Genomic DNA, 55,991 nt, shown 5'->3' with positions numbered 1-55,991 from the left:
GAAATTGAAGGTGAGCTTGGCCTTGGCGGCAGACTCGTCGGCCAGGCGCTTGGCGAAGATCAACTTCTCGCCCGGCTGCGGACCGAAGTCGTTTTCGGCGGTCGCAACCTCATAGAGGCCGTAGGCGTAACGCGAGGAGAAGGCGATCGCGCGGTTGCCGGGGATGGTCCAGGGCGTGGTCGTCCAGATCACGACGAAGGTGCCGGCCAGATCTGCCGCACCTTCAGTGACCGGGAACTTCACCCAGATCATGTCGCTCTCGACGTCGGCATACTCGACTTCGGCTTCGGCGAGCGCCGTGCGTTCGACGACCGACCACATCACCGGCTTGGAGCCGCGATAGAGCTGGCCCATCTTGGCGATCTTCATCAGTTCGCCGGCGATGCGGGCTTCCGCGTGGAAGTTCATCGTGGTGTAGGGATTGTCGAAGTCGCCCTCGATACCGAGACGCTTGAACTCTTCCGCCTGGATCTGGATCCAGCCAGCGGCAAAGTCGCGGCATTCCCTGCGGAATTCGTTGACCGGGACCTCGTCCTTGTTCTGGCCCTTCTCGCGATACTTTTCCTCGATCTTCCATTCGATCGGAAGGCCGTGGCAGTCCCAGCCGGGCACGTAATTGGCATCGAAACCGCGCATCTGGAACGAACGGTTGATGACGTCCTTGAGGATCTTGTTCAGCGCGTGGCCGATATGGATGTTGCCGTTGGCATAGGGAGGGCCGTCGTGCAGCACGAATTTCTCGCGACCGGCGGCCGAGGCACGCAGCTTCTTGTAGAGGCCCATCTTCTGCCAGCGGGCAACCGTTTCCGGCTCCTTCTGCGGCAGGCCGGCGCGCATCGGAAACTCCGTCTGCGGCAGGTAGAGGGTGGAGGAATAGTCGATCTTCTCAGCGGTCTCTGTCATGGTCTTTGCAATCATCTTTTCCGCGCGGATCATCGCGCATGCGAAAGGGTGGTATCTGGCGCATGACCCGGAAATCGGGATCGATCTTCGGAAAGGATCATGCGCAGCTTCAAAGTGTTAGAGCGACTTGGCGCGCCCAGGAGACGCGCGGCGCTCTAGAGATGACTGGGGCGTTTGAAACGCCAAAATCCCGGACCTTCCGGCGGCCTAGAGCGCGCGGAAAGCCGGGCCAATAATTCGCTGATCGATGGTCAGTCGACGGTGCCGGGTCATGGTGGCCGGTTGTTTAAGGCGTTTTCGGCCTTTTGAAAAGGTCCGCCGCTTCGGCACGGCGGATTTCTTTCAAGCAAAGTTGATCCGACGATCGATGTCGCTCAAGGGCGCAACGCCGGAGAGCAACGCCCTGGCCTCTTCCTCGTCCTGCCGGATCTGCGCCACCAACGGATCGAGCCCGTCGAACTTCAGTTCGTCGCGCAGGTGACCAAAGAACGAAACCGAACAGATTTCGCCATAGAGGTCACCGGAGAAGTCGAAGACGAAGGTCTCGAGCAACGCTTCGCCGTCACTGTCGACGGTGGGGCGCCGGCCGAAGCTGGCAACGCCGTCATGAAGCGAGCCGTGGGCCCTACGGAAGCGCACGGCATAGATGCCAGCCCTAAGCTCGACCTCGGGTGGCAACCGCATGTTGGCCGTGGGATAGCCGAGGGTCCGTCCGAGCTTCTTGCCGTCGATCACCTCCGCCTCGACCGTGTAGCGATAGCCGAGCAGACCGGCCGCATGGGAAACGTCACCCTGCCCGAGCAGCGAGCGGATGAAGCTCGAGGAGATCACCGAGGCGTTCTCGTCGCGGAAGGCATCGACCAGCGTGACGCCAAAACCATTGTCGCCGCCCGCAGCCATCAGGAAGGCGGGACCGCCTTCACGGCCCTTGCCGAAATGGAAATCGAAGCCGGTAACCACATGCGAGGCATGCAGCCATTCCAGGAGGACCCGATGGATGAAATCGGACGCGGAGAGCTCGGAGAAGGTGCGGTCGAACGGATACTCGATGACGGCACCGAACCCCATGCCTTCAAGGATACGGGCTTTGAGCGGCGCGGGCGTCAGCCGGAAAACCGGCGTATCCGGCCGAAAGACGGTGCGCGGATGCGGCTCGAAGGTCAACACCAGCGCGGGCACGCCGCGGGCCTTCGCCTCTTCCAGCGCCCGTTCCAGCACCGATTGGTGGCCGCGATGCACGCCATCAAAATTGCCGATGGCGACAACGCCGCCGCGCAGACGCTCGGGCAGCGGGTCGCGGGTTTCGTTGCGATGAAAAACCGTCATCTCAATCTTCCCGTCAGGCGAGCCTGGGCATCCACCATTTCGGCGAGGCGCCTTCCTTTTTCAGGAAGGCTGCAAGCTTCGCCTCGTCGGTCCGGCTTTCGTTCATATATTCCTGCGCGTGAATGCCGGCACTGATGTAGAGCAGGTCGAAGCCAGCATCCTGGGCGCCCTTGACATCGGTCGGCATGCCGTCGCCGATGGCAATGACACGCGTCAGATCGAGCCCGCCGCGAACGGCCTTCGCCTCCGTCAGAGCCGCGCGATAGATGGCGATGTACGGCTTTCCGGCGATGCGGGCTTCGCCGCCCAGTTCTTCATAGAGCTTGGCAATGGCGCCGGCGCAGGGGATCAGCCGATGTCCGCGCTCGACCACCAGATCAGGATTGGCGCAGATGAAGGGGATCTTGCGCTTGGCAAGGCCGGTCAGCGTCGCACGGTAGTGTTCCGGCGTTTCGGTCTCGTCATCATAGAAGCCGGCGCAGACGACGGTCTTGGCATCTTCCGACGAGACGATCTCTGTACCGAGCCCTTCGAGCAGCGGCAGATCGCGTTCGGCGCCGATGAAGAAGATCTTCTTGTCGGCAGCGGCGATCAACGCGCGCGTCACATCGCCCGACGTGACGATGCGGTCATAGGCTTCATCGGGAACGCCAAGTCCGCGGATCTGCACCTTGACGCCTGGGCTGGGCCTCGGCGAGTTGGTGATGAGCACGACCGTCAGCCCGGCCGCACGCGCCTCCGCCAGGGCTTCGCATGCGGACGCAAACGCCTGAACGCCATTGTGGAGAACACCCCAGACGTCACAGAGCACGACGTCATAGCGCCCTGCGATTTCCCGAAAACTGTTGATCCTTGCGGCCATGCGGGCTTCCTGCAAACTCGGTTTCCGGCTTGCATGGCAAGGAAGGGCCGAGAATACAAGCCTCGCATCACGAAAAACGCTGCCATTCCCAAGGATTCGACACGCGATCGCCGCTCGCGCGGAGAAGGCCGCTCGCAGCCCGCCAGACATCGAATGCGAACTGCTTCACAACAACCAGAAATCGCTGATCCAAAGCATCGCGAAGGCCACCGGACCGAACCTCGGTGCCTGGCAAAGCCTCCTGGACCGGCCTGCCCAAATTCCGACTGCTTCATGCCGTATGCAAGCCAACCTTCCGGCTCGGCCGCCGTTCGTTGCCTTTCCTGCGCCGCCGATAACCATGTCGCCTGAAATTTTTTGAACGGCCAATCCTTGACTCGCCTCGGACCCAGCCTTATCTCGGCCTCGCTAGCACTCGACAAATGAGAGTGCTAACACCCATCCATCGGGTCGATGAGCGATCCGTAATGTCATTTGATCGAGGGATTAGACTAATGGCAAGCACCAATTTCCGCCCGCTGCACGACCGCGTTGTCGTCCGCCGCGTCGAGTCTGAGGAAAAGACAAAGGGCGGCATCATCATTCCGGACACCGCAAAGGAAAAGCCGCAGGAAGGCGAAATCGTCGCTGTTGGCTCGGGCGCCCGTGACGAAAGCGGCAAGGTTGTCGCGCTCGACGTCAAGGCTGGCGACCGCGTTCTGTTCGGCAAGTGGTCGGGCACCGAAGTCAAGATCAACGGCGAAGACCTTCTCATCATGAAGGAAGCCGACATCATGGGCATCATCGGCTGATCAGCCGTCGTCCACACCTTTCCATGACAACCAATGGGCAATGAGCCCGGGAGTTTTCTCAAATGGCTGCAAAAGAAATTAAATTCGGCCGCACCGCGCGCGAAAAGATGCTGCGTGGCGTGGACATCCTCGCTGACGCCGTAAAGGTCACGCTCGGCCCGAAGGGTCGTAACGTCATAATCGACAAGTCCTTCGGCGCTCCGCGCATCACCAAGGACGGTGTATCGGTCGCCAAGGAAATCGAACTCGAAGACAAGTTCGAAAACATGGGCGCCCAGATGGTCCGCGAAGTTGCTTCGAAGACCAACGACATCGCCGGCGACGGCACCACGACTGCAACGGTTCTCGCCCAGGCGATCGTTCGCGAAGGCGCCAAGGCAGTTGCTGCCGGCATGAACCCGATGGACCTGAAGCGCGGCATCGACCTCGCTGTCGGCGAAGTCGTCAAGGATCTCCAGGCCAAGGCCAAGAAGATCAACACTTCGGAAGAAGTTGCACAGGTCGGCACGATTTCGGCCAACGGTGAGCGTCAGATCGGTCTCGACATCGCAGAAGCGATGCAGAAGGTCGGCAACGAAGGCGTCATCACGGTTGAAGAAGCCAAGACCGCCGAAACCGAACTCGAAGTCGTCGAAGGCATGCAGTTCGACCGCGGCTACCTGAGCCCCTACTTCGTCACCAACCCGGAAAAGATGGTCGCTGACCTCGACGACGTCTTCGTTCTCCTCCACGAGAAGAAGCTCTCGAACCTCCAGGCCATGCTCCCGGTTCTCGAAGCTGTCGTTCAGACCGGCAAGCCGCTCCTGATCATCGCTGAAGACGTCGAAGGCGAAGCTCTTGCAACGCTCGTCGTCAACAAGCTGCGCGGCGGCCTGAAGATTGCTGCCGTCAAGGCTCCGGGCTTCGGCGATCGCCGCAAGGCCATGCTCGAAGACATCGCCATCCTGACCGGTGGTACCGTGATCTCGGAAGACCTCGGCATCAAGCTCGAAAGCGTCACGCTCGACATGCTTGGCCGTGCGAAGAAGGTTTCGATCTCCAAGGAAAACACCACGATCGTCGATGGTGCCGGCCAGAAGAGCGACATCGAAGGCCGCGTTGCCCAGATCAAGGCTCAGATCGAAGACACCACCTCCGACTACGACCGCGAGAAGCTGCAGGAACGTCTTGCCAAGCTCGCTGGCGGCGTTGCCGTGATCCGCGTTGGCGGCTCGACGGAAGTTGAAGTGAAGGAAAAGAAGGACCGCATCGACGACGCCCTCAACGCGACGCGCGCTGCTGTTCAGGAAGGCATCGTACCGGGCGGCGGCGTTGCCCTGCTGCGTTCCTCCGTCAAGATCACTGTCAAGGGTGTGAACGACGACCAGGAAGCCGGCATCAACATCGTTCGTCGCGCTCTGCAGGCTCCGGCTCGCCAGATCGCTGAGAACGCTGGTGACGAAGCATCGATCGTTGTCGGCAAGATCCTCGACAAGGACCAGGACAACTTCGGCTACAACGCCCAGACCGGCGAATACGGCGACATGATTGCCATGGGCATCATCGACCCGGTCAAGGTCGTTCGCACCGCCCTTCAGGACGCAGCTTCGGTTGCTGGCCTCCTCGTCACGACGGAAGCCATGATTGCCGAACTGCCGAAGAAGGACGCTCCGGCAATGCCGGGCGGCATGGGCGGCATGGGCGGCATGGACATGATGTGATAGGGCGCCAGCCCAATCGCAGCACTGTCCATAAAGCTTCGCCATGCACTAAGAGCGGTTCAGCGCGTCAAGCGTGCTGAACGGGCGGCATGGACATGATGTGATAGGGCGAAAGCTCTGTCGCGGACCTGTTCAAGCAGATCCACGATGATCCATCCGGATCGGAAAGGGCGACCCTCGGGTCGCCCTTTCTTGTTTTGCGGGCAATCCGCGGGCTGCATCGGATGCGCACGCCTAAGCTGTCCGCACGAAAAATTACCCGGCGGCTGTAGCGGCACTAAAAAAGCGTTGAAGTCGAAAAAAAACGAACTATAACAACGCCCCAAGTGGACAGAGATTCACGAGAGACTGGATGGCGGGCCTAAAGAGAGCGAAAAATAGCTCAAACTTTTCATATTAACTGTGTGTCCAAGCTCTCTTTGAGAATATCACGCAAAGCATATAAGTATTTAATCGCAAATTAAGCCGGCCTTTCCTGCGAAATCATTTCGCTTGGCGAGCTACGTCACAGTTTGGTGACCTTTCCGTACAGAAAGACGCAAACGACTTATCGTGCGTGTTCTTCTTCCTATGGGTTGATGGTTGGCGAGGGTTGTATAGTGGGGATGTGCCCGCCTGGTCGAACGAAACTATTCGCCAGGGGCCGTGCTGGGGTAGACCGTGTTTAAGATCACGAGAACAAATTCAGTTCCCCTCGGTGTCCCGGGACAGATGCATTCCGGACTTCCGCATCAGGAATTCCTGGAACAGTTCTGTGTGTCCGAGGGCTGGTCGGGCGATCTGTCGACGGGCCTGTTCCGGCTCGGCGAAAAGGCGTCCGCGATCCATGGTCTCAACGAGAGCGAGTGCGGGCTGCTCAACTTCGTTCGCTGCTACGACCCCGCCGACCGCAATCACGTGCTCGAGCTTTTCGAGCAGGCGGCAACCAGTTGCTCGTCGTTCTGCTTTTCCACGACGATCAGCCTCGAAACCGGCCACAAGCAGCCGGTGTTCTGTATCGGCGAATCCTCCGGCCTCGAGGAGCGCTACTCAGGCACGATCCACGGCATCTTCTTCTTTCCACGCTTCCTCGTCGAAGGCGCCGGCAAGGCTCTGCTGCGCCAGTAGGCGCGCCTCGTCATTTTCGCACGGTTTGGCAACCGCGGGAGCGGCATCCCCGAGGGTAAGGCGCAATGGCGCCTCCTCAGGCCGCCGCGACCTTGGACTTGCCGGAAACGAGGCTTGAGATCGGCGCCGGCCGGCCGAGCAGGTAGCCTTGCGCTTCGTCACAGCCTTCCGCCTGCAGGATGTCGAGCTGCGTCTGTGTCTCGACGCCTTCGGCCAGAACAGGAACGGAGAGGCTCTGTCCGAGCGCGAGGATGGCACGGACAATTGCCTTTGCCTGCGGGCTTGCCTCGACTTCCCACATGAAGCTCTTGTCGAGCTTGATCTTGTCAAACGGGAAGGCCCTCAGCGTCTCGAGCGACGAATAGCCTGTGCCGAAGTCGTCGATCGCGATCGTGACACCCAGTTCCTTGATCTGGCGCAGGGTGAGCAGCGCACGCTCCTTGTCGTCGATGATCGTCGATTCGGTGATCTCGAGTTCGAGCCGCTTCGGGTCGAGGCCGGTCTCGGAAAGAACCGCTTCCACCAGGCTGACAATGTCGCCGTTGGCGAGCTGGACCGGTGAGAGATTGACGGCGATCTTGTGGGCACTTTGCCATCCTGCCGCTTCACGGCAGGCCTCGCGCAGAACCCATTCGCCGATCGGCAGGATCGCGCCGCACTCTTCTGCAAGCGGAATGAACTCGTTCGGTGGCACCATGCCGCGCTCCGGATGGTTCCAGCGCAACAGCACTTCATAACCGATGACGTCGCCTGACATCACTGACTTCTGCACCTGATAATGCAGTGCCAGCTGCCTCTTCTCGATCGCATCCCACAGATCGTTGGCAAGGCTGCGCCTTTGGCGCGCCGCCTCATCCATCGACACCTCGTAGAAGCAGACGGTCTGGTTGAGCGCCGCCTTGGCGCGGTACATCGCAAGGTCGGCATTGTTGATCAGCGTTTCCGCCGTCTCGGCGTCCTGCGGATAGATGGCGACACCCATGCTACCACCGGACTTCAACTCGAAATCGCCGAAGCGCATTTCCTCATGCAGGCTCTTTTCGATGCGACGGACGAAGTCGTTGAGCTCCGACAGTTCCTCGAAGCGCTTGACGGCAGCAAACTCGTCGCCGCCGAAGCGCGCCACGAATTCGCCCTCCTGGAGCAGCGACTTCATTCGCTGTGCGATCGTGACAAGCACAAAGTCGCCGGCGGCATGGCCGTGCAGGTCGTTCACTTCCTTGAACTTGTTGAGGTCGAGGCCGATGACGGCAACCTTGCGTGAGAACCAGGCAGCCGCGCCGAGTTCTTCTTCGAGGTAGCTGCTGAACTGCAAGCGGTTCGGAAGGCCAGTCAGGCTGTCGTGGCGGGCAAGGAACGAAATCTGTTCCTCGCTGTCGAGGCGCTCGGTGATGTCCTCGTACGTGCTGACCCAGCCGCCATCGGCAAGGGTGCGGTGCTTGGTCAGGATCGAGCGTCCATTGGGCAGCTTTTCGACGATGTCGCCACCGCCCTTGCCGACCATATCGACGCGATGCTTCTGATAGAGTTCGTCGGACTTGGCCCGCGCGATTGCCGGATCGGAGTATGTCCGGGCAAAGACCTCATCCAGAATCTGATGGAACGTCAGTCCCTTTCCGGCGAGCGTTTCAGTGAAGCCGAAGATCTCGCGGCAGCGCCGATTGGACAGCAACAGACGGTCGCCGCTGTCGAAGAGGCAGATGCCCTGCGACATGTTCTCGAGCGCGATGTCGAGGTTCTTGCTCACTTCGGCGATGTGATCCGCATCGGCCCTTTGCTTGGTGATGTCCTTGACGATCTTGATGAAACCCGCATGGGTCCCATCGTCGTGCAGGAACGGGTCGAGCACCACATGCGCCCAGAACCGGGTGCCGTCCTTGCGGTAGCGCCAGCCTTCGCACTCGAACTTGCCGTTGGCGCAGGCTTCGTCGAGTGCCCGCTGCGGCAGCCCTACCCGCTGGTCTTCAGGCGAATAGAAACATGCGAAATTCAGGCCGATGATTTCGTCGGCAGTATAGCCCTTGTTGGCTTCGGCTCCGGCATTCCAGCTCGCAACGTTGCCTTTCACGTCGAGCATGTAGATGGCGTAATCCTTGACGCTGCGCACGAAACGGGCGAATTCGCGTTCGGAAGCGGCGGCCGAAAGCTCGGCATGGTGTGCGAAGCCGGCGGCAAGCAAAACCGTCGTCAGCAGGAAGAAGGCGGTTCCGGCGATGACGAAGGCCAGAAAATGCGGCTGTATCATGCCTTGGGGCGGCGCCAGCAGAAAATCGGCCTCGATCGTCACGGCGCCCATGGCGGTGAAGTGCAAGGCGACGATGCCGAGCGTCATGAACAGCGTTGCCAGAACCTTGGCCTTCAGCGGTCGACCGACGAACGCGATGGTCCGCAGTGCGCCGATATCGAACAGCGAGCCGGCCACGATCGAGGCAAATACCAGCGTCCAGTCCCAGCGGATGCGACCGGGAACATCGAGTGCTGCCATGCCGAGGAAATGCATGCAGGCCACACCGAAGCCGAGAACGATACCGCCGGCGATCCAGGAGACAGCCCCCTGCGCATAGGTGGCGATCAGAAGCGCCATCGTCGTCAGAACGACCGCGACGGCCAGCGACAGGGCCGTCAGATCGATCTGATAGCCGAGCACGACGCCCGGATCATAGGCAAGCATCGCGATGAAGTGGGTTGCCCAGATGCCGAAGCCGCTGGCTATGCCGGCAGCTACCGCCCAGATCGCCCTCGCCTTGCCTGCAGATGCACGCCCTCGCTGCAGCAAGGTCACGGCACCGTAGCTTGAGAGGAAGCAGATCAGGGCAGCGAGCACGACCAGCTTGAGATCATGCTCGACCACGAGGCATGTGAGAACCTTGAACATCGCCAAACGCCTAAATGAAACTTCTGGTCCGAAAGTGGATTCCCACTTCCGGTTCATCGCTTCTGTTGGCGTCCTGCCATTTAAGGAATGGTGAAAGTCGGCACGCAACCGCCGTTTGGAAACGGGACGATGCTTTCGTCCTTAACGAAGGTTGAAACGCCACCGCCTTGTAGTTGAGCATCTCAACCGGCTCAATGAGACCGTGACGGTCGTGCGGCTAGGCCTGTGCCAAAAGCGCCTTCAGATCCGACTGCGGATCGGCAATGACGGCCCTGTCCGGATGGATCCCCGTTTCCAGTAGCTTCTTGCCGGTGACATAGGCCTTGGCATCGTTGATGGCGTCGACGGCGATGAGCTTTCCCTCGCGGAAATACCAGACCGATACGCTGCCTTCGCGCTGGCCGGGGCGAACGATGGTTTCGTCGTGACCGAGGCCAAAACCGGCGATCTGCAGTTTCACGTCATACTGGTCCGACCAGAACCAGGGTTTTGGCGCATAGGGCTCCGTCCCACCGGCAATCACGGCGGCAACAGCCTCGGCCTGATCCACGGCATTCTGCACCGATTCCAGGCGGATACGCGTGTTGTCCCAGGGCTGAACGGCGCAATCGCCCATTGCGAAAATCGCCGGGTCGGCGGTCCGCCCATGGCTGTCGACAACGATGCCGCCAGCGGTTTCGAGGCCGGCGCCATGCGCCAGGTGATCGTTGGCGGTGACGCCGATGCCGACGATGACGAGATCGACCGGCAGCACCGAGCCATCGGACAATTCGACGCTGGTCACGCGGCCATTTTCGCCGATCAGCCGGTTCAGGCCCGTTGCCTCGCGGACGTCGACACCGCGCGACCGATGAATTTCGCGAACGATGCCCGACGTCGCGGCGGACGCAACGCGTTGCAGGATGCGGTCGGCCATCTCGATGACCGTCACCTCGAGCCCGAGCGTACGCGCGACCGCAGCAGCCTCGAGGCCAATATAGCCGCCGCCGACGACGAGCGCCCGCTTGCCGGGCTTCATCTCTTCGGCCAGGAGATCGGCATCCCTGAAATCGCGGACTGTGAAAACACCGTCCAGGTCGCCGCCGACCGACGCCGGCAAACGGCGTGGGGTGGCGCCGGTTGCAAATGCCAGGGTCTCGTAGTCGAGCGACGTTCCGTCGCTCAGTGTCACGCGGCGGGCGACGCGGTCGAGTTCCGTTACAGTGGTCGATAGCCTGACGTCGACATTGTGCTCGCCGTACCAAGCCTCAGGCCGATAGAGCAGCCGGTCGAGGCTCATCTCGCGAAGCAGGAATTTCTTGGACAACGGTGGACGCTGATAGGGCAGACTAGCCTCGGACGCGACGATGGTGATCGGCCTTTCGTCCTTCAACGCCCGCAGTTTGGCGACCAACGCAAAGGCGGCCTGACCACCACCGATTACAACAAGCCTTCCGGTCACGCTCTCACCCGTCATTTATCCGTCCGTACAACAAGGCGTAGCCTTTCCGCCCGAGCCTCGTCAACTCGTACGAACGGCCATGCCCACCGATCGCTCACCCCTTGGCGGGGATTTCCATGCCCTTTTGCGCCGCAGGACGCGCCAGACCACGCTCGACCCAGGCCATCACGTTGGGGAAACTCCTGTAATCGAGTTCGTCGGCGCCACCATAAAACCGGCGCGCGCCCTCCACCCAGGGATAGGTGGCGATATCGGCGATGGTATACTCCTCACCCATCAGCCATTGCCGTCCCTGAAGCCTGCCCTCTAGAACGCTCAGCAGCCGCTTCGATTCATCGCGGTAGCGCTCGACCGGATAAGAATTGTTGGCGACCTTGTCGGCAGCGAATTTGAAGAAGTGGCCGAACTGCCCGAGCATCGGGCCGACGCCGCCCATCTGGAACATCACCCAGCAGATCGTCTCATAGCGAGCGGCCGCATCCGAAGGCAGAAGTTTCCCTGTCTTTTCCGCAAGATAGAGAAGGATGGCTCCGGACTCGAAGAGGCCGATCGGCTTACCGCCAGGGCCGTTCGGGTCGATGATCGCCGGAATGCGTCCGTTCGGATTGAGCGACAGGAATTCGGCCGATTTCTGGTCGTTGGTGTCGAAGGAAATCCGATGCGGCTCATAGGGCAATCCCAGTTCTTCAAGCGCAATCGAGATTTTCACGCCGTTCGGCGTCGGCAAGGAATAAAGCTGGACGATACCAGGGTTCTTCGCGGGCCAACGCTTGGTGATCGGAAAGGCGGAAAGATCGGCCATCAAATGCTCCTCGAAACGAACGGCGCAGGCGGCGCCCGCCGCTTGCGCCGCGTAGATAAGGTCATTCATGCGCATTTGTCAGCCGGTGAGGCAAAATTTACTGCGCTGCGTTAATCGCCTCGTCCGGACGAGGACGATACGGCCCGCGCTCGCGGGCGGCGATCAACGAGGAAAACATGCTAGAAAAGTCAACCCGGTGGCTTGCCCTTATCAGCCTGATGGCGCTTGCCCAACCGCTTCACGCCGCGGAGACGAACAAGCCGAAGTTAGGCCCCATGGCCGTGCCGGTTACCGTCGACAACGGCCATTTGCGGATGTCGGCGGCCCCCGACTATTGGGCGATGGCATCTTTCTACGTGCCACAGCAGACATCGAGTGCTTGTTCGCTTGCCTCGCTCGCAATGGTGACGAACGCGTTGCGCGGCCTGCCCGGCGGGTCGCAAGACAATCTGGTCACTCAGGAGGGATTGCTGGAAGCCGTCGACAGCCGCAAATGGCGCGAGCAGACGAAGGAGGACGGCGATGGCGTTCTTTTCTCCGAGCTTGTCGCGCAAACGGATGCAAGCCTCAGGGCATTCGACATCAAGGCGACCGTTTCCGCCAACCATGTCGGTCCCGATGCGAAGGCCACGCTCGACGCCTTCCGCAAGGCGCTTGCCGAAAACGAAAAGTCGGCAAACGACATGATCGTCGTCTACTTCAACCAGGGTGTGGTCACCGGCGACTGGGATGGCCCGCATGTCTCGCCGATTGGCGCCTACGATGCGACGCACGACCGCGTGCTGGTGATGGACATCGATCGCGAATGGTACGTGCCCTACTGGACGGCGACCGAAACCCTGTTCAAGGCCATGCAGCGCCCGGCGCCCGCCGACCAGAGCGTGCTCGCCGGCGAGACCGGCGGCTGGGTGCACGTCTCGAAAGGCTGATAGCCGCCGCCCGGAAGCATACCGGCGCGGCGCGTTTCAGAGTTCAAAGCGCGTCGCGCACGGCCGAAAGAATGCGGCCGACGACCGGGTCACTATCATGCGCCGGCTTGCGGGCACGCACCAGGCAGGCTTCCGACCGGAGGATGACGCCGTCGGTCAGGATCTTCAGGTGGTTGGCAACGAGGGTCGAGCCGGTCGAGGTGATGTCGACGATGATATCGGCCGAGCCGGACGCCGGCGCGCCCTCGGTCGCGCCGAGGCTTTCGACGATCCGGTAGAGCTGGATGCCGTGACTGCCGGAGAAATGGTTTTGCGTCAGCCGCCAGTATTTGGTGGCGATCGCCAGGCGCCGGCCATGGCGGGCGCGGAAGTCGGCGGCGACGTCGCCGAGATCGGCCATGGTGTCGACGTCGTACCAGATCTCCGGAACGGCGACGACGACGTCGGCATGGCCGAAGCCGAGGCGGGCGCAGAATTCGACGCGGGCGTCGGCATTGGCAAGGCCCTCACGCACAAGGTCCTCTCCCGTAACGCCGAAATCGATCGAGCCGTTGCCGAGTTCGCGCGAGATCTCGGAGGCGGACAGGAAGGCGATCTCGACATCATCCCAGCCTTCGACGCGACCGCGATAGGAGCGGTCGTTGCCAACGGCGACGATCTTCATGCCGGCGCGCTCGAAGATCGCCGAGGCGTCGTCCTTCATCCGCCCCTTGGACGGTAGAGCGATGGTGATGGTCATGCGGCACCTCCGCTGGCAGCGATTGCCGCTTCGATCCGGTCGAGCCAGAGCGAGAAGCCGACGGCGGGGATATGCTCCTGCGCGCCCAACAGGGTCAGAAGCCGGTCGAAGCGCCCGCCACCGGCAAGCACGGCCGGCGTGCCCTCGACTTCGACTTCGAAGACGAGACCAGTGTAATAATCGAGCGGGCGGCCAAAGGCGGCGCGGTAGCGAATGACGGAGACGTCGGCACCGACAGCGGCAAGCGCTGCCACCCGGGCGTCGAAACGCGAGAGTGCGCCGTCGAGCGTCAGGCCGGTCTTCTCGGCAAAGCGGAAAAGGGCGGCCGGCGCTTCTGCGAGCGGCATGTCGAGCGCCAGGAATTCACGCACGAGGTCCAGCGTTTCCGGATCGAGCCTTGTATTGGCCAGCTCCATCTTTTCCTTGAGCCGGCGGGCAATGTCCTGCGGAGAGCGGCTGGCATTGGTCGAATAGCCAGTTGCCTCCATGGTTTCGCCGATATGGGCGACAAGCCGCGCCTCGTCATCGAGCATGCCATTGATCGCCAGTCGCTCGACTTCGGGCCCGAAGACGCCAGCGGCTTTAGGATCGGCAAGCTCGGCCAGCAGCTTTTGCAGATGTTTCTGATCGCCGAAGGCGTGAATCAACCGCTTCTGCCAACCGCCGGGAAGGCCGCAGGCACCAACGACCGCTTCGAACACCGCCTGGTCGCCGAGCGTTACCGTCAGGCTGCGGCCGGGAAGCCGATTGGCAACCACCCGCATGGCATTGCCGACCGCACGCGCGTCGGAAGCGGCGATATCGGTATCGCCGAGATCCTCGATGCCGGCCTGATAGAATTCATTGCCGCCTTCGCGGCGCTGGCGGAACACTTCGCCAAGATAGGCATAGCGCTTGGGCGTGCCCGTCGCCGTTTCGATGTGGCGAAGGCAGACGGGAATGGTGAATTCCGGCCGCAGGCAGAGGCTCTCGCCGGTCTCGCTCTCGGTCATGAAGATGCGGCGGCGAAGATCCTCGCCGGCCATGGCGAGAAACGGCTCGGCCGGCTGGATCACCGGCGTGTCGACCCGAAGCGTGCCGAGGCTTTCGAAATCGGCAAGCAGGTCAGCGGAGAAGGCGGGAAGGTTGATCAGAGGCATCGCCGTCAGCCAGCCCTTGCCCGGTCCTCGGCCTGTGCCGCGAGCATTTCACGCACCTTTTCGACAAGATCGCCCGTCGGCACCGAGACCTGCGCCACCCGCGCCTCGCGCCAGGCCGCATTGTCCTCGATTTCGCCCGAGAGGCGCTTGCCCTCGATCAGGTCCTTGATCTGCACCAGACCAGCAGCGCGCTCGTCGCCGCCCTGGATTATCGCCAGCGGCGCACCGCGACGGTCGGCGTATTTCAGCTGGTCGCCGAAATTCTTCTTGTTGCCCTGGTACATCTCGGCGCGAATGCCGGCATGGCGAAGCTGCTGCACGAAGCGCTGGTAGTGGCCCATGCTGTCGATGTCACGATCCATGACGCATACGACAACCGGAGCGACAACCTCGGCCGAACCGAGCTTGCCGAGGTTCTTGAGCGCGGTCATCAGGCGCGAGACGCCGATCGAGAACCCTGTGGCCGGAACCGGCTGGCCCATGAAGCGCGAGACGAGACCGTCGTAGCGACCGCCGCCGCCGACCGAACCGAAGACGACCTTTTCGCCCTTCTCGTTGGTGACGGCAAACTGTAGCTCGGCCTCGAAAACCGGGCCGGTGTAATATTCGAGGCCGCGAACGACCGAAGGGTCAATCTTGATGCGGTCGGCCTCATAGCCGGCGCTGACAACCAGGCTGCGGATGGTGTTGAGTTCCTGGACACCCTCGCCGCCCTTGGCGGTGCCTGACACGAGTGCTGCGAGGTCGTCGGCGCTTTCGGCATAGTTCTGGATGCCGACAAAGAACAGGACCTTGTCGATCTGCTCGCTGCTCAGTCCTGCACCCTTGGTGAAGTCGCCGCTTTCGTCCTTGCGGCCCTCGCCGAGCAGCAGGCGCACACCTTCGGGGCCGAACTTGTCGAGCTTGTCGATGGCGCGCAGCACCGTCAGGCGATCATTAGCCTTGTCGTCGCCGCCAAGCCCGATCGCCTCCATGACGCCGTCGAGAACCTTGCGGTTGTTGACGCGGATCACGTAGTCGCCGCGCTTGATGCCGAGCGCTTCCATGGTATCGGCCATCATCATGCACATTTCGGCGTCCGCCTGGACGCCGGCGGCACCGACCGTGTCGGCATCGAACTGCATGAACTGACGGAACCGGCCCGGGCCTGGCTTCTCGTTGCGGAAAACATAGCCGGCACGATAGGTGCGGAAGGGCAGCTGGATCTCGTTGAAGTTCTCGGCAACGTGGCGCGCAAGCGGCGCCGTCAGGTCGTAGCGCAGCGACATCCACTGGTCGTCGTCGTCCGTCAGCGAGAACACGCCCTCGTTCGGGCGATCGCTGTCGGGCAGGAACTTGCCCAGCGCGTCCGTGTATTCGAACAGCGGCGTTTCGACCGGATCGAAACCGTACCGCTCGTAGACTTCGCGGATCTTGACGATCATCTCGTCGGTGGCGCGAATATCGTTGGCCGAACGATCGACGAAGCCGCGCGGCAGGCGCGCCTTGAGCTTCTGCGGTTTCTTTTGTTTCTCGGTCATGGGGAGCATTCCGGGCTGTCAGCGGGTTTGGAGCTTTCCCTACCGGATCGAGGCATGGGCGGCAAGGGTTTGCGCGGCGCAAAGCGCCTTCTTGCCTGCGCCTTCGACCCTGCTCGCCTATCTTTGCGAGCCGCGACCAAGAATACTCAAGCCAGTTGCGGCACCGGCCGCGAGAGGCCCTGCCTCAGGCCCTCGACCACGCCACGGCAATGGCAGCCTTCGATGTGATCATTGACGAGGCCCATGGCCTGCATGAAGGCATAGATCGTCGTCGGGCCGACAAAGGTCCAGCCGCGCTTCTTCAGATCCTTGGAGATGCGCGTCGAGGTCGGTGTCGTCGGGTTGGCGGCGATCACCTCGTAGCTGACAAATGCGGGCCGCTCGTCGACACCCGGTTCGTGCGACCAGAAATAGGCGGCAAGCGAGCCGAATTCGGCTTTGAGCGCCTGGGCGCGCCGGGCGTTGTTGATGGTCGAGACGATCTTGCCGCGATGGCGCACGATGCCGGTATCGCCAAGGCAGCGCTCGATGTCGGCGTCGCCGAAGGTCGCGACCTCATCGAAGTCGAAGCCGGCGAAGGCGGCGCGGAACGCCTCGCGCTTCCTGAGGATCGTCAGCCAGGAGAGGCCGGATTGAAAGCCTTCGAGGCAGATCTTCTCGAACAGGCGTCGGTCGTCCGTCACCGGCCGTCCCCACTCCTCGTCGTGATAACGCCTGTAGTCGTCAAGATTGCTCTGCCAGGCGCAGCGCCCAAGGCCGTCTTCGCCGATCATTATGCCCTTGGTCGTCATCATCCGCCCCGTTTCATCCTGTTCCTGCCCATTTACCATTCACAAACCAGATTCCTAAAGCGACGGATAACCCTACCCAAAGCTTTATCGGCGCTTCGCTCCTTTGACAGGCTGCCGTTTACCATTCCGTGGCGCCGCGATGACACGATTGCCGCATTGCCAAGGCGCATGCCGACCGTCCCGGAGACCCGTTCTCCGGCTGGCCGCGCCATTTTGATACGTTTCGGCGAAAGGTAGCGAGTCCGTCCGATGTTGAAAAAATCCCTTCTTGTAGCCGCATCCATGCTCACCCTCGTCGCGAGCCAGGTGGAAGCCCAGGACCGGTACCAAAACCGGCCGCCGGTGATCGTCAGCCCCGACCTGACTGCCCCGTGGGTCATGCAGCTCGGCGGCCAGCCACAGCAGGCGCGCCGGGTCCTCTACCGCCAGCAGATTCCGGCAACCACCCGAAAACAGTTTTATCAGGGCCAGACGGTGCAGCCGCAGGCAAAGCGCCGCGTCGGCGCGCCGCTGGTCCAGCCGGTCAACGCCACCCGCGCCCAGCGCCCCGTCAAGTCGAAATTCGATCCGCAGTACCTGCCGCAGACCGTCGCCTATGACGGCAAGGAAAAAGCCGGCACGATCGTCATCGATACCAACAATCGCTTCCTCTATCTCGTCACCGGCAACGGCCAGGCGCGCCGTTACGGTGTCGGCGTCGGCAAGCCGGGCTTCGAATGGGCCGGCGCCCACAAGGTCACGCGCAAGGCGGAATGGCCGAGCTGGACGCCGCCGAAGGAGATGATTTCGCGCGAAGCGGCCAAAGGTCACTACCTGCCGGCACGCATGGACGGCGGCCCGGAAAATCCGCTTGGCGCCCGCGCCATGTATCTCGGCTCGACGCTCTACCGCATCCACGGCACCAATGCGCCCTGGACGATCGGTTACGCCGTTTCGTCAGGCTGCATCCGCATGCGCAACGAGGATGTGGTCGATCTCTATGAACGGGTGAATGTCGGCACGAAGGTTATCGTCATATAATTGACACCGACCATAGAATATTCCCCCGCTCCGTACGTCTTGCTGTTGTCTGTTCGTGATCTTCAGGCAACAGGCGAGGCCCAAGATACAAAATCCGTGATCACGTTTGATCTATCGGTTGTGTCCCGGACTTGCACTTCGGGTCGTTTTGCATAGCCTTGATGTAACGAGGGCTCAGAGGGAATCATATATGAAACGTCATGCCAGCAATTTGGTCGCGATCGTCATCGCGGCCAGCACTATTCTTGCCGCCGCCAATGCCCAGGCTTTCACGCCAGCGCCGACATCCTCAAGCACTCCCAAGAGCAGCGATGTCGTTCTTGTCGCGGCACAGAAAAAGCCGCCGAAACAGTTCTGGCGCACAAAGGTTCGCTTCAGCACCGACGAAGCTCCGGGCACGATCATTGTCGATACCAACAACAAGTTTCTCTACTACATCGACGGGCCGAACCGCGCGACCCGCTACGGCATCGGCGTCGGCCGGGAAGGCTTCGGCTGGTCGGGCGTGGTGAAAGTGGGTCGCAAGGCGGAATGGCCGACCTGGACGCCGCCAAAGGAAATGCGTGTACGCGAAGCGGCCAAGGGCCGCATCCTGCCGGTCACCCAGGAGGGCGGCATCGACAACCCGCTCGGCGCGCGCGCCATGTATCTCTACAAGGGCGGCCGCGACACGATCTTCCGCATCCATGGCACCAACCAGCCGTGGACGATCGGCCAGAACATGTCTTCCGGCTGCATCCGCATGATGAACGACGACGTCGAGCACCTCTATGAGCGCGCCGACGTCGGCACCAAGGTCATCGTCATCGGGCCTGGCAGCAAGACCGGCGATACCTACTTCAACGACCGCGGCGTCGACATCTTCCGCCAGATCTTCGGCGGCTGATCCGCTTGCCTGAGACACGAATGCCGGCGCATGGCGCCGGCATTTTTCGTTTTACAATCCGGCTGGCTTGGCGCCGCCATAGGCCCAGTCGAGCAGTTCCACCGTGTGGACGATCGGGATGGACGTACCGGTGGCGATTTGGGTGATGCAGCCGATGTTGCCGGTGGCGATTACATCGGGCTTGGTCGCCGCAAGGTTTTTCACCTTGCGGGCTTTCAGCTTTTCAGAGATCTCCGGCTGCAGGATGTTGTAGGTGCCGGCCGAGCCGCAACAGAGATGGCCTTCGGCCGGATCGCGCACGACGAATCCCGCCTGCTTCAACAGTTGCTTCGGTGCCATGGTGATCTTCTGGCCGTGCTGCATCGAACAGGCGGAATGATAGGTGACCGTCATGCCGCGCGGGTCTTGCGCCGGCAGGTCGAGCGTCGCCAGATATTCGGTGATGTCCTTCGCCATGGCCGAGACCCGTGCCGCCTTTTCCGCATAGGCGGGGTCGAGGCGCAGCATGTGGCCGTAGTCCTTGATCGTCGTGCCGCAGCCGGAGGCGGTGATGATGATCGCATCGAGACCACCCTCCTCCGCCACACTCAGCCAGGCATCGACATTGCGCCGGGCGGCAGCGAGCGCCTGGCCTTCCCGCCCCATGTGATGCACCAGCGCACCGCAACAGCCCTCCCCGGGAGAGACGACCACCTCGATGCCGAGACGGGTGAGGAGACGGATGGTTGCCTCGTTGATCTCCGGCTTCAATACCGGCTGGGCGCAACCGTTCAAAAGCGCGACGCGGCCAACGCGCTTGCCGCTGGGGGCATGCGTGCCCGGTACCGCAGTTATCGAAGGCTCCGGCACCGCCTTCGGCGCCAGATCGAGCATCACGCCAAAGGTCTTGAGCGCCGCCACTCGTTTGAGGACACTGGCAAAGGGCCTTCCAAGAGCCGCCGCCTTCAATGCGAAGCGAAAGCGCGAGGGGTAAGGCAGAACCTGCGCCAGAACCGCGCGGGCCAGCCTGTCCTTCAACGGCCGCTTGTAGGTCTTTTCAATGTGAACGCGGGCGTGATCGACCAGATGCATGTAGTCGACACCCGACGGGCACGTTGTCGTGCAGGCGAGACAGGACAGACAGCGATCGATATGGGTCACGGTCTCGGTGTCGGCGGCCCGGCCGTTTTCCAGCATGTCCTTGATGAGGTAGATGCGACCGCGCGGGCTGTCGAGCTCGTCGCCGAGCGTCACATAGGTGGGACAGGTGGCGGTGCAAAAACCGCAATGTACGCACTTGCGCAGGATGGCCTCGGATTCGGCCACATGCGGATCGGCAAGCTGCGCGGGCGTAAAATTGGTCTGCAAACGCTTACTCCAATGTCGGGGCCCTGCCCCTGATGCGCATCGCGATCCCCCGGAGATCGTTTGCGGCTTCAAGCTCTTGTATTCGCGTGCCGTTCTCGCAAGGCGGCACTGGTTCCGCGCGGCGCGCGATTAGACCATCCAGCTTTCGGGATTGCTGATCGGCTCTTCGCGGGCGGCGCGTTGCAGCCCGACAACACAGCGCACGACGATCCACACGGCGGTGGCGATAAACCCCAGGAACCCGATCAGCAAGACCATCAACAGAGCCGAGATGACGCTGAACAGCACTGCGATCCAGAACGTCCGGATCGCCCAGGTATAATGCGTCTGGACCCAGGGCGCCCCCTTGCCGCGATTGAGATAGGCGATGACCACGCCGATGATGGCCGTGATCCCGACGGCAAAAGCGACGAGGTAGAGCACATAGATGACCTGTACGTTGATCTTTCCAGGCTCCAGCCAGCGGTCGGTCTCTCTGGGAAGCGGAGCCTGCGGACCATTGTCACTCATCGATACCTCCCTGTCTGCTCAAGTGTCGGTTTTCAGGAGACGGCCTGCATCCGGCCGGGATTGAAGATCCGCTGCGGGTCGAATTTCTCTCGCACGCGTTCGCTCAAGAGCGCGACGGGCGCCGGCTGCGGCTCGAACGATGGGATGGCCGCGCGGAAACCGTCGTTCGCGCGAACGAGGGTCGCATGGCCGCCGCCGAGTGCCTTGATGTAACGGCGCACCAGCGCCGCCTCGGGATCGGCTTCCATGCGCAACCACGCAAGTCCGCCCTGCCAGTCGTAGAAGGCGTCGACCCCGGTTTGCAGCCGCAAGGCGGCCACCAGCTGATGGCCTGCCGAGGGCGCCACCGAGACGCGCCAGAGGGGTCGGTCCGTACCATCGGCATAGGGTTTCACATCACGGATCTCCGACCAGAGCACCGCCGTCCGTTGCCCGTCGAGCCGCGTCACCGCGCCAAACCTTTCGAGCGCCTTTGCCAGTTTTTCGGCGCGGATGGAGACAGACGCCGGCAAACCCTCGAGCCGAAGCACGGTCGCGGCGCCATCCGGCAGGCCACCGCCGACGAACCGGCCGCGCACGCTTTCGGCCAGATGCGCAGCCCCCGAAACCTCGACCGTCTGCGCCATGGCTTCCGCCATCACGGCCGCAGCCTCCGCATCGTTCAAGCCTGAGACCACGACGGTCTCTGAGGCCGGCGGCTTCGGCAGCACGCGAAATGTCACCTCGGTCAGAATGCCGAGCGTGCCGTGCGAGCCGGCCAGCAGCTTGACCAGATCGAGGCCGGTGACGTTCTTCATCACCCGGCCGCCAGCCTTGATCGCATCGCCGCTGCCATTGACGAAGCGCACGCCGAGCAGGCTGTCGCGGGCGGCGCCGGCGATAATCCGCCGCGGCCCGGAGACATTGGCCGCAAAGACCCCGCCGATCGTCGGCTCGCCGGTCGTTGCAAAGACCGGGCGATGGTCCATCGGCTCGAAGGACAGCATCTGCCGGTTTTCGGCGAGTGCCGCCTCAATCTCGGAGAGCGGTGTGCCGGCAAGCGCGCTGACGGTCATTTCCGCCGGATTGTAACTGACGATGCCGGAGAGGCGACGGGTGGACAGCACCCGATCGGCACGCACGGGATTGCCGAGACCGGATCGCGTACCGCCGCCGATGACGGCAAGCGACGCCCTGTCAGCGGCCATCGCCCGAACGACTGTCGCGATCCCCTCTTCGCTCGCGGGTTCGAAATGCACGATCATGCGGCGGGGCGCCCTTCGAGCGGAAAGACCTTGGATGGGTTCAGGATCCATTGCGGATCGAAGGCGGCCCGCGCCGCCATCTGCTGGTCGAGATCGGTCTGGGTGAACTGATGCAGCATGAGATCGCGCTTCTCGATACCGACGCCATGTTCGCCAGTAAGGCACCCGCCGGCGTCAACGCAGAGCTTCAGGATATCGTTGCCCGCACTTTCGGCGTGCGCCGCATCCTCCGGGTCGTTGATGTTGTAGAGGATCAGCGGGTGCATGTTGCCGTCGCCGGCATGAAAGACATTGGCGACGCGCAGGCCATAGGAGGCGACAATCTCGCCGGTGCGGCGCAGAACGTGGGACAGCTGGCTGAGCGGCACCGTGCCGTCCATGCAGATGTAATCGGCGATGCGTCCGGTCGCGCCGAATGCCGACTTGCGCCCCTTCCAGATCAGCGCCGCCTCGAGCGCCGACTGGCTTTCCTTGATGGTGGTGACGCCATGGCGACGGGCAACCTCTATGATGCTGACAAGCATCGCATCCATCTCGGCTTCCGAGCCCTCCACCTCGACGATCAGCAGCGCCTCGACATCGAGGGGATAGCCGGCATGGGCAAAGGCTTCGCAGATCTCGATCGCCGGCTTGTCCATGAACTCGATGGCGACCGGAACGATGCCCGAACCGATGACGTCGGCGACGCAGGCGCCGGCCGCTTCCGACGAGGCAAATCCGAACAGCACCGGGCGGGCGCCTTCGGGCTTGGCGATCAGCCGCACGGTTGCTTCGGTCACGATGCCGAGTTGGCCTTCCGAGCCGCAGACGAGCCCGAGCAGATCATAGCCTGCCGCATCGAGCGCCTTGCCGCCGAGGTCGACGATCGTGCCGTCGAACAGCACCAGCTTCACGCCGAGCAGATTGTTGGTGGTGACGCCGTATTTCAGGCAATGGGCGCCGCCGGAATTCATGCCGATATTGCCGCCGATGGTGCAGGCGAGCTGCGAACTCGGATCGGGCGCGTAGAAGAAGCCGTCGGCGGAAACGGCTTCGGAAATGTTGAGATTGGTGACGCCCGCCTGGACCGTCGCGGTGCGATTGAAGAAGTCGACGTCGAGGATCCGCGACATCTTCGACAGCCCGATCACGACAGCGTCTTCCTGCGGGATGGCGCCGCCGGAAAGCGACGTGCCCGCACCGCGCGGCACGACGGGAATGTTGTAGCGGCTGCAATATTTGAGCACTGCTGCGACCTGTTCGGTCGTCTCGGGCAAGGCGACAAGAAGCGGCATGCGGCGATAGGCGATGAAGGCATCGGTCTCGAACGGCTTCAACCCGCGCTCGTCGCTGATGAGACAGCCTGCCGGCAGCAGGTCAGCCAGATCGGCGGCGATCTCGCGACGCCGGGCAATGACGGCAGGTCTTGGCTGCAGAAAGCCGATCGTTTCCGCCATCAAATCCTCCGCCCGGATGTCAATTGGTTCATTTTCTTTACCACTAGGACTGCGCCCTCGCAAATGCTATTGAGTTTTTCCATTTCGGAAACAATGGCAACGATTGATGACGAATTTAGGCGATCTTGAGATTTTTGCACGCGTCGTTTCCACAGGCAGCATGTCGGCGGCCGGACGGACACTCGGCTTTTCGCCGGCGGTCATCTCCAAACGCATCAAGCGGCTGGAAGATCGGCTGGGCACGCGGCTCCTGCAGCGCACCACCCGGCAAATCTCGCTGACCGAGGCGGGACAGGGCTTCTACGACCGGGTGCTTGGTATCCTGACGGGCATCGAGGAGGCGGAAGCCTATGCCTCGGGGCGTTCTTCGCAGGCACAGGGCGTGCTTCGCATTTCGGCGCCCACATCCTTCGGACGCATGCATATCGCGCCACATCTGACCGGCTTCATGAAGGACCATCTGGACCTCAAGCTGCATATCGTGCTGACCGACGACTTCACCGATATCGTCGCCGACGGCTTCGACATGGCGGTGCGCATCGGCGAACTGACCGATTCGAGCCTGGTGGCGCGCAAGCTCGCGCCGGTCCGCCGGCTGCTCTGCGCCTCGCCCGATTACATTGCCCGCAACGGCGCGCCGACCGAGATCGGCGAACTCGCCCGACATTTCTGCCTGCCCGCCCACAACAACGACAACTGGAAGCTCGAAGGCCCCGAAGGCTCGCTGGTCTGGCATCCCGAAGGACCGCTTGTGACCAACTCGTCGGAGATCGTACGCGCGGCGGTGATCGCCGGTGCCGGCATTGCGCTGCGCTCGACCTGGGATATCGGCCCGGAGCTGCGCAGCGGCCAGTTGGTGCAGGTGCTGCCGCAATGGGAAGGTTCGAAGAATCTGACGCTGTCGGCGGTTTACCCGAGCCGGCAGTTCCTGCCGGCCAAGGTGCGCCTGTTCATCGATTATCTCGCCACGCTCTACGGGCCCGTTCCCTACTGGGAGCAGTAGGCGCTACTTGTGCTCACCGTCGCCGTGATGGTGGCGGATACGGCGAACGATGAGCCAGACGCCAGCCACCGCGAAGGGCACCGCAAGACCGGTCAAAAGGCCGGGATCGATCGGCAGCTCGTGGCTGACTGCCTTGGCGAGATAGCCGAACAGCCCGACGACATAATAGGAAATGGCGGCGACCGACAGGCCCTCGACGGTCTGCTGCAGCCGCAGCTGCAACTTTGCCCGACGATCCATCGAGTTCAGGAGCGCGCTGTTCTGCCGTTCCAGCTCGACATCGACCCAGCTGCGCAAAAGCGCTGTCGCACGGGCGAGCTTGCGCGACAGGTTCGCCTGGCGCTCTTCGACCGACTGGCAGGTGCGCATGGCCGGCGCCAGCCGGCGTTCGAGAAAGGTGCCGATGGTCTCGTAACCGGGAACGGCCGTCTCGGCGAGCGTGCGGATGCGTTCCTGGACGATGCCGTAATAGGCGCGGCTGGCGCCGAAGCGATAAAGACTAAGCGCAGCACCCGCCTCCAGATCGGCTGCAAGCCTCGTGATCTCCGCCAGCATGTCGTCCGCCTCTTCGCGGACGTTCTCCTTCATGCGCTGGGTGATCGCCGTCAGGCCGTCTTCGGTGCGGCGGATTTCCGGCGACAGCGACTGCGCCAGCGGCAGGCCGACCATCGCCAGCGTGCGATAGGTTTCGATATCGAGCAGGCGCTGGATCAGCGCGCCGGTGCCGGCCTCGGTCATGCCGCGGTCGATCACCAGGATCTGCGTCAGGCCGTCGCCGTTCTGGCGAAAATCGGTGACGAGGATCGCTTGGCCGTTTTTCGTCTCGCTGTAACAAAGGCTGGTCGGGTCGAAGGCCTTGATCGCTTCGCGGGTCTCCGGCGAATCCGCGCGGATCTCCAGGCGAATGCCCGAGATGAGCGAACCGGGGGGCGAAAAGCCATCGCCGAACGGGTGGATCGCCACCTCGCCGCCAAACCGGTCCGGCGCCGGGCCGTCCCAGAAATAGGTGGAAAATTCCGTATGCCGCTCCCAGCGCAGCGTTCCCTGCCCCCAGGCCATGGCGTGGTGGTTGGCATCGCGTCCGGGCGGGGCGATACCGCGCGAACGCGACAGTTCCGACAGAACCGCATGATCGACGATCGAGCCGCCCTCGGTCATAAAGGCGAGCTGAAAGATCACGCGCGGCGTCGCCACCAGGGCATAAGGCCGCGAATGGACCTCGCCCAGTGCCTGCGCTCGCATCGGCGCAACCGGAAATGCAAAACTTCCCTTAGCCATGAAGCGCTTTGTCCCCCTCACGCGTTCATCATCACTTTCTTATCAACCGAATGAGCAAAAGCAAAAGGACGCATTGCCGCAGTTTGACTTTTGTCAGACGCAGCGAGTGAGGGCCGCGAAGTGGACAAGGAAATTGACCAGTTGACTGCCGATGCCTAGATTGCGGCGCATGGGAGACCCAAGCGTGACCGAAGACCAGATCGACCTCTATGCCCGCATCAGCCACAGCCGCACTGCGGACGAGGTGGTCCAGCAGATCGAGCTTCTGATCCTCGAAGGCATCCTGCGCGACGGCGACCGGCTGCCAGGCGAACGGGAACTATCGAAGCGCTTCGACGTATCGCGGCCGATTCTGCGCGAAGCATTGAAGGAACTGGAGACGCGTGGACTGGTCGAGAGCCGCCACGGCGGCGGCACCTTCATTGCCGATGTCGTCGGCGAAGTCTTTTCCAAGCCGCTGATCGAGCTGATCGGCCGCCACCACAAGGCGACGCAGGACTATCTGGAATATCGCCGCGAACTGGAAGGCCTGACTGCGGAACTGGCAGCGACCCGCGCCACGGATTTCGATCGCGACATCCTCACGCGCATCATCGAGCGCATGCGAACCGCCCATCGCGATGGCGATTTCAACGACGAACTGGCCTCAGACGTCGAGCTGCATCAGGCAATTGGCGAAAGCGCCCACAACATCATCCTGATGCACACGCTGCGCGCCTGCTATCGGCTGTTGACGCAGGGGATCTTCTTTCACCGCAATTCGGTCTTCGATGCACCCGGCGCGCGCGACCGGCTGCTTTCGCAGCACGAAGCGATCTACGACGCGATCATGGCAGGCGACCCGAAAGCCGCCAAGGCCGCCGCCCAAAGCCATATCGATTTCGTCGCCGCTTCCACCCGCGAGGCGGAGCGCACCGGCGAATGGGCACGCATTGCAAGGCTGCGGCTGCAGCAACGCGACCAGGCGAGCTGAAGCCTGGCCAGCGCCCGGTTGCCACCCTGCTGGCAAGGCCGGCGCGGAAGCACCATGTTCTGTCGCATAGGGACCACAGTTTGCAGCGATGCTGGCCGCATATCCGCCAGCCGATGCGGCGCGACATTTACACGCAACGCTGCGCTGGCATACTGGCCGGTAAACCCAGGGAACACTGATTCGCTAAGAGGAGAGCAAACGACCTTGAACTTCCTGAACCGGCTCGCATCCGATGTGCAGCTTATGCTGCGTCGACCGGCGCGCATGCAATATGCGGCGCTCTGTTACCGGGTTCGCAAGAAGTCCAAGGCGCTCGAGATTCTGCTGATCACCAGCCGCGACACCGGCCGCTGGGTCATTCCCAAGGGCTGGCCGATGCGAGGCAAGCGCGCCCATGAAGTGGCCGAACGTGAAGCCTACGAAGAGGCTGGCGTGAAGGGTCGGGTGCAGAAGGCTGCAGCCGGCCACTACCTCTACAAGAAGCGCATGGATCACGGCCTGAAGATCTCGGTCAAGGTCCAGGTGCATGCCCTGGAGGTCGACGACCTCTGCAAGCACTTCCCCGAGGAAGGCACGCGGAAACTGGAATGGGTCGCCTACCAGGAAGCCGCTAGCCGCGTCGCCGAGCCGACGCTGAAGGATCTCATCCTGGCCTTTGGCAGCCGAATGGCGACGCCGCCCTCGCCCGCCCCGAAGGTCGTCAGCGGCTAGCCCCAGCGGGCGATCTTGCCGCTGCCTTTTGCACAGCTTTGCAGACCAACATCAATTCCGCTTGAATGCGTCCCACAGTGGCAGTAGTGGCCACTGTGACAAAGGAGATCACCATTGGCAAAGCCGCGCATGCGCCTTGAAAAGCAGACGCTCGACAAGGACCTCGACAAGTTCAGCCTTGCCGAGGAGGCGTCGCAGCAAGTGATGCGTGGTCTGGCCGCACCTGGCCTCGCTTTCCTGTTCCTGCTGCTCAGCATGGCCTTTGCCGCAAGCTTCGTGACGAACTCGGCAACCGCGCCGATCATCATCGCCGCCGCAGCGATCGCCGGCTACATGGCCATGAACATCGGCGCCAACGACGTGACCAACAACGTCGGCGCGGCGGTCGGCGCCAAGGCAATGTCGATGGTGACGGCGCTGACGATCGCCGCCGTCTTCGAAATCGCCGGCGCCATGCTGGCCGGCCGGCAGGTAACCCTGACCGTCGAGGCGGGTATTATTTACGGCGAGCATATTCTCGGCCCTGAGACGATCGTCTGGGTGATGATGGCGGCACTCGCCTCATCGGCCGTCTGGATCAACATCGCCACCTATTCCGGCGCGCCGGTGTCGACCACACATTCCATCATCGGCGGCATCGTCGGCGCAGGCATCGCCGCTGCCGGCGTCTCCAGCGTGCAATGGTGGCCGCTGGCCGGCATTACCGCGAGCTGGTCGATTTCTCCCATCCTCGGCGGCGTCATCGCCGCCGCCTTCCTTGCCTTTCTCAAGGAATTCATCATCTACCGCGAGGACAAGATCGCATCGGCCCGACGCTGGATGCCGGTGCTTCTGGGCGTGACGGCCGGGAGTTTCACCACCTATCTCGCCGTGATCGCGCTGGTTCAGGTTGCCGCAATCTCGTTGACATCAGGCTTCGGCCTCGGTGTTGCCGTCGGCATAGCCACCTACTTCCTCAGCAAGCCCTGGATCCGCCGCCAATCGGAGGGGCTGGACAATCGCAACCAGTCGCTGCGCAAGCTGTTTCGTGCGCCGCTGATCCTGTCGGCCGCGCTGCTCTCCTTCGCTCATGGCGCCAACGACGTCTCCAACGCCATCGGCCCTCTCGCGGCAATCGTCTCGGCGCTTGATGGCGTCATCACCACGCAGACATCGCCGACGCCGCTTTGGGAACTGGCGATCGGCGCCATCGGCATTTCCATCGGCCTGCTGCTCTACGGCCCGCGCCTGATCCGCGTCGTCGGCCAGGAAATTACCCGCCTCAACCCGATGCGCGCCTTCTGCGTTGCGCTCGCAACCGCGGTCACCGTGTTGCTCGCGTCTGCCTTGGGTTTGCCGATCAGCTCGACCCATACGGCGGTCGGCGCCGTCTTCGGCGTCGGCTTCTTTCGCGAATGGTATACCCGCCATTCGAAGCGGCGGCTCGAATATGTCCGCCAGAAGACCGGACACGCAGACTTCATGGAGCAGACCGAGACCAACTTTGCCGAGGTCCGCCGTCGCCGTCTTGTCCGTCGTTCGCATTTCCTGACGATCATTGCCGCCTGGGTGATTACCGTTCCCGCCTCTGCCGCCCTTTCGGCCGTCGTCTATCTCGTTCTTTCCGCCATTTTCATGTGAAGGTATTCCCATGCGCGCCAATTTTCGCATGCAGCGTCTTTTCGTTGAGCACCCGCTTCTGGCCGGCTCGACACAGGAGGCGACCAAGGAACAGTTCAATTATCTGATCAACGTGCTGCGCTACGAGGACGGTGCCTCCATTCTCGTCTTCAACGGCCGTGACGGCGAGTGGCGGGCCGAGCTTTCGCTTGCCTCCAAGAAACGCCTGATCCTGACCGCCGTCGAGCAGACCCGGCCGCAGCCGGCCCCTTGCGATCTCGTCTATCTCTTCGCGCCGCTCAAGGTCGGCCGCCTCGACTATCTCGTGCAGAAGGCGGTGGAAATGGGCGCCGGCGTGTTGCAGCCGGTGATGACGCAACATGTCCAGGGCAAGATCGGCAATCTCGATCGGGTACGCGCCAATGTCGTCGAAGCCGCAGAACAATGCGGCGTGCTCGGCATTCCCACCGTGGAAGAGCCGCGGCGGCTTGAAGACCTGCTGCAGGGGTGGCCTGCGGATCGTCGCATCATTTTCTGCGACGAAGGCAGCGACAGCCAGAACCCACTGCCGATCCTCACCGGCATCAAGGAGAGGAAGCTGGCACTGCTGATCGGGCCCGAAGGCGGCTTTTCCGACAGCGAGCGAACCCTGCTGCGCAGCCTCGATTTCGTCACCGCCATCCCACTCGGCCCCCGCATTCTCAGGGCCGATACCGCAGCGGTTGCGGCGATGGCCGTCATACAGGCAACGGTCGGTGATTGGCATTGACCGGTCGCCTGCAAGCAAGCACGGCACATACTTTTTTTGAATAGATCTTGAAAGAAATTGACTTGCACCGCACCTGATTACGGTTCAAGCAGCCACCATCCACTTCCGCCTTCCGGCGGAACCGCTCAAGCAAAAGAAGACGCTCATGGCCCGAGATACCACCGACCAGACGCCGGTAACCTCTGTCGCTGACCTGACCGCTTACCTCGCGGCGGGCTCGAAACCGGAGGAACGGTTCCGGATCGGAACGGAGCATGAAAAATTCGCCTTCTTTAAGGCGGACAACAGCCCTGTGCCCTATTTCGGCGATGCCAGCATCCAGGCGCTGCTCGACGGCATGGCTGCAAAGAGCGGCTGGGAACCGATCGTCGACGAGGGCAACATCATCGGCCTTGCCGAACATTCGGGCAATGGCGCGATCTCGCTGGAGCCGGGCGGCCAGTTCGAGCTCTCCGGTGCGCCGCTCGAAAACCTGCACCAGACCTGCAAGGAATCGAACCAGCATCTGGCCGTCCTGCGTGAAGTGGCCGAGCCGCTCGGCATTCGCTTCCTCGGTATCGGCGGCAGCCCGAAATGGACGCTTGACGAAACGCCGCAAATGCCGAAATCGCGCTACGGCATCATGAGCCGCTACATGCCCAAGGTCGGTACCCAGGGTCTGGACATGATGTACCGCACCTGCACGATCCAGGTGAACCTCGACTTCTCCTCGGAAGAGGATATGCGCCGCAAGATGCAGGTGTCGCTGAAGCTGCAGCCGCTGGCGACCGCCTTGTTTGCAAGCTCGCCCTTCACCGACGGCAAGCCGAACGGGCTTCTGTCCTGGCGCGGCGACATCTGGCGCGACACCGACAACCAGCGCTCCGGCTTGCTGCCGGCAGCCTTCAGACCAGACTTCGGGTTCATCGACTATGTCGAGTGGGCGCTCGACGTGCCGATGTATTTCGTCGTTCGTGACGGTCACTATCACGACTGCACCCATGTCACCTTCCGTCAGTTCATGAACGGGGCGCTCAAGGGCGAGATTGCCGACTGGCAGCCGAACATGGGCGATTGGACCAACCATCTCTCGACGCTCTTCCCGGATGTCCGCCTCAAGCGCTTCCTGGAAATGCGCGGCGCCGATGGCGGCCCCTGGCGCCGGATCTGCGCGTTGCCGGCCTTCTGGGTCGGCCTGCTCTACGACGGCGAAGCACTCTCCGCCGCAGAAGAACTGACGCGCGACTGGACCTTCGAGGAGGTCGGGACCCTGCGTGACGCGGTCCCCGCCCAGGCACTCAACACCAAATTCCGCACCGGCAACCTCTACGATATCGCCCGTGAAGCGGTATTCATCTCGCGTGGAGGCCTGAAGCGGCGCAACCGGCTGAACGGCGACGGCATCGACGAAAGCCAGTTCCTGGCACCGCTTGACGAAGTGCTCGCCAAGAAGGCGACGCTCGCCGAGGATCTGCTGTCGCTCTACAACGGCCGCTGGAACGGCTCGGTCGATCCGGTCTTTGCCGAGTACCAGTACTGAGACCGTAAGTCTGGGATCAAAAAGCGGTTTCCCACGTCACATTTCCCGTTATAGTGCAACGACATACGTCGTTTGGCCGAAGGGAACCGGGGATGGCACCGCTTTTTGACATGTTCACGCAGGCACAGAACGGACAGGCCACGGAGCTGATGGCCCGGCAATTCGGGCTTGCCCAGGAGCAGATGGCCAAGGCCACGGCTGCACTGCTGCCGGCCTTTTCCGCCGCCTTCAAGCGCAACACGACCAACCCTTACGATTTCGGCGCCCTGCTGACGGCCATGTCCAGCGGCAACTATGCCAAATATTTCGAGGACGTCAGCCAGGCGTTCACGCCGCAAGGCATGGCCGACGGCAACGGCATTCTCGGGCAGCTCTTCGGCTCCAAGGAAATGTCGCGCGCGATCGCAGCCCAGGCGGCCCAGGTCACCGGCATCAGCCAGGAGATCTACAAGCAGATGCTGCCAGCTATGGCCGATACGCTGATGGGCGGTCTGTTCAAGCAGGCAACCGGCCAGTTTGCCGGGGCGAATGCTGCCTTTGCCAACAACCCGATGGCGACGATGATGCAACAGTGGATGGAGGCGTCCGGTCTTGCCAGGAAGCCGGAGCCGCAGGCCAACCCCTTCGACAATCCCTTTACCCAGGCAATGCAGGGCTTCTTCGGCGCCGGCAAGAAGGAAGAGACTGCCAAGGCGCCCGACTTCTTTGCCGATAATCCCTTCCTGAAGGCATTCCAGGACATGATGCAGCCACCAGGGGCAGGCGCGACAGCCAAGCCGGCTGCGGAGAACCCTGCCGCCGCCCAGTTCTCGCAGATGATGAACAGCATGTTCGACAGCGGACTGGAGATGCAGAAGGAATATCAGAAGAACATCGAGGCGCTGTTCGACAGCTACAAGTCGGGCAACGGCAACAAGGCCTGAGCCCAGGCACTCCCCACACATTCAAACTGCGTGGATAAGAAAAAGGCCCGGTACATGTCTTGGTTCATGTACCGGGCCAAGCGGCAGGGTCTATTGGCTCTACCCTGCGGGGAACGTTTGGCGCGCGATAGAAGCGGCAGCACCGAAACTTTCGAAACTCGGAGCATGATCCGCGTTGGCGGCAGCTTGCGCGGATCATGCTCGATTGGCGCATCTCAAGCGGCGGGATGCGCCATGGGGAAATCAGTCGTGACGGATCCCCTTGTAGAAGAGGCTCACGCGGTTTCGCGACGCGCGCGTCAGATAGCTGGCGGGATTGTCGAAGAAGGGCGAGGTGATCGCCTCGCGGACATCTTCGCGTCGTAACCCCATATCGAGCAGATGACGGTCATCCAGTTCATTCAGACGCGCGATTTCGCATCGGTTCCTGAACATGCGCCATGCAGCCGTCATCACGCCGACAACGCCAGCGGCGCGGGAAGCATGGGACTGCTTTCCTGCAACGAGGTCGAGATCGAGGACGTGGTCGGTCGTGCGCATGACGGGACTCCTTTTTCAGGCACGAAGAAACCCGTCCCCTGCGCGAGGTCATGCGCAGGGGTGGGCCAGGGAACTTGGGGTGAACCGGCACTTGCTGCCGGTCGGGATCAATGAAATTTGCCCCTGATAGATCGCAAATCCTTATTGATCAGTCCAACGAATGTTTTTAATGATATTCATCAAACAATCTTATGGATGTATCACGGCCATGTCCGCACCGCTTGACATTGATCAGCTGCAAACCTTTGTCGCGATCGCCGACACGGGCAGCTTCACCAAGGCCGCCGACCGGGTTTTCAAGACACAGTCGGCCGTATCCATGCAGATGCGGCGCCTGGAAGAGCGCATCGGCAAACCGTTGTTCATGAAGGACGGCCGCGGCAACCGGCTGACCGTGGAGGGCGACCGGCTGCTCAATTTCGCGCGCCGGATGATCCGCCTCAACAACGAGGCGATGGCCTCCTTCGACGACAATCGCCTGGAAGGCACGCTGCGCATCGGCACGCCGGATGACTATGCCGACCGCTACATGCCCGAGATCATCGTGCGGTTTGCCAAGACCCATCCGAACGTCGAGCTCTACATCATCTGCGAACCGTCGGTGGACCTTGCGGAAAAGATGGCCAAGGGCGATCTCGACATCGCGCTGGTCACGCACAATCCGCGCGCCCGCGCGTCTGACGTGGTGCGCACCGAGCCGCTCTGTTGGGTGAGCTCGATCAACCATCCGCTACCGGAAAACGCGCCGATCCCGCTTGCGGTCGGGCGACGCGACTGCCAGTGGCGGCAGGCGGCCTGTGCGGCACTCGACGCGACCGGCAAGGAATATCAGATCCTCTTTACCAGCTGGTCATCGACCGTGGTCGCCGCGGCCGTGCTCGCCGGCATGGCGGTTTCGGTCCTGCCGGAATCAGCCCTTCGTCCAGGCATGAAGGTGCTGACGCTCGCTGATGGCTTTCCGGCGCTTGCGCCGGTACAGATCGGCATCATGAAGCGCCCGGGCCTTTCGCCGTCGCTGTCGAACGCGATCACCAACCACATCACCGCCTGCCTCGACAACATCACGCCGATCACCGTCAACGATGACATCGATGGCGACATCAAGGGCTTTCCGCGCTATCCGCGCCTGCGGCAGAGCCATATGCTTCCGGGCTGGTAGGCACCTCGGCGCACACGACAATGCCGCGCATCCCAGGGCGCGCGGCCTTTTTGTTGCAACGCGGAGTCCGGGCGGCAGGAGGATTATCATCACTGCCCGGTCGGCCCGAACCGATTGCTCGATCGCGCCGCTCAGGCGAGCTTCGCCTTCAGGAACTCCACGGTGCGGCTCCAGGCGAGGTCGGCTGCAGCCTTGTCGTAGCGGGCGGCTGACGTATCGTTGTTGAAGGCATGGTTGACGCCGTCATAGACATAGATCGTCGCGTCCTTGCCATTGTCCGTCAGGGCCTTGCGATAGGCGTCGATACCCGCATTGATGCGCTCGTCGAGGCCCGCGTAATGCAGCAGAAGCGCTGCCTTGATCTTCGGCACGTCCTCGGCCTTGGCCTGGGCACCGTAGTAGGCGACGCCAGCCTTGAGATCCGGTGAATTGACCGCAAGCCGATTGACCAGCCCGCCGCCCCAGCAGAAGCCGATGGCGCCGACCTTGCCGGTCGACTGCGCGTGCTGTTCGAGAAACGCGACGGTTGCCACGGCATCCGCGTTGGTTTCGCCGGCATCGAGGGCGCCGATCATCTCGCGTGCCTTGTCTTCGTCAACAGGCGTGCCGCCCGATGGCGACAGGAAATCAGGTGCGAGCGCGATGAAACCTTCAAGTGCCATCCGGCGGGCGACATCGCGAATATGCGGATTGAGCCCGCGGTTCTCGTGGATGACGATGACGGCGGGCAGCTTGCCGGTCATGTTGGCCGGACGGACCAGATAACCCTTCATGTCACCGTCAGCACCGGGATAGGAAATGTCCTCGCCGACGATGCGATTGTCAGTATCGGCGATAATCTCGGCCTTGGCGCTGCTGGCGGCAAGAAGTGGTGCGATGGTGGCGGCGGCCGCGGCCGAGCCGGCAAGCCCCGTCAGCGTTTCCATGAACCGGCGGCGATCAAGACTGAGGTGTGTATATTCGTCGTAAGCGTCGATCATTGCCTGCGTGATGACAGGTTTGTTCATGACGGCCTCCTTCGGTTTCTTCCTCCGCGGCAGCCCAACGGACAACCGCCCGCACCAGAATAGGTCAGCGGGCGGCTCCGGATATACAAACTTGCGTTACCGCGGACGCGCGGCAAAGGTCACGTCCGGCGACATCAGGATTAACTGTTGAGATCGAGAACGATGCGGCCGTCGATCTTGCCTTCCTCCATGCGCTGGAAGATGGCGTTGATGTTCTCGATCTTGTCCCAGGTGAAATGGGAGGCGACCTTGCCCTCGCCGGCAAATTCTAGCGATTCCTCGAGATCCTGCCGGGTGCCGACAATAGAGCCGCGGATGGTGATGCGCTTCAGCACCGTATCGAAGATCGGCACGCACATCTGGCCCGGCGGCAGGCCGACCAGCGCCATCGTTCCCTTGGAGCGCAGCATGTTGAAGGCCTGCTCCATCGCCTTCGGGGCCACCGCCGTCACCAGGGCGCCATGCACCCCTCCGGTCGCCTTCTGAACCTGCTCGACGGCGTCCTTGTCGCGGGCATCGATGACGAGATCGGCGCCAAGCTTTCTCGCCAGCGCCAGCTTGTCGGGGAAGATATCGACGGCGGCGACATGCATGCCCATGGCCTTGGCATATTGAACCGCCATGTGGCCGAGGCCACCGATGCCGGAGATCAGGGCCCATTCGCCGGGGCGTACCTCGGTTTCCTTCAAGCCCTTGTAGACCGTGACGCCGGCACACAGGATGGGGGCTGCCGGGCCGAATTCGAGCTTGTCCGGCAGGCGGCCGACGTAATCAGGATCGGCGAGACCATACTCGGCAAAGGTGCCGTTGACGGAGTAGCCGGTGTTCTGCTGGCTGCCGCAGAGCGTTTCCCAGCCGGTGCGGCAGGGGGTGCAGCCGCCACAGGCGGTGTGCAGCCACGGCACGCCGACACGGTCGCCTTCCTTCAGCCGCTTGACGCCGGCACCGAGCTTGGCGACATAACCGACGCCTTCGTGGCCCGGGATGAACGGCGGGTTGGGTTTGACCGGCCAGTCGCCGTTCACCGCATGCAGGTCGGTGTGGCAGACGCCGGTCGCCTGAAACTTGATCAGCACCTGGCCGGGGCCCGGCTCCGGTATCGGCATTTCCTCGATCACGAGCGGCTTGCGGAATTCGCGCACCACGGCGGCTTTCATCGTTGCGGTCATCTCGATCTCCGATGCTGTCTGTTCGACGTCGATGGGCACGAGGGCGCCGACGACGGAGCTACGCTAACAACAGCCAGACTATCCGCAAAGTAGTGACGAGCAATTGATACGCATCAAGGCGCGAAGATCACCTTGGAAAGTGTCGCAGATTTGCGTCCGAAACCCCTGATCGGCACGCGCTCGATAACACCGCAGGCCCTAAGGCATAGGCAGCGGTCAGCTGTTCGCCATCCAGACGGAAAGCCAGATCCACATGCCTCCGAGCGTCGCAACGCCCGCCATGAACAGTGGTCGACGGTAGCGGATGCGGTTGCTGGTCACGTGAACGAAGGCATGCAGATAGCGCGAGGCAATGAACAGCCAGGCGAGGACCAGCGAGACGATGTTATCCGCCTCGGTGATGTAGAGGAGCACGCAGCAGACGTGGAACAACACCGGCAGTTCGAACTGGTTGGCGATGCTGTTGCGAACGACCAGGCTCTCGCCCGGCTCGTCCCGGTTCTCACGAAACTGCGAGACCTGCACCTTGCCCGCCCGCACCAGGCCGACGCGACGGAACGACAGGAGGGCGTAGAGGACGAAAACGAGCAGCACATGCGCCACCATCGGCCAGAAGATCTCGAAGCCCGTCATCGCTCTTGCTCCACTCGAAACAATCCACTCAGGAAAGACAGGGGCGCCGGGCGGCGCCTCGTATCAGGAAGGAACGGGGGCGCCGGAAGGCGCCCCCGAGAAGATGCTTAGTGCGAACCCGGATAGTTCGGGCTTTCGCGCGTGATGGTGACGTCATGGGCGTGGCTTTCGCGCAGGCCGGCACCGGAGATGCGCACGAAGGTGGCGCGCTCCTGATAATCCTTGATCGTCGCGCCGCCGACATAGCCCATCGAGGCCTTCAGGCCGCCGGCGAGCTGGTGCAGAACGCCGGAGACCGGGCCCTTGTACGGCACCTGGCCTTCGATGCCTTCGGGAACGAGCTTCAGCGTGTCGCGGACTTCGGCCTGGAAATAGCGGTCGGCCGAGCCGCGCGCCATTGCACCGACGGAGCCCATGCCGCGATAGGCCTTGAACGACCGGCCCTGGTAGAGGAACACTTCGCCCGGGCTTTCGTCAGTACCGGCGAGCAGCGAGCCGACCATGACGGCCGAAGCGCCGGCAGCGATCGCCTTGGCGAGGTCGCCGGAGAACTTGATGCCGCCATCGGCAATTACCGGAATGTCCGAGGCCTGAGCGGCTTCGACGGCTGCCATGATCGCGGCCAGCTGCGGGACGCCGACACCGGCGACAATGCGCGTGGTGCAGATCGAGCCCGGGCCGATGCCGACCTTGACGGCGTCAGCACCGGCGTCGATCAACGCCTTGGTGCCATCAGCGGTGGCGACGTTGCCGGCCATGATGCGAACCGAGTTCGACAGCGTCTTGACGCGGGTGACCGCGTCGAGAACGCGCTGCGAATGGCCGTGGGCGGTATCGACGACGATGAGGTCGACGCCGGCATCGATCAGACGTTCGGCGCGCTCGAAGCCATCATCGCCGACGGAGATGGCGGCGGCGGCGCGAAGACGACCCTGCGCATCCTTGGAGGCATTCGGGTTCAGCTGTGACTTTTCGATATCCTTGACGGTGATGAGGCCGACGCAGCGGCCATCACCGTCGACGACCAGCAGCTTCTCGATGCGGTGCATGTGCAAGAGGCGCTTGGCTTCCTGCTGGTCGACGCTTTCCTTGACGGTGATCAGGTTTTCACGCGTCATCAACTCGTAGATCTTCTGGTTCGGATCAGACGCGAAGCGAACGTCGCGGTTGGTGAGGATACCGACGAGGCGGCCCTGCTTCTGGCCACCGTTGCCGCCGTTCTCGACGACCGGAATGCCGGAAATGCCATGGATCTTCATCAGGCCGAGCGCATCTGCCAGCGTGCCATCGGGACCGATCGTCACCGGGTTGACCACCATGCCGCTTTCGAACTTCTTGACCTGACGAACCTCTTCGGCCTGCTCGACCGGTGTCAGGTTGCGGTGGATGACGCCGATGCCGCCGGCCTGCGCCATGGCGATCGCCAGGCGGCCTTCGGTCACGGTGTCCATGGCCGAGGAAAGGATCGGGAGGTTGAGGTCGATATCCTGCGCGATGCGGGTCGAGATATTCGTCTGTCCCGGCATGACTTCGGAATGCCCGGGCTGGAGCAGAACGTCGTCGAAGGTCAGAGCCTCCAGACCGGTTGCCGTTTCGATGATACGCGCCATGGCCAATTCCCTTCAATAACGAAAATCCCCGGGAAACGGGCTGCGATTTGCCCACCGGGTGACTTCAAAGCTTGTCTTGGAAGTTGGCGAGGGCTCGTAACACGGATATGTCACGATGAAAATAGCAAAGCCCGGGAAATGTCCCGGGCTTCCCCTATTGTTGTTGCGGAGCAACATTTTGGCTGTCAAATGCTCAGATATCGAGCTGATAGCTTGCCGGCACGAACCGATAACCCTGGTCCTGCGCTTCCACGAAGCCGACGGCGGGGAATGGCATGTGATAGCCAATGAAAGGCAACCTTTCGCTCGCGATCATGCCGAAAACCTTGCGGCGCGAGGCGGCAGCTGCCGCCTTGTCCATGTCGAAACGGACCTCCCAGTCCGGTCGCTGCAGAGACAGGACATAGTGGTTGGCGGTATCGGCTGTCAGCATCATCGCCTTACCGTCCGATTCCAGACGAAACACCATATGGCCGGGCGAATGACCGAAGGCGGCGATCGCCGAAATGCCCGGAGCGACCTGCGCCCCGTCGCCGATGAACGTCGCCTTTTCGGCGAGCGGCACCACTTTTTCCAGCACGCCCTTGTGGCCACCTTCTGCCGGCGTGCCGACCCGGGCCGGATCCTTCCAGAAGGCAAATTCCGCTTCACCGATGACATAGCGGGCATTGGCAAAGGCCGGCTTTCCGCCTTCCATCAGGCCGCCGATATGATCGCCGTGCATATGGGTGAGGACAACGACGGAGACGCCCTCGGGCGTGTAGCCGGCAGCACGGATACCATCGATGAGACGGCCGGATCCCGCTTCGCGCCCGGCTTCGCCCAAGCCGGTGTCGAACAGGATCACCTCTGTCCCGGTATCGACAAGGACTGGTGAATAGCTGTTGACCAGCGCGTCGGTCGGTAGAAAGCTCAGCGCCAGCAGCTCGGATACCGCCTGTTCCGACTGGTTGGTGCCATAGGTCTCGTGCGGTTTGGCAGAGGTGCGTGTGCCATCGCAGATGACCACGACCTTGAAAGCGCCGAGTTTGAGCGCCCGGATGGGCGGATGGGCTGGTTGCATGTTCTGACTGTCCGTCTTTTCCTGGGCCGTGGCAAACCCGGTCATGAATGAGGGTGCCGCCAATACACCCATTGTTCCCGCCGTCATCAAGGTGCGGCGCTTCATCGTCATGTCATTCGTCATCATTTTCTCCCGCGATCACTGCCTCTTGCTATCACCGGGCGAGAAGTAGCGTCTTGACAGCAATGGACAGGCGGGATCACAGGCTTTTGATCTGCAATCGTCGGTTTGGTCCCGACAAAGCCATCGGAAGCGCTAGCTTGGAGCCCACGCTGACGCCGCCCACCCCCAAGGCACATTCGCATGAACCGTATCGTCCCGATGATCCTTGCCGTCGCGCTCTTCATGGAGCAGATGGATTCCACCGTCATTTCCACGTCGCTGCCGGCCATTGCCCGCGACATCGGCGTCGGGCCGATCACTCTCAAGCTGGCGCTGACCGCCTACATGGTGTCGCTGGCGATCTTCATTCCCTTGAGCGGCTGGATGGCCGATCGCTTCGGCGCCAAGAAGATCTTTCGCGCGGCTATCCTTGTCTTCATCGCCGGCTCGATCCTCTGCGCCATCTCCAACAGCCTGCTCGCCTTCGTGCTGTCGCGGTTCCTGCAGGGCATGGGCGGCGCGATGATGACGCCGGTCGCCCGCCTGGTGCTGGTGCGCAGCGCGCCGCGCAGCGAGCTCGTCTCGGCGATGGCGCTCCTGACGATCCCGGCGCTGGTCGGGCCGCTTGCCGGCCCGCCGCTCGGCGGCTTCATCACCACCTACTTCTCCTGGCACTGGATCTTCCTGATCAACGTGCCCGTCGGCATCGCCGGCTATATCCTCTCCGGCATCTACCTGCCCCACATGGAACCACGCAATCCGCCGCCGGTCGACATTGTCGGCTTCCTGCTCGGCGGCATCGCCGCATCCGGCGTCGTCTTCGGCCTGTCGGTCATCAGCCTGCCGGCACTGCCGCCGATCATCGGTATCGGTTCGGTGATCACGGGCGTGATCGCCACCCTGCTCTACATCGCCCATGCCAGGCGCCATCCACACCCGATCCTTGACCTCAAGCTGTTTCACGACAGCGCCTTTCGCGCCGCCCAGATCGGCGGCACGGTGTTCCGCATCTCCGTCGGCGCCGTGCCCTTCCTGATGCCGCTGATGTTGCAGGTCGGCTTCGGCCTCAACCCGTTCCAGTCCGGCATGATCACCTTCATCGGCGCGGTCGGTGCGATCACCACCAAGTTCTACGCGCGCCGGGTGCTCGCCTTTGCCGGCTTCCGCACGACGCTGATCATCGCGGCCATCATTGCTGCAGTCACCACCTTCGCCAACGGCTTCTTCACACCGGCAACGCCCTATCTTGTGATGATCACGATCCTCCTGATCGCCGGTTTTGCCCGCTCGTTCTTTTTCACCAGCGTCAATGCGCTGTCCTTTGCCGATATCGACGACGCCGACGCCAGCAAGGCAACGTCGATGAGCGCCGTCCTGCAACAGATCAGTCTGGCGCTTGGGGTTGCCGTTGCCGGCGCGATTCTTGAAATCGAGACGTCGCTCAGCGGCGGCCCGCTGCAGCTCGACAACTTCCACACAGCGTTCATGATCATTGCGATCGCCAACCTTCTGGCGGCAATACCTTTCGTGACGATGGCGAAGAATGCCGGCGCCTCGGTCTCCGGACACAGGCTGCCCGTGCGCGAGATCGAAACGTCGGCAGGAAAATAATATCGGGGCGGGTTGGCCTAAGGGCTATTCCGGCCGCTCGCAGACCGCCGACAGCTTGTTGCCGTCGAGATCGCGCACCCAGGCGCCGTAGAAATGGGCGTGGAATGGACGCAGGCCCGGCGCTCCCTCGTCGATACCTCCCTGGGCAAGGGCTGCTGCGTGGAAGGCGTCGACCGCCGCGCGCGTTTCGGCCACAAGCGCGATCGTTACGCCGTTGCCGAAGGTTGCCGGCTTACCATTGAACGGCGTCACCACCCAGAACCGGCACCTGATGTCGCCGTCGGCGCCATAGCCGATTTCGGTCTCGTCCTGCCGCTGACGGCGGTACCCCAACGTCGCCAGAACCGGGTCGTAAAACGCGCCCGCGCCGTCGAGATCGTTGGTGCCGACCGTCACGTAAAGCAGCATGGCTCAGTCCGCCGCCTCGTCTTCTGCGGGCTCATCCGCGTCGGTCGCACGGCGTCCCTTGAAGCCCTTGGCAAGCAGGAACATCTCCACCGATTCGGCGCGCGAAGACGCCGGCTTGATGTGAATGACCTGGCGGAAGTTCTGCTTGAGCATGTTGAGCAGGTCGCGCTCGGTGCCTCCCTGGAAGGTTTTTGCCAGGAAATGCCCACCTTCGGCGAGAACGTCGACGGCGAAATGCGCCGCGACTTCGCAGAGATGCATGGTGCGGAAATGGTCCGTCTGGCGGTGCCCCGTCGTCGGCGCCGCCATGTCGGAGATGACCAGGTCCGGCGTGCCGCCGATCGCTTCCATCAGCTTTTCAGGCGCCTGCGGGTCAAGGAAATCCATCTGCAGGATGCGCACGCCAGGCAGGGGATCCATCTCCAGGAAGTCGATCGCTGCAACACGCGGGTCGCCATCCGTCGAGCTGGTCACCTTGGCGGCGATCTGCGACCAGCTGCCGGGGGCGGCCCCCAAGTCGATGATGCGGCGGGCACCATTGAGGATCTTGTGCTTCTCGTCGATCTCCAGAAGCTTGAAGGCGGCGCGGGCCCGGTAGCCTTCGAGCTGGGCGCGCTGGACATAGGGATCGTTGATGTGGCGCTCGATCCAGCGACGGGACGACGCCTTGAGCTTGCCCTTCTTGACCTTCTGGCCAAGCTTTCGGCCGCTGCGGTTGCCGCCAACAGGAGGTTTCGTCATATGTTTTATCCTTCGTGGCGGCGACGGCCGCGCATCGCTTCGGACGCGCCGGGCCTGCCGTATCTGCAGATGTTATCGCACAATTGCCTAAATCGATTTCCGATTGAAGGAATTATGTGGTCGAGCTGCGCTGATGCCTGCGCGGCCGCGAGCGACGCCAGGCGCCATCGTCGGCCATCATGTCGGTGAGCAAGCCTTCCCGCAGCCCGCGATCGGCAACGCGCATGCGCGTCGAGGGCCAGCGGCGGCGGATTGCTTCGAGGATCGCGCAACCGGCCAGCACCAGATCGGCGCGATCGGGGCCTATGCAGGGGTTTGCCGCCCGCGCATCAAAATCCCAGGACAGAAGCCGCGCCTGCATGGCGGAGACCTCGTCGTCGGACAGCCAGAGCCCGTCGACGCGACGACGGTCATAGCGCGGCAGGTCCAGGTGAACGCCGGCAAGCGTCGTCACCGTGCCCGAGGTGCCGATCAGGTGGAAGCCGCTGCCGGCAATGCCCGTTGCCAGCGCCTCGACCGGCGGGCTGTCGAAACGCGACAGCATGCCCTCGACTTCCTGCACCATGGCTTCGAAGCTTGCAGGCGTCACATGCTGGCCGCCGTGGCGCTCGGAAAGGGTCACGACGCCGACCGGCAGCGAGGTCCAGTGGGTGATGTGGTTGGCGAGACGGTTGGATCTGTTGTCGCCGATGCGGATGACCGCGATCTCCGAGGATCCGCCGCCGATATCGAAGAGAACGACGGAGCGCGTCTCGCGATCAACCAGCGACGAGCAGCCGGACACTGCAAGCCGCGCCTCCGTCTCGCGGTTGATGATCTCCAGCTCGAGCCCCGTTTCCTTGGCGACGCGCTCAAGGAAGCTTTCGCCGTTTGCTGCCGCACGCGCGGCTTCGGTTGCGATCAACCGGCTGCGCCGAATGAGACGCCCGCCCAGCTTGGTGGCGCAGACCTTCAGCGCCTCGACGGCGCGGTCCATCGCGTCATCGGACAACCGGCCGCTGGCGCCCAGTCCCTCACCAAGCCTGACGATGCGCGAGAAGGCGTCGACCACCCGGAACTGGCCGGGACGGGTCGGCTGCGCAATCAGCAGACGGCAATTGTTGGTGCCGAGATCCAGTGCCGCATAAAGCGGCGCCGGCGGCTCGCTGGCGGCAACGAAGGGTGCGCGAGGCTGGTCGGAACGCGACGGCGCTTGTCCGCCAGGCTGAGGCGCAGCGGGCCTGGATACGGCCGCCCCGTCATTGGGGCGCGACTGCGCCTGCTGCCGCTCGCCCGAGGTGAGTGGCCGCCCCTGAATGCCACGACGATGCCGCGCCTTCTTGTTGCGCTTGTGCCCTTTCCTGTCGCCCATGGCCGGGTCGACAAGCTGCACATCGCGGCTACCCGCAGATGCGGGTGCAGCCTGAGCCTGCTGTTTTGCGGATTTCGAACGACGACGCCGTTTGCGCTTGCGCGCCGGTTCCGCATCGTCTGGTCCTGCGGGACGCCCTGCCATGCCGGCACCGCCGGGTTGGCTGGCAATTGCAGACGGCGAAGCAGACGACTTGCGCCGTTTCCGCTTGCCCTTGCCGTTGCGCGGAACCATCTTGTGTCCATCGCTACGGCCTGCTGCCGACGCCCCGGATTCGGACGGCTTTTCGCCGTGATCGGGGTCTTTCACTTGTCTCAACCATCGCGCCGCGCAAAGCTTTATCAGCCGCTCAAGGCGCTTTCTCGATTTTTCGTTGGGGCGACTGTACCAGCGCCGCCCCCATTCGCCAAACTTTTTTTGAGAAACGGCTTGTGCACAACAATGCGGACGAGCGGCCGGTCCGGCCCATCCCCCGCAAACAAGGCAAGTTCAGCGCCAAGCCGTCCCGTTCCCTTCACCGCCGCGAGACAATCTTCGCTTCATGCGCGATTTTTTTGCAAAAGGTATTTGCATCGGCCGCTGATTTGTTTATAAGCCCGCCAACCAACCCGACGGGCTTCGCCCCGACGGCGGCTTTGGGGAATAGGTTAACGGTAGACCCACGGACTCTGACTCCGTTAGTCCTGGTTCGAATCCAGGTTCCCCAGCCAAACTCTTTCAAAAACGAATTCAGTAACATGATCGCGCCGGAAAGCGTGTATTTTGCGCGCACTGCGCCACCTTGAGCGCCTCTTTCAAAAAGACACCACCGCGTTCGCAGCCTTCACATCAGATGCCATACAAGCTCGATGCGCCTTCAGATTGCATTAACGATGTTTGCTTACTCTTCGGTAGGGTTTCCAGCGGGGTGGGCAGATGTTTCGGGCGAACAGTTTTCTTGTTTTTCTTTTGTCGAGCGCACCGCTCGCAGCAGCCGCCGATATTGACGGGCCGCTGGTCGGGACGGGCGACTACTATGAAGCGCCGGTCGAACAACCGTCTCTTGGCGTCACGGGATACATCGAAGGCGCCTATGGAAGCGTCATCGATTCGCCCGGCGATATCGATGCCGATGCCTGGGCGCTGCGGGGCGCCGTCAACTTCGACGCGGGCGGCGGCTTCAATCTCCAGACGGATCTCGGCTACACCAGCGCCTCGATCGAGGACGCCAGCACGAATAGCTACAGCGGCACCCTGCACGGTTACTACCGCGACAGTGTCTATGCCGTCGGCGCGTTCGTTCAGGCGGCGCGTCTCGATGCAGGGTTCGACAGCCACATCAACGACTATATGGGCGGCATCGAAGGCGCTTATTTCCAGGATACGTGGACCATTCACGGCGCGGCCGGCTACGGCCAGGCGCGGTGGGAAGGTTTGGACGCCGATCATTACATGGTCGCGCTCGGCGCCCGCGTCTATGCCACCGACCATATACGTTTCGATCTCGACGGCGCGCTCGACCGCATCACCGACAGCGGCATCGACTACGACATCAGTAGCCTGAAGCTGACGGCCAACTATCGCCCTGCATACTTCCCGGTCACCGTGTTCGGCGGCTACAAGTACGCCAACGAGGAGATTTCCGGTTTCGGCTCTTCGGTGTCGGGCGACACCAGCACCATCTTCGGTGGCCTGCGGTTCTCCTACGGGACGAACAGCATCAAGGAAGAAGAGCGCCTGGGGCCGATCTGGTCGAACAACACCCGGTCATTCTGACCGCAAGGCCATTCGTTGTGTGGCAACGGCTTCGGCGTCCATAGAGGACGTCGCATGCCGAACATCGCGACGAATTTCTGCCGAACCGGGCTTGCCACCATGGCCGGCACGGCCGCTCCAAGCCCCGGTGCGCAATCAATCAGGTGATGCTTGGCAAGCCCGAGATCGCAGGCTCCGGCGCGGCAACACTTGCGAAGGCGACCGCTTCGAACTTCCAATCATCGCTTGTGCGCCACGATGTAGGGACTGTTGTCGTTACCCCTGGCTGCGTGATCTTCCGTTGCAACGATATCGAAGCCCGCAGCATGGATGCTCCGGCACAGGTCCGCAGCCCGAAAGATGCCGGTATAGGGCGCTTTGCCCAGCGCGCGCATCGCCGGCAACAGGGCATGCCGGATGAGAGGGTTCATATCGCCGATGCAAGGTGTCTTGGAAATGAACTGGCCGTTCCTTGCAAGCAGGGCGTAGATACGGCCGAGCGTGCCGGGCAGGTCTCGCAGCAGATGCAGATAGTTGAACCCAATGACGACATCGAACTGCATGTCGGTGGGTGACAGCATGTCGGCGGTCGCGGTGCGGAAGCTCAAGCCCGCGACGGGGTCGACGGCGCGTTTTTCCTCGGCGATCGCGATCATTTCGGTCGAAAGATCTGTCGCGACATAGCTGTATACGTGGCCGGCAAGCTCGAGCGCCGTCGTCCCGGTGCCGCAGCCAAGCTCGAGGACCCTGTCACTTGATCCCAACAGCGCGCGGGTTCGCTCCAACGTGCACTGATATCCGGCGCGGTCGACAATCTTGCCGGCTGCGTACGCCCGCGACGTCCGATTCCAGAAGCGGGCTTCGGTCTCCGTGCTCATCGTGGGTTCTGCCTTTCCAGTGCGGAGTTGGTTGGTGCGCGAAAATTGCGCAACCAGCCATGCGCTCATCAAGACCACATGAAGCGGACGTGTCGATTTGAATGAGACCGCCGACATCTTGTCAACGCCGCTTGCAACTGCCACGCTAGTCCTTGCGTGATTCACCGTTACATATGGGAGGGCACATGGCTCATAAGTTCGAGATCTACAAAGACAAGGCCGGCGAGTACCGGGTTCGCTTCAAGTACAACAGCGAAGTGATGTTTTCGACCGAAGGCTACTCAAGCAAGGCCAGCGCTCAAAACGCTATCGATTCGATCAAGAAGAACGGACCGGACGCACCTGTTGAAGACAACAGCCAGGCCTAAGCCGTACAGTCACATGAAGGGCCCGCCGATGAAGATCGGCGGGCCTTTCGTCGTTTAGGCCGGCCACCTTGCCAAGCGGCTGATCTGGACGCTGGTTTCAGGCTGCATGGGCAAGCAGCAAAGGGCGATGTTAAAGCAAGCCGCGCCTGGCAAGGTTGCGCATCAGCGCGGCCGTGCCGAAGGTCCAGGGTGGGCAGTCCGTCGATAGGCGCACGGTGTTCGTCAGGCTGCCGAGTTCGGCGTTTGAAATCGTCACGACGTCGCCGATCCTGTGGGTAAAACCCTGGCCCTTCTCGTCGCGGTCTTCGATCGGGGCAAACAGGGTGCCCATAAACAGCATCAATCCATCGGGGTATTGATGATGGGGCCCGATGGTCTGGGCAACGAGGTCGAGCGGATCACGACTAATCTCCGCCATGCTGCTCGCTCCCTTCAGGCGGTAGCCATCGGCGCCCTCGACCACCAGTTCGAGTTCGGCATTGCGGACATGGTCGATCGTATAGGTCTCGTCGAGCAGGCGGATGAAAGGCCCGATGGCGCAGGAGGCGTTGTTGTCCTTCGCCTTGCCGAGCAGCAGAGCGGACCGGCCCTCGACGTCGCGCAGATTGACATCGTTGCCGAGCGTCGCGCCCTTGACGGCGCCGTCGGAGGCGACGGCCAGCACGATTTCCGGCTCCGGATTGTTCCAGCGCGAGATCGGATGGAGCCCGACCTCCGCCCCTGAGCCGACCGAAGACAACACCTGCGCCTTGGTAAAAACCTCCGCATCCGGGCCGATGCCGACCTCAAGATATTGAGACCAGACGCCCTCCTCGATCAGCGCGGCTTTGACGCGCGCCGCCTCGGGCGAACCGGCCTTCAGGTTGCGCAGGCTATCGCCGATGACGGCGGTGACGCGCGCGCGGATCGCCTCGGCGCGAGCGGCATCGCCGGCCGCCCGCTCTTCGATGACGCGTTCGATCATCGAGCGCGCAAAGGTGACGCCGCAGGCTTTCACCGCCTGGAGATCGCAGGGGGCAAGCAGCCGAATGCTCGAGCCCTCTCCCTCGCCCGCGAGCAGATCCGTCACCGACGCAAGCCGTTCACCATCCAGCTGGCGGATATGGGCGATCGGGTCGGGAAGCTCCAACAGGTCGCGCATGGTGGGCGCCAGTTTCGAGGTGATGTCGACAATCGCGCCAGCCCTGATGGTCACGAGCGCCGGACCGTCGACATCGGAGCGCCAGACACGTCCGACAAAGGTTCCGCTTCGGTATGCCTCAAGCGTCATGATCGCCCCCCAAAGAGACGACTTTCTTGCAGCGAAAACAGCGGGCTGTAAAGCGTGCGCGATCCAACCGGTTGTACCCGATGGAACATTGCAAGTTTTCGCGCGTTTTTGTTGCAGAGCGCGTCCAGTCGAGCATGCAGGTTCGCAACGACAGTTTGCGGCCGCACAATCCGGTCCCCGGTCCTTGCCGAGGCCGTTCCGGCCAGACAACACCCATAGCCGGTGGACGCCCAGAAAGGATGTAAACGCGATGAATCAACATGAAGAGTTTAAGGAAAAGCCGCTCGTCGACCCGGTGACAGGTCAGCCGACACCGCTGCCAAACGATCCCGCACCGGTCCGCTCCGGGCGTAGCAGCTGGCCGCTCGTCATCATCCTGCTTGCCGGCCTCGTGCTCGCCCTGATCGCTTGGCTGCCGGCCGAACTGTCGCGGGATACGACGGAAACGGCGACGCCACCGGCCACGACAGACCAGTCGACATCAGGCCAGACGGCGACCCCGCCAGCAACGGATACGACGACCACGCCGCCGGCAGACACGACCACCGCGCCGTCGGGCGGAACGATGACCGCTCCGGAAGCGACGCCGCAGCAGAGTACGACGCCGCCGGCAACGGATGGCACGACTACACAGCCTGCACCGGCGCAGTAACGGTTCTGTCGCCATGCTTTGCCTTTGCCGGAAGCATCTCTTCCGGCAAAGGTCTGCTATTGCGTCCTTCGAAATGACAAGAGGGCGCGGGGCAGGCACATAAGTTGGGCCAGGATCCATGCGGTCTGAAGACCAGCTAGGCGGGCCGACGCCCGCGGAGGCATCGACGTCCGAAATTACCCTTGAGCCTTCGTCGCTACGCCCGCTACCATTGTGTCCCATCCCGCCGCACAACAGTCGGCGATCGCCAGGAGGGTCTGGCGCGTCGCTCCGTCGCGGGCATGAATCGACATCCCGTGTTGGATCGCCGTCACATAGGCGGCAACCGCATCGCAGTCAGTGCCTTCGGGAAGATCGCGCTCCGCCACGCCACGCTTGAGGCGGCTCTGCAAGGCGACCTGCTTTTCCAACCGTCGGGCCTTCAGACCGTCGCACACCGCCGGTTCACCACCCTCCATCTGCGGGGCCGAAAGCACGACCATGCAGCCGCGCGGTTCTGCCCATTGGGTGAAATTCTCAGCCGATCGCCGCAACAGGTCGTGGACCGCCTCCTTTGCCGTCGGCGCGCTGTCGAGAAACTCCCAGATGCCGGCGCCGTCGGTGCGACCATAGAGATCGACAGCCTCCAGGAAGAGTTTCGCCTTGCTGCCGAAGGCGGCATAGAGGCTCGGCGGATTGAGCCCCATAACCCGTGTCAGGTCGGCAAGCGAAGTGTTGTCGAAACCCTTGTCCCAGAAGATTTCCATGGCACTTCTCAGCGCTTCGTCGCGCGAAAAGGTGCGGGGTCGGCCGCGGTTGGACATCGCCAGAACTCCATTTTGTATCGATCAATACATAAATGACTTGACAGGGTGAAGCAAGTCGCCATCTTTATATGTATCGATCACTACAAATATGGAGCTGGACGTGACGAATTTGAAGGACAGGATAGCGTTGGTGACAGGCGGCGGGCGCGGCATTGGTGCGGCGATCACCAGGCGGCTGGCAAGCGAGGGGGCCGTTGTTGCCATTACCTATGGCCAATCGCAGGCCAAGGCCGATGCGCTGGTTGCCGAAATCGAGCAATCGGGTGGCAAGGCGCTCGCCATTCGTGCCGACAACCGCGACGGCGAGGCGGTGGAAGCCGCCGTCAAGGCGGTCGTCGAACGGTACGGACGCATCGACATTCTCGTCAACAATGCCGGCATTTATGAAGCGACCGCCATCACCGAGGTAACAGCGGAGGATTTCGATCGCACGGTGGACATCAACGTGAAGGCGGTGGTGCTGGCCACGAGCGCTGCGGCCAGACACATGCCGGATGGCGGGCGCATCATTTCGGTCGGCAGCAATCTGGCCCAGCGCGTCCCCTTTCCGGGCATCAGTCTTTATGCGCTCAGCAAGTCTGCGCTCGTCGGCTTTACCAAGGCGGTCGCGCGCGACCTCGGGCCGAAAAGCATCACCGTCAATATCGTCCATCCCGGCTCGACCCATACCGACATGAACCCGCAGGATGGCGCGCATGCGGATCCGCAGCGCGGCCTGATGGCAATCCCCCGCTTCAACGATGCGGACGAAGTGGCGGCTCTCGTCGCCTGGCTCGCTGGACCGGACGCGCGTGGCGTAACCGGTGCCGAATTTACCATCGACGGCGGCACCAACGCCTAGAGCGCCATCTGCGCGGATGCAGATCAAATGCAAAGAGGCCGGATGCGATGCTTCCGGCCTCTTTTGTCGATCGGAACAACGATCAGGAGAAGAAGCGCTCTGGCCGATAGGGCGCGATATCGATCACGGTCTTCTCTCCGGTCATGGCTTCGGCGAGTGCCCGGCCGGTGACAGGCCCGAGCGTCATGCCGTGATGGGCATGCCCGAAGGCAAACCACAGGCCCTGATGCCGCGGCGCCTTGCCGATGATCGGCATCATGTCGGGCGTGCAGGGCCGAGCGCCCATCCACGGCTCCTCGTCGCGGCGCTCCGCCAGCGGGAAGAATTCACGCGCCACCCGCTCGGCGCGGGTGAGCTGCACCGGTGTTTTTGGCGCATCGCGCCAGGCAAATTCCGCACCCGTCGTCAGGCGGATACCGCGTTGCATCGGCGCCAGGAAATAGCCCTTCTCCGCGTCCAGCACCCAGTTGTTGAGCTGTGCGCCCTCTTGAGTTCCGTAGTGCATGTGATAGCCGCGCTTGACGGCAAGCGGGAAGTGGTAGCCGAGCTTGCGCGTCACGGTATCGGCCCAGGGGCCAAGCGCAACGACCACCTCATGCGCCTCAAGCGGACCTTCGGGCGTTGCCACCCGCCAGCCTGGGCCTTCAAGGATGTGCTCCACCGTTGCCGCGTCGCCGGAAACGAGACGCCCGCCGAGCGACTGGAAATAGGCAAGATAAGCCTTGTTGAGGCTGTGCGGATCGCGGATAGACCAGGGATCGCTCCAGCGCAGGCCGCCGACGAGATCGGCCTTGATGGAAGGCTCGATCGTCTTCAATTCGCTGGTCGAGAGCTTCTGGTGATTGACGCCGAAACCGGCCGACAGTTTCTCCGCATCCTTGTAGGCGGCGTCGCGTTCCTTCTCTGTGCGGAAGACCTTCATCCAGCCGTCCTTGCGGATCAGGTCGCCGGCGCCGGATGCGTTGATGAGATCCTCATGCTCGACGATCGAATGTTCGATCAGCGGGGCATACATGTGGGCGATACGCTGGTGCTGGGTGAAACCCGAATGCCACCAGTAGCGCGCCAGGAACGGCACCAGGCCCGGCAAGGCGCGGATGTGGTAATGCGCATCGATGGTGTTGTTGAGCGCGTAGCGGAACAGCGCTCCGAAATCATGCGGGAAACCGTAGGGAAACACACCCTCGCGCTGGATGAGCCCGGCATTGCCGTAGGATGTTTCTTCGCCTGCACCGCGGCGATCGAGCAGCACCACCGATTTGCCGCGCCGCGCCAGGTGGATGGCGGTGGATATGCCGACGATGCCGGCGCCGAGAACCACTACGTCAGTCTTCATATCCCACTGCCTCGCTCCTCGATCCCTACCGGCCACGGCGCCATTCGCCGCCGGGGCCAAACGTTACTTCTTCTTCAGTCCAGTCATGATCTGCTCGAGATAGCCGAGCAGAACTGCCGAAACCACGAAGGCAAGATGCATGATCGTCGCCCACATCAGCTGCTGGTTTGTATATTGCTGCGTATTGAGGAAGATTTGCAGAAGATGGATAGACGAAATCGCGACAATCGACGAGGCAACCTTGATCTTCAGGCTGCCGGCATCGAGCTTGCCAAGGAAGGAGACCTCGGCGTCGGCCTCGTCGAAGCGGCTGACGAAGTTCTCGTATCCCGAGATCATCACCATGACGATCAGGCTCGCCACCAGCGCGGCATCGATCAGCCCGAGCATCGCCAGGATCATCTGGGCATCGTCGTAGACGAAAACCATGCCGGCAATCTTCGCGAGCTTGTACATGAACGAGATTCCGTAGAGTCCCAATGCTGCAACAAGCCCGAGATAGAAGATGACCAGCAGCCAGCGACTGGACAAGATGATCCGCTCTACGAGGAGCTCCAGCGATTTCATGGTGTTCGCATTCCTTTGGTGCGCGTCAGATCCGTTTCGGCATGAATAGCCAAGCACATCTGTGAGGGCAAGGGATGTCGCGGGCCCTGACCGAACACGCGAAAGGGACGAAGTCTTTCGACATTCGTCCCTTGTTCATGTCCGGCGAGAGGATCGCTCCCTGGATCACGTCCTGCGCATCAAACCTGCGACCAGCGAGATCACCAGGAAGGCGAGGAACAGGAAGAACAGGATCTGCGCGATACCTGCAGAAGCGCCAGCAATACCGCCAAAACCAAGTACACCGGCGATAATCGCCACCACCAGAAAGACGAGAGCGTAGTAAAGCATAGGATATCTCCTTGTGTGCGTCGCTGGAGAAGAAACGTCATGATCCCGGACTTTGTTCCGGCGCATCCGTAATGATGGAAAAAATCTTCGACCCTGCCAAATGAGGATCGAAACGATCTATTAACCACGATCATCAAATCAGTTTCGAAATGGCACAGCCGAGACGAATTCCGCCAGGAACCTTCGAGATAGTCCTACGTTGTTCCCTCAAGGAATAAAGCAGGTTCGACATGAAGATGCCAATGTCACATATCTGGAAGTCCGCGGCTGAAACGGCACGCCGAAACGCCGAACGGCCGGACAGTAATCTTCACATCGGTAGAACGATGCGTGATCTCTACGCACACAACGCAGACAAACAGAGCAAAAACTTGGACAGTCTTCTTGAAAAACTGAAAAAGACCGAGCCCAAACCGAAGAGATAGTTGCTGCGCAACTGCTCTTTGCAAAGACCACAAAAGCAAACGCCGCTGCGCTTGATTACCGCAGCGGCGTTTGTTTTTCGTTCTGCATGGCTGTGAGACACTCTTGAGGTCGTCGCACTTCTCGATGGCAAGTTCAGTTGCGGAGTTTGGGCTTATCGTCCGTGCGTGTGGCAACAACGTAGGGGCTATCGTCGGCAATCACTTTGACTTCGAGCTGGCGTGACGGCGTGATCCGCCACTCGATCGTTGCGTCTTCGACGAACAGGGCCGGATCCACTTCGGCGCATTGGCCGTAGGCGCCCTTGAACACCTTCCCGACCTCTTCGATCGATGGCGAAAGCAATTCGTGACATTCTTCGACGGTTTCGAAACCGACGACCGGTGTCGGAACCTCACGGCAGGCGGTACCGCCCTGCATGCAGCCGACGAGGACCATGATGGCAGCGATATGTTCCATTCGCATGCTCCTTCGATCAAAAACTTCATAAGCAAACGATCATGGACGGTATGAAGTTCCATCGGTCGGACCGAAATTTTGTCGTAACCTCGCTGGGCCCTGCGCATTCGGCGCGGCCTTTCACGTCGGTACGATAGGTAACGGCCTGGGCATTGTCGGGCGGAACGGGGCGTCGGGCACGTCTGCGAGCGGTTGCTGCGGACCACCCGCCAAAACGCCGGATCGACGGCAAGTTCCAGGAAGACTTCGCCCAATGGAACAAATCCGCGTGATCGTCGTTTCCATAGCAATAACAAGCGCTGCGCCCGCAGCGATACCACACAGGGAGACATTGATGAGCGGTGCATTCCCGCCCGTTGCGAGCGAACCAAAGGCCCCTAAGTTGATCGTGAGGCTCGGGTCAGGGCTGGTGTCGACAACGGGCGCCTGCCTCGGTGAGCGGCCTCATTGTCGTCATTCTGTTCGTCCTCATTCCCCGCAAACGGCCTAGGCCGAATGCATCCTTCAATGTCCAACAAAGAAAACCTCGGATAGGAACGCGTCATGAAGAAGATACTTATTGTAGCAAGCCTGATCCTCCCCCTCGCGGCCTGCACGCAAACGGAGAAGGGTGCGGCGATCGGCGCGACCGGCGGTGCGATCATCGGCGGTGCCGCAACAGGCAATGTCAGAGGCGCTGCCGTGGGTGCCGCCGTCGGCGGTGTCGCCGGTGCGCTCATCGGTAACGCCAATGAGCCTGGGCGCTGCATCTACCGCGACCGCTACGGCCGCCGCTACGAAGCCGCCTGCTAAGGCAAAAACGTCTCGAGAGAGCGACAGAAACGGGCTTTGGCCCGTTTCTCATGTCTTGGGCTCATGCCTTTGACGAAAGCGTCTCGTCGACCCGCGTGTGCGCCTCGGCATCATCCAGCTTTTGCAAAAGGTCGATGAAGAGGTCGGGTACGGGCTCCTGTTCGATAGCACGATAGAGCGCCTTCAGTTTCGAGCCAATCAAGCCATTCGGATCCAAACCGCTTTCGGCCTTCGCTCTTCCGCCCTCCTTGGCACTGCGTTCGTCCACAGGATCTTCCATCCCACCTATCCCCACGTCGCACGGCGCTCGAAACACCTCGAGCGCGCATCGCTGTTGCCAGCTTCCCATAGGCCGAAAAACGTGTTCAAAACATTCACGTCTTTCGCGGGATGTCCATTGTCCTCAGAAAACAAGCGAATCACATCAGACCCAAGGAAGTACTTAATGTCACTTTCGACCCGTATTGCGCCACACCTTCCCTTTCTGCGCCGTTACTCCCGCGCCGTTACCGGTTCGCAGGCTGCCGGCGACGGTTATGTGGCTGCAGTTCTGGAAGCGCTGATCGAAGACATCAGCCTTTTTCCCGACGGTTCCAACGACCGGATCTCCCTATATAAGCTGTTCTGCTCGCTGTTTGAGAAAGTCTCCATCGACCGGACCGGGAACGTCTCTCCCTTCGCCTGGGAGCAGCAGGCAGCGGCCAATCTTTCGCTGATCGCGCCCGCAGCGCGCCAGGCCTTTCTGCTCGTCTCGGTGGAGGGCTTCTCGATTGCCGATGCCGCCGAGATCATGGGGCAGAGCCAGGCGGCGTTTTCCAAGCTGCTGACGGTTGCGTCTGAAGACATATCGCGCCAGGTGGCAACCGAAGTTCTGATCATCGAAGACGAACCGCTGATCGCACTTGATATCGAGGACATGGTGACGAGCCTCGGCCATCGCGTGACCGGCATCGCCCGCACGCACAAGGAAGCGCTCGATCTCTATCACAAGACGGCACCGAAGATGGTGCTGGCCGACATCCAGCTTGCCGACGGCAGCTCGGGCATCGACGCCGTCAACGAGATCCTGAAGGACGCGGCAGTGCCGGTGATCTTCATCACCGCCTTCCCCGAGCGGCTGCTGACCGGCAAGCGGCCGGAACCGGCCTTCCTGGTGACCAAGCCCTTCAATCCGGATATGGTCAAGGCGCTGATCAGCCAAGCGCTTTTCTTCGACGAACACGCCCGCTCGACCCGCGGATAATTACACAACTCGGGCGCATCATGCCGGCAGCTGCCGTTCGGGCGGCTGCTCGCGCACCTCTTCGAAAATCGTCATGGCGATCAGCGACAAGGGCAGCGCCAGCATGGCGCCGACCGCGCCCCACATCCATGTCCAGAAGATGATGGCGACGAAGACGAGGAACGGGTTGACCTCGAGCCTGTTGCCCAGGATCGACGGTATCACCAGATTTTCCATGACGAGATGAACCACGAAGAACGTGGCAGCCGGCGCCAACGCCAGCAGAATGGCGTCATGCGTCATAAGCCCGCCGACGAGCAGCGCCAGCGTCATCATTGTAACGCCGAGATACGGAATGAAGCTGGAGACGAAGGCGAACAGCCCCCAAAGCGGCGGCATGGCCAAGCCGCCGACCAGCGCGATGATCATGGTGACGACGCCGAGGGCCAGATAGATCAGGCTTGCTATCGAAAAATACTGTGCCAAGGCGGTTTCGATCGCGTTCATGATCCGGATCGTGCTCAGGCGTCTTTCTCGGCTGGTAAAGGCAAGAATGATGGTTCTGCGCAAATGCAGGCGCCCCAGCAGGAACAGCCCGAGTGCTGCCAGAAAAATCAATGTCTGGACCAAAGCGGGTGTCAGCCCGCCGGCGACGGCGCCGAGCACAGGGGCGGCATTTTTCATGACGGTATCAGCGAGTGCTTCGCTGCCGGTGCCTTTCGCCACCGCCAGGCGGAGCCACTCGAAGCGTTCGATGAACGGCAGCACGCGCTCGA

Annotated in this window: 54 protein-coding genes and 1 tRNA gene (2 of these 55 cut by a window edge); 22 read left to right on the top strand and 33 right to left on the bottom strand. The window is 62.1% G+C overall.

Going from position 1 to position 55,991, the window contains the following annotated elements; translation table 11 throughout:
- The 3 genes from ileS to AC1Q80_RS03855 form a co-directional block, all read right to left on the bottom strand.
- Positions 1-903: the beginning of an isoleucine--tRNA ligase gene (gene ileS / locus AC1Q80_RS03865; RefSeq protein WP_492359663.1), read on the bottom strand. Its footprint begins 2,007 nt before the window's first position; 903 of the gene's 2,910 nt are visible here — the first part of the coding sequence; it begins with the start codon at positions 901-903; its stop codon lies off the left edge, out of view.
- Positions 904-1,245: 342 nt separating this feature from the next.
- The gene (locus tag AC1Q80_RS03860) at positions 1,246-2,229 is read right to left on the bottom strand and encodes a bifunctional riboflavin kinase/FAD synthetase (protein ID WP_492359662.1); all 984 of its coding nucleotides are present in this window, start codon (positions 2,227-2,229) and stop codon (positions 1,246-1,248) included.
- Between the two features lie 13 nt (positions 2,230-2,242).
- A complete protein-coding gene (locus tag AC1Q80_RS03855) occupies positions 2,243-3,091 on the bottom strand; it encodes a TIGR01459 family HAD-type hydrolase (protein WP_173419131.1) in 849 nt (282 codons plus the stop codon).
- Between the two features lie 494 nt (positions 3,092-3,585).
- Here AC1Q80_RS03855 and groES point away from each other — a divergent pair, with 494 nt between their 5' ends.
- From groES to AC1Q80_RS03840, 3 genes are all read left to right on the top strand, one after another.
- A complete protein-coding gene (gene groES, locus AC1Q80_RS03850) occupies positions 3,586-3,882 on the top strand; it encodes a co-chaperone GroES (RefSeq protein WP_004675403.1) in 297 nt (98 codons plus the stop codon).
- A 62-nt stretch (positions 3,883-3,944) separates the two neighbouring features.
- Positions 3,945-5,582, top strand: coding sequence for a chaperonin GroEL (groL, locus tag AC1Q80_RS03845; RefSeq protein ID WP_173419130.1), 1,638 nt, complete (start codon positions 3,945-3,947; stop codon positions 5,580-5,582).
- A 660-nt stretch (positions 5,583-6,242) separates the two neighbouring features.
- Positions 6,243-6,689: a hypothetical protein gene (locus AC1Q80_RS03840; RefSeq protein WP_173419129.1), complete on the top strand. Its 447-nt coding sequence runs from the start codon at positions 6,243-6,245 to the stop codon at positions 6,687-6,689.
- A gap of 76 nt (positions 6,690-6,765) precedes the next feature.
- Here the strand turns inward: AC1Q80_RS03840 and AC1Q80_RS03835 are convergent, their stop codons facing one another.
- From AC1Q80_RS03835 to AC1Q80_RS03825, 3 genes are all read right to left on the bottom strand, one after another.
- A complete protein-coding gene (locus AC1Q80_RS03835) occupies positions 6,766-9,564 on the bottom strand; it encodes a bifunctional diguanylate cyclase/phosphodiesterase (protein WP_492359661.1) in 2,799 nt (932 codons plus the stop codon).
- Between the two features lie 217 nt (positions 9,565-9,781).
- Complete coding sequence (locus AC1Q80_RS03830) at positions 9,782-11,005, bottom strand: NAD(P)/FAD-dependent oxidoreductase (protein ID WP_492359862.1); 1,224 nt, start codon at positions 11,003-11,005, stop codon at positions 9,782-9,784.
- A 94-nt stretch (positions 11,006-11,099) separates the two neighbouring features.
- Positions 11,100-11,807 carry a glutathione binding-like protein gene (locus tag AC1Q80_RS03825; RefSeq protein WP_173420957.1) on the bottom strand — a complete coding sequence of 236 codons (708 nt, stop codon included), beginning with the start codon at positions 11,805-11,807 and terminating at the stop codon, positions 11,100-11,102.
- Between the two features lie 176 nt (positions 11,808-11,983).
- Between AC1Q80_RS03825 and AC1Q80_RS03820 the strand changes: the two genes are divergently transcribed.
- Positions 11,984-12,736: a phytochelatin synthase family protein gene (locus AC1Q80_RS03820; protein WP_492359660.1), complete on the top strand. Its 753-nt coding sequence runs from the start codon at positions 11,984-11,986 to the stop codon at positions 12,734-12,736.
- A 43-nt stretch (positions 12,737-12,779) separates the two neighbouring features.
- On the opposite strand, the gene hisG is transcribed toward AC1Q80_RS03820, so the two are convergent.
- From hisG to AC1Q80_RS03800, 4 genes are all read right to left on the bottom strand, one after another.
- The gene (gene hisG, locus AC1Q80_RS03815; RefSeq protein WP_173419125.1) at positions 12,780-13,475 is read right to left on the bottom strand and encodes an ATP phosphoribosyltransferase; all 696 of its coding nucleotides are present in this window, start codon (positions 13,473-13,475) and stop codon (positions 12,780-12,782) included.
- The gene (locus tag AC1Q80_RS03810) at positions 13,472-14,614 is read right to left on the bottom strand and encodes an ATP phosphoribosyltransferase regulatory subunit (RefSeq protein ID WP_173419124.1); all 1,143 of its coding nucleotides are present in this window, start codon (positions 14,612-14,614) and stop codon (positions 13,472-13,474) included. Before AC1Q80_RS03810 ends, hisG begins: the two co-directional genes overlap by 4 nt.
- 5 nt (positions 14,615-14,619) lie before the next feature.
- Entirely contained in the window at positions 14,620-16,134 is a 1,515-nt protein-coding gene (gene hisS, locus AC1Q80_RS03805) for a histidine--tRNA ligase (RefSeq protein WP_412728314.1), read from the bottom strand.
- A 146-nt stretch (positions 16,135-16,280) separates the two neighbouring features.
- Positions 16,281-16,925: a DNA-3-methyladenine glycosylase I gene (locus tag AC1Q80_RS03800; RefSeq protein ID WP_173420956.1), complete on the bottom strand. Its 645-nt coding sequence runs from the start codon at positions 16,923-16,925 to the stop codon at positions 16,281-16,283.
- A gap of 249 nt (positions 16,926-17,174) precedes the next feature.
- Between AC1Q80_RS03800 and AC1Q80_RS03795 the strand changes: the two genes are divergently transcribed.
- Both AC1Q80_RS03795 and AC1Q80_RS03790 read left to right on the top strand, forming a co-directional pair.
- Positions 17,175-17,945: a L,D-transpeptidase gene (locus AC1Q80_RS03795; RefSeq protein ID WP_492359659.1), complete on the top strand. Its 771-nt coding sequence runs from the start codon at positions 17,175-17,177 to the stop codon at positions 17,943-17,945.
- A 190-nt stretch (positions 17,946-18,135) separates the two neighbouring features.
- Positions 18,136-18,831, top strand: coding sequence for a L,D-transpeptidase (locus tag AC1Q80_RS03790; RefSeq protein WP_492359658.1), 696 nt, complete (start codon positions 18,136-18,138; stop codon positions 18,829-18,831).
- Between the two features lie 51 nt (positions 18,832-18,882).
- Here AC1Q80_RS03790 and glcF read toward each other — a convergent pair whose 3' ends face one another.
- From glcF to AC1Q80_RS03770, 4 genes are all read right to left on the bottom strand, one after another.
- Positions 18,883-20,178, bottom strand: a complete 1,296-nt coding sequence (glcF, locus tag AC1Q80_RS03785; protein WP_492359657.1) for a glycolate oxidase subunit GlcF — start codon at positions 20,176-20,178, stop codon at positions 18,883-18,885.
- A gap of 129 nt (positions 20,179-20,307) precedes the next feature.
- Complete coding sequence (locus AC1Q80_RS03780) at positions 20,308-20,688, bottom strand: DUF4870 family protein (RefSeq protein WP_173419119.1); 381 nt, start codon at positions 20,686-20,688, stop codon at positions 20,308-20,310.
- A gap of 32 nt (positions 20,689-20,720) precedes the next feature.
- Positions 20,721-21,932 (bottom strand): glycolate oxidase subunit GlcE, encoded by a 1,212-nt coding sequence (gene glcE / locus AC1Q80_RS03775; protein ID WP_492359656.1) that lies wholly within the window; start codon positions 21,930-21,932, stop codon positions 20,721-20,723.
- Entirely contained in the window at positions 21,929-23,368 is a 1,440-nt protein-coding gene (locus AC1Q80_RS03770) for an FAD-linked oxidase C-terminal domain-containing protein (protein ID WP_173419117.1), read from the bottom strand. Before AC1Q80_RS03770 ends, glcE begins: the two co-directional genes overlap by 4 nt.
- Before the next feature lie 106 nt (positions 23,369-23,474).
- Here AC1Q80_RS03770 and AC1Q80_RS03765 point away from each other — a divergent pair, with 106 nt between their 5' ends.
- Complete coding sequence (locus AC1Q80_RS03765; protein ID WP_173419116.1) at positions 23,475-24,371, top strand: LysR family transcriptional regulator; 897 nt, start codon at positions 23,475-23,477, stop codon at positions 24,369-24,371.
- Positions 24,372-24,374: 3 nt separating this feature from the next.
- On the opposite strand, the gene AC1Q80_RS03760 is transcribed toward AC1Q80_RS03765, so the two are convergent.
- Entirely contained in the window at positions 24,375-25,649 is a 1,275-nt protein-coding gene (locus AC1Q80_RS03760; protein ID WP_173419115.1) for a DUF3422 family protein, read from the bottom strand.
- 184 nt (positions 25,650-25,833) lie between these two features.
- On the opposite strand from AC1Q80_RS03760, the gene AC1Q80_RS03755 reads away from it, so the two are divergent.
- The 6 genes from AC1Q80_RS03755 to AC1Q80_RS03730 all read left to right on the top strand — a co-directional run bounded on the left by AC1Q80_RS03755 (position 25,834) and on the right by AC1Q80_RS03730 (position 32,143).
- The gene (locus AC1Q80_RS03755; RefSeq protein WP_327795805.1) at positions 25,834-26,622 is read left to right on the top strand and encodes a FadR/GntR family transcriptional regulator; all 789 of its coding nucleotides are present in this window, start codon (positions 25,834-25,836) and stop codon (positions 26,620-26,622) included.
- A 204-nt stretch (positions 26,623-26,826) separates the two neighbouring features.
- Positions 26,827-27,333, top strand: coding sequence for an NUDIX hydrolase (locus tag AC1Q80_RS03750; RefSeq protein ID WP_173419113.1), 507 nt, complete (start codon positions 26,827-26,829; stop codon positions 27,331-27,333).
- Positions 27,334-27,447: 114 nt separating this feature from the next.
- A complete protein-coding gene (locus AC1Q80_RS03745; RefSeq protein WP_173419112.1) occupies positions 27,448-28,953 on the top strand; it encodes an inorganic phosphate transporter in 1,506 nt (501 codons plus the stop codon).
- 10 nt (positions 28,954-28,963) lie between these two features.
- On the top strand, positions 28,964-29,701 hold the full coding sequence (locus tag AC1Q80_RS03740) for a 16S rRNA (uracil(1498)-N(3))-methyltransferase (RefSeq protein ID WP_492359655.1): 738 nt from the start codon (positions 28,964-28,966) through the stop codon (positions 29,699-29,701).
- 145 nt (positions 29,702-29,846) lie between these two features.
- Positions 29,847-31,220 carry a glutamate--cysteine ligase gene (locus AC1Q80_RS03735; RefSeq protein WP_173419110.1) on the top strand — a complete coding sequence of 458 codons (1,374 nt, stop codon included), beginning with the start codon at positions 29,847-29,849 and terminating at the stop codon, positions 31,218-31,220.
- Between the two features lie 92 nt (positions 31,221-31,312).
- The gene (locus AC1Q80_RS03730) at positions 31,313-32,143 is read left to right on the top strand and encodes a DUF937 domain-containing protein (RefSeq protein WP_209787363.1); all 831 of its coding nucleotides are present in this window, start codon (positions 31,313-31,315) and stop codon (positions 32,141-32,143) included.
- 243 nt (positions 32,144-32,386) lie between these two features.
- Here AC1Q80_RS03730 and AC1Q80_RS03725 read toward each other — a convergent pair whose 3' ends face one another.
- Positions 32,387-32,683, bottom strand: a complete 297-nt coding sequence (locus AC1Q80_RS03725) for a YjiS-like domain-containing protein (RefSeq protein WP_209787365.1) — start codon at positions 32,681-32,683, stop codon at positions 32,387-32,389.
- A 208-nt stretch (positions 32,684-32,891) separates the two neighbouring features.
- Between AC1Q80_RS03725 and AC1Q80_RS03720 the strand changes: the two genes are divergently transcribed.
- Complete coding sequence (locus AC1Q80_RS03720) at positions 32,892-33,842, top strand: LysR substrate-binding domain-containing protein (RefSeq protein WP_025426032.1); 951 nt, start codon at positions 32,892-32,894, stop codon at positions 33,840-33,842.
- A 131-nt stretch (positions 33,843-33,973) separates the two neighbouring features.
- Here the strand turns inward: AC1Q80_RS03720 and AC1Q80_RS03715 are convergent, their stop codons facing one another.
- The 5 genes from AC1Q80_RS03715 to AC1Q80_RS03695 all read right to left on the bottom strand — a co-directional run bounded on the left by AC1Q80_RS03715 (position 33,974) and on the right by AC1Q80_RS03695 (position 39,447).
- Positions 33,974-34,849, bottom strand: a complete 876-nt coding sequence (locus AC1Q80_RS03715) for a dienelactone hydrolase family protein (RefSeq protein WP_209787368.1) — start codon at positions 34,847-34,849, stop codon at positions 33,974-33,976.
- Positions 34,850-34,989: 140 nt separating this feature from the next.
- Positions 34,990-36,018: an alcohol dehydrogenase AdhP gene (adhP, locus tag AC1Q80_RS03710; protein ID WP_492359654.1), complete on the bottom strand. Its 1,029-nt coding sequence runs from the start codon at positions 36,016-36,018 to the stop codon at positions 34,990-34,992.
- 216 nt (positions 36,019-36,234) lie between these two features.
- Positions 36,235-36,651, bottom strand: a complete 417-nt coding sequence (locus AC1Q80_RS03705; RefSeq protein WP_173419106.1) for an MAPEG family protein — start codon at positions 36,649-36,651, stop codon at positions 36,235-36,237.
- 107 nt (positions 36,652-36,758) lie between these two features.
- Complete coding sequence (guaB, locus tag AC1Q80_RS03700; protein WP_173419105.1) at positions 36,759-38,261, bottom strand: IMP dehydrogenase; 1,503 nt, start codon at positions 38,259-38,261, stop codon at positions 36,759-36,761.
- A 193-nt stretch (positions 38,262-38,454) separates the two neighbouring features.
- A complete protein-coding gene (locus AC1Q80_RS03695; protein ID WP_492359861.1) occupies positions 38,455-39,447 on the bottom strand; it encodes an MBL fold metallo-hydrolase in 993 nt (330 codons plus the stop codon).
- A 180-nt stretch (positions 39,448-39,627) separates the two neighbouring features.
- On the opposite strand from AC1Q80_RS03695, the gene AC1Q80_RS03690 reads away from it, so the two are divergent.
- Positions 39,628-41,037 (top strand): DHA2 family efflux MFS transporter permease subunit, encoded by a 1,410-nt coding sequence (locus tag AC1Q80_RS03690; protein ID WP_492359653.1) that lies wholly within the window; start codon positions 39,628-39,630, stop codon positions 41,035-41,037.
- Positions 41,038-41,061: 24 nt separating this feature from the next.
- Here the strand turns inward: AC1Q80_RS03690 and AC1Q80_RS03685 are convergent, their stop codons facing one another.
- The 3 genes from AC1Q80_RS03685 to AC1Q80_RS03675 form a co-directional block, all read right to left on the bottom strand.
- Positions 41,062-41,445: a VOC family protein gene (locus AC1Q80_RS03685; RefSeq protein ID WP_115420889.1), complete on the bottom strand. Its 384-nt coding sequence runs from the start codon at positions 41,443-41,445 to the stop codon at positions 41,062-41,064.
- 3 nt (positions 41,446-41,448) lie between these two features.
- Positions 41,449-42,186, bottom strand: coding sequence for an RlmE family RNA methyltransferase (locus tag AC1Q80_RS03680; RefSeq protein ID WP_492359652.1), 738 nt, complete (start codon positions 42,184-42,186; stop codon positions 41,449-41,451).
- A gap of 112 nt (positions 42,187-42,298) precedes the next feature.
- The gene (locus AC1Q80_RS03675; protein ID WP_173419100.1) at positions 42,299-43,846 is read right to left on the bottom strand and encodes a Ppx/GppA phosphatase family protein; all 1,548 of its coding nucleotides are present in this window, start codon (positions 43,844-43,846) and stop codon (positions 42,299-42,301) included.
- A 327-nt stretch (positions 43,847-44,173) separates the two neighbouring features.
- On the opposite strand from AC1Q80_RS03675, the gene AC1Q80_RS03670 reads away from it, so the two are divergent.
- Both AC1Q80_RS03670 and AC1Q80_RS03665 read left to right on the top strand, forming a co-directional pair.
- A tRNA-Gln gene (locus AC1Q80_RS03670) sits at positions 44,174-44,247 on the top strand.
- A gap of 205 nt (positions 44,248-44,452) precedes the next feature.
- A complete protein-coding gene (locus AC1Q80_RS03665; protein ID WP_209787418.1) occupies positions 44,453-45,292 on the top strand; it encodes a porin family protein in 840 nt (279 codons plus the stop codon).
- 218 nt (positions 45,293-45,510) lie between these two features.
- Here the strand turns inward: AC1Q80_RS03665 and AC1Q80_RS03660 are convergent, their stop codons facing one another.
- Positions 45,511-46,149 carry a class I SAM-dependent methyltransferase gene (locus AC1Q80_RS03660; RefSeq protein WP_492359651.1) on the bottom strand — a complete coding sequence of 213 codons (639 nt, stop codon included), beginning with the start codon at positions 46,147-46,149 and terminating at the stop codon, positions 45,511-45,513.
- 185 nt (positions 46,150-46,334) lie between these two features.
- On the opposite strand from AC1Q80_RS03660, the gene AC1Q80_RS03655 reads away from it, so the two are divergent.
- A complete protein-coding gene (locus AC1Q80_RS03655; protein WP_053250386.1) occupies positions 46,335-46,517 on the top strand; it encodes a YegP family protein in 183 nt (60 codons plus the stop codon).
- Positions 46,518-46,647: 130 nt separating this feature from the next.
- On the opposite strand, the gene AC1Q80_RS03650 is transcribed toward AC1Q80_RS03655, so the two are convergent.
- Positions 46,648-47,787 carry a fumarylacetoacetate hydrolase family protein gene (locus tag AC1Q80_RS03650; RefSeq protein WP_492359650.1) on the bottom strand — a complete coding sequence of 380 codons (1,140 nt, stop codon included), beginning with the start codon at positions 47,785-47,787 and terminating at the stop codon, positions 46,648-46,650.
- Between the two features lie 250 nt (positions 47,788-48,037).
- Between AC1Q80_RS03650 and AC1Q80_RS03645 the strand changes: the two genes are divergently transcribed.
- On the top strand, positions 48,038-48,439 hold the full coding sequence (locus tag AC1Q80_RS03645) for a hypothetical protein (protein ID WP_173419080.1): 402 nt from the start codon (positions 48,038-48,040) through the stop codon (positions 48,437-48,439).
- A gap of 176 nt (positions 48,440-48,615) precedes the next feature.
- Here the strand turns inward: AC1Q80_RS03645 and AC1Q80_RS03640 are convergent, their stop codons facing one another.
- Positions 48,616-49,242, bottom strand: a complete 627-nt coding sequence (locus tag AC1Q80_RS03640) for a TetR/AcrR family transcriptional regulator (RefSeq protein WP_492359649.1) — start codon at positions 49,240-49,242, stop codon at positions 48,616-48,618.
- Positions 49,243-49,339: 97 nt separating this feature from the next.
- Here AC1Q80_RS03640 and AC1Q80_RS03635 point away from each other — a divergent pair, with 97 nt between their 5' ends.
- Positions 49,340-50,086, top strand: a complete 747-nt coding sequence (locus tag AC1Q80_RS03635) for an SDR family oxidoreductase (RefSeq protein WP_492359860.1) — start codon at positions 49,340-49,342, stop codon at positions 50,084-50,086.
- 82 nt (positions 50,087-50,168) lie between these two features.
- Here AC1Q80_RS03635 and AC1Q80_RS03630 read toward each other — a convergent pair whose 3' ends face one another.
- The 4 genes from AC1Q80_RS03630 to AC1Q80_RS03615 form a co-directional block, all read right to left on the bottom strand.
- Entirely contained in the window at positions 50,169-51,422 is a 1,254-nt protein-coding gene (locus tag AC1Q80_RS03630) for an NAD(P)/FAD-dependent oxidoreductase (RefSeq protein WP_173419077.1), read from the bottom strand.
- 63 nt (positions 51,423-51,485) lie between these two features.
- Positions 51,486-51,989 carry a TIGR00645 family protein gene (locus AC1Q80_RS03625; RefSeq protein WP_173419076.1) on the bottom strand — a complete coding sequence of 168 codons (504 nt, stop codon included), beginning with the start codon at positions 51,987-51,989 and terminating at the stop codon, positions 51,486-51,488.
- A gap of 165 nt (positions 51,990-52,154) precedes the next feature.
- Positions 52,155-52,319 carry a DUF1328 domain-containing protein gene (locus AC1Q80_RS03620; protein WP_037105882.1) on the bottom strand — a complete coding sequence of 55 codons (165 nt, stop codon included), beginning with the start codon at positions 52,317-52,319 and terminating at the stop codon, positions 52,155-52,157.
- Positions 52,320-52,877: 558 nt separating this feature from the next.
- Positions 52,878-53,201 (bottom strand): hypothetical protein, encoded by a 324-nt coding sequence (locus AC1Q80_RS03615; RefSeq protein ID WP_209787430.1) that lies wholly within the window; start codon positions 53,199-53,201, stop codon positions 52,878-52,880.
- 543 nt (positions 53,202-53,744) lie between these two features.
- On the opposite strand from AC1Q80_RS03615, the gene AC1Q80_RS03610 reads away from it, so the two are divergent.
- Positions 53,745-53,993, top strand: coding sequence for a YMGG-like glycine zipper-containing protein (locus AC1Q80_RS03610; protein ID WP_173419074.1), 249 nt, complete (start codon positions 53,745-53,747; stop codon positions 53,991-53,993).
- A 61-nt stretch (positions 53,994-54,054) separates the two neighbouring features.
- Here the strand turns inward: AC1Q80_RS03610 and AC1Q80_RS03605 are convergent, their stop codons facing one another.
- On the bottom strand, positions 54,055-54,273 hold the full coding sequence (locus AC1Q80_RS03605) for a NepR family anti-sigma factor (RefSeq protein ID WP_492359648.1): 219 nt from the start codon (positions 54,271-54,273) through the stop codon (positions 54,055-54,057).
- Between the two features lie 165 nt (positions 54,274-54,438).
- On the opposite strand from AC1Q80_RS03605, the gene AC1Q80_RS03600 reads away from it, so the two are divergent.
- Complete coding sequence (locus tag AC1Q80_RS03600) at positions 54,439-55,236, top strand: response regulator (protein WP_173419072.1); 798 nt, start codon at positions 54,439-54,441, stop codon at positions 55,234-55,236.
- Between the two features lie 18 nt (positions 55,237-55,254).
- Here the strand turns inward: AC1Q80_RS03600 and AC1Q80_RS03595 are convergent, their stop codons facing one another.
- A protein-coding gene (locus AC1Q80_RS03595; RefSeq protein WP_492359647.1) for an AI-2E family transporter crosses the window boundary here: on the bottom strand, positions 55,255-55,991 show its 3' portion. The gene runs 394 nt beyond the window's last position; 737 of the gene's 1,131 nt are visible here — the last part of the coding sequence; the start codon falls outside the window, past its right edge — the gene reads right to left on this strand; it ends in the stop codon at positions 55,255-55,257.

Source organism: Ensifer sp. GW823-FHT05D09, from assembly GCF_058795755.1.
Note: the sequence above shows the minus strand (reverse complement) of the source record. Positions and strands in the feature narration are given on the sequence as shown.

What these genes read in the sequence shown, in the direction of transcription:
- groL (WP_173419130.1), top strand. Translation starts at nt 3,945, where the DNA reads ATGGCTGCAAAAGAAATTAAATTCGGCCGCACCGCGCGCGAAAAGATG.
- AC1Q80_RS03615 (WP_209787430.1), bottom strand. Translation starts at nt 53,201, where the DNA reads ATGGAACATATCGCTGCCATCATGGTCCTCGTCGGCTGCATGCAGGGC.
- AC1Q80_RS03630 (WP_173419077.1), bottom strand. Translation starts at nt 51,422, where the DNA reads ATGAAGACTGACGTAGTGGTTCTCGGCGCCGGCATCGTCGGCATATCC.
- AC1Q80_RS03665 (WP_209787418.1), top strand. Translation starts at nt 44,453, where the DNA reads ATGTTTCGGGCGAACAGTTTTCTTGTTTTTCTTTTGTCGAGCGCACCG.
- hisG (WP_173419125.1), bottom strand. Translation starts at nt 13,475, where the DNA reads ATGACCATCACCATCGCTCTACCGTCCAAGGGGCGGATGAAGGACGAC.
- AC1Q80_RS03660 (WP_492359651.1), bottom strand. Translation starts at nt 46,149, where the DNA reads ATGAGCACGGAGACCGAAGCCCGCTTCTGGAATCGGACGTCGCGGGCG.
- AC1Q80_RS03680 (WP_492359652.1), bottom strand. Translation starts at nt 42,186, where the DNA reads ATGACGAAACCTCCTGTTGGCGGCAACCGCAGCGGCCGAAAGCTTGGC.
- AC1Q80_RS03800 (WP_173420956.1), bottom strand. Translation starts at nt 16,925, where the DNA reads ATGACGACCAAGGGCATAATGATCGGCGAAGACGGCCTTGGGCGCTGC.
- AC1Q80_RS03790 (WP_492359658.1), top strand. Translation starts at nt 18,136, where the DNA reads ATGAAACGTCATGCCAGCAATTTGGTCGCGATCGTCATCGCGGCCAGC.
- AC1Q80_RS03600 (WP_173419072.1), top strand. Translation starts at nt 54,439, where the DNA reads ATGTCACTTTCGACCCGTATTGCGCCACACCTTCCCTTTCTGCGCCGT.
- AC1Q80_RS03740 (WP_492359655.1), top strand. Translation starts at nt 28,964, where the DNA reads ATGCGCGCCAATTTTCGCATGCAGCGTCTTTTCGTTGAGCACCCGCTT.
- AC1Q80_RS03610 (WP_173419074.1), top strand. Translation starts at nt 53,745, where the DNA reads ATGAAGAAGATACTTATTGTAGCAAGCCTGATCCTCCCCCTCGCGGCC.
- AC1Q80_RS03715 (WP_209787368.1), bottom strand. Translation starts at nt 34,849, where the DNA reads ATGAACAAACCTGTCATCACGCAGGCAATGATCGACGCTTACGACGAA.
- AC1Q80_RS03705 (WP_173419106.1), bottom strand. Translation starts at nt 36,651, where the DNA reads ATGACGGGCTTCGAGATCTTCTGGCCGATGGTGGCGCATGTGCTGCTC.
- AC1Q80_RS03795 (WP_492359659.1), top strand. Translation starts at nt 17,175, where the DNA reads ATGTTGAAAAAATCCCTTCTTGTAGCCGCATCCATGCTCACCCTCGTC.
- glcE (WP_492359656.1), bottom strand. Translation starts at nt 21,932, where the DNA reads ATGATCGTGCATTTCGAACCCGCGAGCGAAGAGGGGATCGCGACAGTC.
- AC1Q80_RS03620 (WP_037105882.1), bottom strand. Translation starts at nt 52,319, where the DNA reads ATGCTTTACTACGCTCTCGTCTTTCTGGTGGTGGCGATTATCGCCGGT.
- AC1Q80_RS03720 (WP_025426032.1), top strand. Translation starts at nt 32,892, where the DNA reads ATGTCCGCACCGCTTGACATTGATCAGCTGCAAACCTTTGTCGCGATC.
- AC1Q80_RS03645 (WP_173419080.1), top strand. Translation starts at nt 48,038, where the DNA reads ATGAATCAACATGAAGAGTTTAAGGAAAAGCCGCTCGTCGACCCGGTG.
- adhP (WP_492359654.1), bottom strand. Translation starts at nt 36,018, where the DNA reads ATGACCGCAACGATGAAAGCCGCCGTGGTGCGCGAATTCCGCAAGCCG.
- AC1Q80_RS03725 (WP_209787365.1), bottom strand. Translation starts at nt 32,683, where the DNA reads ATGCGCACGACCGACCACGTCCTCGATCTCGACCTCGTTGCAGGAAAG.
- AC1Q80_RS03820 (WP_492359660.1), top strand. Translation starts at nt 11,984, where the DNA reads ATGCTAGAAAAGTCAACCCGGTGGCTTGCCCTTATCAGCCTGATGGCG.
- AC1Q80_RS03730 (WP_209787363.1), top strand. Translation starts at nt 31,313, where the DNA reads ATGGCACCGCTTTTTGACATGTTCACGCAGGCACAGAACGGACAGGCC.
- AC1Q80_RS03640 (WP_492359649.1), bottom strand. Translation starts at nt 49,242, where the DNA reads ATGTCCAACCGCGGCCGACCCCGCACCTTTTCGCGCGACGAAGCGCTG.
- hisS (WP_412728314.1), bottom strand. Translation starts at nt 16,134, where the DNA reads ATGACCGAGAAACAAAAGAAACCGCAGAAGCTCAAGGCGCGCCTGCCG.
- AC1Q80_RS03735 (WP_173419110.1), top strand. Translation starts at nt 29,847, where the DNA reads ATGGCCCGAGATACCACCGACCAGACGCCGGTAACCTCTGTCGCTGAC.
- AC1Q80_RS03855 (WP_173419131.1), bottom strand. Translation starts at nt 3,091, where the DNA reads ATGGCCGCAAGGATCAACAGTTTTCGGGAAATCGCAGGGCGCTATGAC.
- AC1Q80_RS03650 (WP_492359650.1), bottom strand. Translation starts at nt 47,787, where the DNA reads ATGACGCTTGAGGCATACCGAAGCGGAACCTTTGTCGGACGTGTCTGG.
- AC1Q80_RS03835 (WP_492359661.1), bottom strand. Translation starts at nt 9,564, where the DNA reads ATGTTCAAGGTTCTCACATGCCTCGTGGTCGAGCATGATCTCAAGCTG.
- AC1Q80_RS03625 (WP_173419076.1), bottom strand. Translation starts at nt 51,989, where the DNA reads ATGAAATCGCTGGAGCTCCTCGTAGAGCGGATCATCTTGTCCAGTCGC.
- AC1Q80_RS03695 (WP_492359861.1), bottom strand. Translation starts at nt 39,447, where the DNA reads ATGACGAATGACATGACGATGAAGCGCCGCACCTTGATGACGGCGGGA.
- AC1Q80_RS03860 (WP_492359662.1), bottom strand. Translation starts at nt 2,229, where the DNA reads ATGACGGTTTTTCATCGCAACGAAACCCGCGACCCGCTGCCCGAGCGT.
- AC1Q80_RS03655 (WP_053250386.1), top strand. Translation starts at nt 46,335, where the DNA reads ATGGCTCATAAGTTCGAGATCTACAAAGACAAGGCCGGCGAGTACCGG.
- AC1Q80_RS03765 (WP_173419116.1), top strand. Translation starts at nt 23,475, where the DNA reads ATGACGAATTTAGGCGATCTTGAGATTTTTGCACGCGTCGTTTCCACA.
- AC1Q80_RS03760 (WP_173419115.1), bottom strand. Translation starts at nt 25,649, where the DNA reads ATGGCTAAGGGAAGTTTTGCATTTCCGGTTGCGCCGATGCGAGCGCAG.
- AC1Q80_RS03780 (WP_173419119.1), bottom strand. Translation starts at nt 20,688, where the DNA reads ATGAGTGACAATGGTCCGCAGGCTCCGCTTCCCAGAGAGACCGACCGC.
- AC1Q80_RS03810 (WP_173419124.1), bottom strand. Translation starts at nt 14,614, where the DNA reads ATGCCTCTGATCAACCTTCCCGCCTTCTCCGCTGACCTGCTTGCCGAT.
- groES (WP_004675403.1), top strand. Translation starts at nt 3,586, where the DNA reads ATGGCAAGCACCAATTTCCGCCCGCTGCACGACCGCGTTGTCGTCCGC.
- guaB (WP_173419105.1), bottom strand. Translation starts at nt 38,261, where the DNA reads ATGGCGCGTATCATCGAAACGGCAACCGGTCTGGAGGCTCTGACCTTC.
- AC1Q80_RS03690 (WP_492359653.1), top strand. Translation starts at nt 39,628, where the DNA reads ATGAACCGTATCGTCCCGATGATCCTTGCCGTCGCGCTCTTCATGGAG.
- AC1Q80_RS03825 (WP_173420957.1), bottom strand. Translation starts at nt 11,807, where the DNA reads ATGGCCGATCTTTCCGCCTTTCCGATCACCAAGCGTTGGCCCGCGAAG.
- AC1Q80_RS03770 (WP_173419117.1), bottom strand. Translation starts at nt 23,368, where the DNA reads ATGGCGGAAACGATCGGCTTTCTGCAGCCAAGACCTGCCGTCATTGCC.
- AC1Q80_RS03685 (WP_115420889.1), bottom strand. Translation starts at nt 41,445, where the DNA reads ATGCTGCTTTACGTGACGGTCGGCACCAACGATCTCGACGGCGCGGGC.
- AC1Q80_RS03605 (WP_492359648.1), bottom strand. Translation starts at nt 54,273, where the DNA reads ATGGAAGATCCTGTGGACGAACGCAGTGCCAAGGAGGGCGGAAGAGCG.